The 57671-nt window shown below is 69.6% G+C and carries 48 protein-coding genes, 1 tRNA gene, 1 other RNA gene and 1 pseudogene (2 of these 51 cut by a window edge); 31 read left to right on the top strand and 20 right to left on the bottom strand.

Translation table 11 applies throughout. The features are described from left to right. The 5 genes from SD455_RS01215 to SD455_RS01195 all read left to right on the top strand — a co-directional run. Positions 1-673, top strand: the 3' portion of a protein-coding gene (locus SD455_RS01215; RefSeq protein ID WP_445507006.1) for a DUF3159 domain-containing protein. The gene continues 269 nt to the left of window position 1, outside the view; the window shows 673 of its 942 coding nt (coding positions 270-942); the start codon falls outside the window, past its left edge; its stop codon occupies positions 671-673. Between the two features lies 1 nt (position 674). Beyond that, positions 675-2222, top strand: a complete 1548-nt coding sequence (locus SD455_RS01210; RefSeq protein WP_344683013.1) for a class I SAM-dependent RNA methyltransferase — start codon at positions 675-677, stop codon at positions 2220-2222. A 409-nt stretch (positions 2223-2631) separates the two neighbouring features. Then, the gene (locus tag SD455_RS01205) at positions 2632-5454 is read left to right on the top strand and encodes an aconitate hydratase (RefSeq protein WP_445507005.1); all 2823 of its coding nucleotides are present in this window, start codon (positions 2632-2634) and stop codon (positions 5452-5454) included. Between the two features lie 165 nt (positions 5455-5619). Then, positions 5620-7638, top strand: a complete 2019-nt coding sequence (gene dxs, locus SD455_RS01200) for a 1-deoxy-D-xylulose-5-phosphate synthase (RefSeq protein ID WP_445507004.1) — start codon at positions 5620-5622, stop codon at positions 7636-7638. 93 nt (positions 7639-7731) lie between these two features. Further along, a complete protein-coding gene (locus SD455_RS01195) occupies positions 7732-8226 on the top strand; it encodes a hypothetical protein (protein WP_445507003.1) in 495 nt (164 codons plus the stop codon). Positions 8227-8277: 51 nt separating this feature from the next. Here SD455_RS01195 and SD455_RS01190 read toward each other — a convergent pair whose 3' ends face one another. The 6 genes from SD455_RS01190 to msrB form a co-directional block, all read right to left on the bottom strand. Then, positions 8278-8721: a Rieske (2Fe-2S) protein gene (locus SD455_RS01190; protein ID WP_445507002.1), complete on the bottom strand. Its 444-nt coding sequence runs from the start codon at positions 8719-8721 to the stop codon at positions 8278-8280. Between the two features lie 62 nt (positions 8722-8783). After that, positions 8784-10949: a 3-hydroxyacyl-CoA dehydrogenase NAD-binding domain-containing protein gene (locus SD455_RS01185; protein ID WP_311024451.1), complete on the bottom strand. Its 2166-nt coding sequence runs from the start codon at positions 10947-10949 to the stop codon at positions 8784-8786. A 173-nt stretch (positions 10950-11122) separates the two neighbouring features. Next, positions 11123-12352 (bottom strand): HRDC domain-containing protein, encoded by a 1230-nt coding sequence (locus SD455_RS01180; protein ID WP_445507001.1) that lies wholly within the window; start codon positions 12350-12352, stop codon positions 11123-11125. Between the two features lie 7 nt (positions 12353-12359). Continuing rightward, complete coding sequence (locus SD455_RS01175; RefSeq protein ID WP_083277812.1) at positions 12360-13043, bottom strand: DUF3000 domain-containing protein; 684 nt, start codon at positions 13041-13043, stop codon at positions 12360-12362. Positions 13044-13064: 21 nt separating this feature from the next. Next, positions 13065-14195: a threonine aldolase family protein gene (locus tag SD455_RS01170; protein WP_445507000.1), complete on the bottom strand. Its 1131-nt coding sequence runs from the start codon at positions 14193-14195 to the stop codon at positions 13065-13067. Next, complete coding sequence (gene msrB / locus SD455_RS01165) at positions 14192-14644, bottom strand: peptide-methionine (R)-S-oxide reductase MsrB (RefSeq protein WP_311024367.1); 453 nt, start codon at positions 14642-14644, stop codon at positions 14192-14194. The genes SD455_RS01170 and msrB overlap by 4 nt, the downstream gene beginning before the upstream one ends. Before the next feature lie 287 nt (positions 14645-14931). Between msrB and SD455_RS01160 the strand changes: the two genes are divergently transcribed. Next, on the top strand, positions 14932-16323 hold the full coding sequence (locus SD455_RS01160; RefSeq protein ID WP_445506999.1) for an alpha/beta hydrolase family protein: 1392 nt from the start codon (positions 14932-14934) through the stop codon (positions 16321-16323). Here SD455_RS01160 and SD455_RS01155 read toward each other — a convergent pair. Together SD455_RS01155 and SD455_RS01150 are read right to left on the bottom strand one after the other, a co-directional pair. Beyond that, complete coding sequence (locus tag SD455_RS01155; protein WP_445506998.1) at positions 16295-16753, bottom strand: SufE family protein; 459 nt, start codon at positions 16751-16753, stop codon at positions 16295-16297. The genes SD455_RS01160 and SD455_RS01155 overlap by 29 nt on opposite strands. A gap of 60 nt (positions 16754-16813) precedes the next feature. Beyond that, on the bottom strand, positions 16814-17701 hold the full coding sequence (locus SD455_RS01150) for a sulfurtransferase (RefSeq protein WP_311024365.1): 888 nt from the start codon (positions 17699-17701) through the stop codon (positions 16814-16816). Positions 17702-17830: 129 nt separating this feature from the next. On the opposite strand from SD455_RS01150, the gene zapE reads away from it, so the two are divergent. The 4 genes from zapE (at position 17831) to SD455_RS01130 (ending at position 23311) form a co-directional block, all read left to right on the top strand. Then, positions 17831-18916 carry a cell division protein ZapE gene (zapE, locus tag SD455_RS01145; RefSeq protein ID WP_396954329.1) on the top strand — a complete coding sequence of 362 codons (1086 nt, stop codon included), beginning with the start codon at positions 17831-17833 and terminating at the stop codon, positions 18914-18916. Positions 18917-19192: 276 nt separating this feature from the next. Continuing rightward, on the top strand, positions 19193-20131 hold the full coding sequence (gene ppk2, locus SD455_RS01140; RefSeq protein ID WP_085437035.1) for a polyphosphate kinase 2: 939 nt from the start codon (positions 19193-19195) through the stop codon (positions 20129-20131). Positions 20132-20403: 272 nt separating this feature from the next. Continuing rightward, positions 20404-21846: an NADP-dependent phosphogluconate dehydrogenase gene (gene gndA / locus SD455_RS01135; protein WP_311024363.1), complete on the top strand. Its 1443-nt coding sequence runs from the start codon at positions 20404-20406 to the stop codon at positions 21844-21846. A gap of 229 nt (positions 21847-22075) precedes the next feature. Beyond that, positions 22076-23311, top strand: coding sequence for a M14 family zinc carboxypeptidase (locus SD455_RS01130; protein ID WP_445506997.1), 1236 nt, complete (start codon positions 22076-22078; stop codon positions 23309-23311). Between the two features lie 122 nt (positions 23312-23433). Here SD455_RS01130 and epsC read toward each other — a convergent pair whose 3' ends face one another. The 3 genes from epsC to msrA form a co-directional block, all read right to left on the bottom strand. Continuing rightward, on the bottom strand, positions 23434-24021 hold the full coding sequence (epsC, locus tag SD455_RS01125; RefSeq protein ID WP_311024361.1) for a serine O-acetyltransferase EpsC: 588 nt from the start codon (positions 24019-24021) through the stop codon (positions 23434-23436). 155 nt (positions 24022-24176) lie between these two features. Next, on the bottom strand, positions 24177-25112 hold the full coding sequence (gene cysK / locus SD455_RS01120) for a cysteine synthase A (protein WP_311024360.1): 936 nt from the start codon (positions 25110-25112) through the stop codon (positions 24177-24179). Between the two features lie 103 nt (positions 25113-25215). After that, complete coding sequence (gene msrA, locus SD455_RS01115; protein ID WP_445506996.1) at positions 25216-25836, bottom strand: peptide-methionine (S)-S-oxide reductase MsrA; 621 nt, start codon at positions 25834-25836, stop codon at positions 25216-25218. A gap of 111 nt (positions 25837-25947) precedes the next feature. Here msrA and SD455_RS01110 point away from each other — a divergent pair, with 111 nt between their 5' ends. Both SD455_RS01110 and SD455_RS01105 read left to right on the top strand, forming a co-directional pair. Next, positions 25948-26871: a Nif3-like dinuclear metal center hexameric protein gene (locus tag SD455_RS01110; RefSeq protein ID WP_445506995.1), complete on the top strand. Its 924-nt coding sequence runs from the start codon at positions 25948-25950 to the stop codon at positions 26869-26871. 80 nt (positions 26872-26951) lie between these two features. Next, entirely contained in the window at positions 26952-27404 is a 453-nt protein-coding gene (locus SD455_RS01105) for a reverse transcriptase-like protein (RefSeq protein ID WP_311024358.1), read from the top strand. A gap of 86 nt (positions 27405-27490) precedes the next feature. On the opposite strand, the gene SD455_RS01100 is transcribed toward SD455_RS01105, so the two are convergent. The 3 genes from SD455_RS01100 to SD455_RS01090 form a co-directional block, all read right to left on the bottom strand. Further along, positions 27491-28273, bottom strand: a complete 783-nt coding sequence (locus tag SD455_RS01100; RefSeq protein ID WP_311024357.1) for a YaaA family protein — start codon at positions 28271-28273, stop codon at positions 27491-27493. 73 nt (positions 28274-28346) lie between these two features. After that, complete coding sequence (locus SD455_RS01095) at positions 28347-30326, bottom strand: VWA domain-containing protein (protein ID WP_445506994.1); 1980 nt, start codon at positions 30324-30326, stop codon at positions 28347-28349. Then, positions 30323-31246, bottom strand: coding sequence for an ATP-binding protein (locus SD455_RS01090; RefSeq protein ID WP_311024355.1), 924 nt, complete (start codon positions 31244-31246; stop codon positions 30323-30325). Before SD455_RS01090 ends, SD455_RS01095 begins: the two co-directional genes overlap by 4 nt. Positions 31247-31494: 248 nt before the next feature. Here SD455_RS01090 and SD455_RS01085 point away from each other — a divergent pair, with 248 nt between their 5' ends. The 4 genes from SD455_RS01085 (at position 31495) to SD455_RS01070 (ending at position 35748) form a co-directional block, all read left to right on the top strand. After that, a complete protein-coding gene (locus tag SD455_RS01085; protein WP_311024354.1) occupies positions 31495-32979 on the top strand; it encodes a flotillin family protein in 1485 nt (494 codons plus the stop codon). Positions 32980-32995: 16 nt separating this feature from the next. Continuing rightward, a complete protein-coding gene (locus tag SD455_RS01080) occupies positions 32996-33499 on the top strand; it encodes a hypothetical protein (RefSeq protein WP_445506993.1) in 504 nt (167 codons plus the stop codon). A gap of 169 nt (positions 33500-33668) precedes the next feature. Further along, positions 33669-34081, top strand: an RNA gene (rnpB, locus tag SD455_RS01075) — RNase P RNA component class A. Positions 34082-34281: 200 nt separating this feature from the next. After that, positions 34282-35748, top strand: a complete 1467-nt coding sequence (locus SD455_RS01070) for a glyceraldehyde-3-phosphate dehydrogenase (RefSeq protein ID WP_311024352.1) — start codon at positions 34282-34284, stop codon at positions 35746-35748. A gap of 176 nt (positions 35749-35924) precedes the next feature. Here SD455_RS01070 and ettA read toward each other — a convergent pair whose 3' ends face one another. Beyond that, a complete protein-coding gene (gene ettA, locus SD455_RS01065) occupies positions 35925-37607 on the bottom strand; it encodes an energy-dependent translational throttle protein EttA (RefSeq protein ID WP_085437043.1) in 1683 nt (560 codons plus the stop codon). A gap of 55 nt (positions 37608-37662) precedes the next feature. Further along, entirely contained in the window at positions 37663-38193 is a 531-nt protein-coding gene (ssb, locus tag SD455_RS01060) for a single-stranded DNA-binding protein (protein WP_070159964.1), read from the bottom strand. A 299-nt stretch (positions 38194-38492) separates the two neighbouring features. Here ssb and SD455_RS01055 point away from each other — a divergent pair. The 3 genes from SD455_RS01055 (at position 38493) to SD455_RS01045 (ending at position 41475) form a co-directional block, all read left to right on the top strand. Continuing rightward, a tRNA-Arg gene (locus tag SD455_RS01055) sits at positions 38493-38565 on the top strand. 1 nt (position 38566) lies between these two features. Next, on the top strand, positions 38567-40024 hold the full coding sequence (locus tag SD455_RS01050) for a DUF2079 domain-containing protein (protein ID WP_445506992.1): 1458 nt from the start codon (positions 38567-38569) through the stop codon (positions 40022-40024). A gap of 200 nt (positions 40025-40224) precedes the next feature. Then, positions 40225-41475, top strand: coding sequence for a glycosyltransferase (locus SD455_RS01045; RefSeq protein WP_311024349.1), 1251 nt, complete (start codon positions 40225-40227; stop codon positions 41473-41475). Positions 41476-41523: 48 nt separating this feature from the next. Here SD455_RS01045 and SD455_RS01040 read toward each other — a convergent pair whose 3' ends face one another. Then, a complete protein-coding gene (locus SD455_RS01040) occupies positions 41524-42549 on the bottom strand; it encodes an acyl-CoA thioesterase (RefSeq protein ID WP_445506991.1) in 1026 nt (341 codons plus the stop codon). Positions 42550-42787: 238 nt separating this feature from the next. Here SD455_RS01040 and SD455_RS01035 point away from each other — a divergent pair, with 238 nt between their 5' ends. Further along, positions 42788-43615, top strand: a complete 828-nt coding sequence (locus SD455_RS01035; protein WP_311024347.1) for a hypothetical protein — start codon at positions 42788-42790, stop codon at positions 43613-43615. 30 nt (positions 43616-43645) lie between these two features. Here the strand turns inward: SD455_RS01035 and SD455_RS01030 are convergent, their stop codons facing one another. Both SD455_RS01030 and SD455_RS01025 read right to left on the bottom strand, forming a co-directional pair. Next, positions 43646-44041, bottom strand: coding sequence for a globin (locus SD455_RS01030; RefSeq protein WP_070159986.1), 396 nt, complete (start codon positions 44039-44041; stop codon positions 43646-43648). 354 nt (positions 44042-44395) lie between these two features. Next, a pseudogene (locus SD455_RS01025) lies at positions 44396-44860 on the bottom strand (OsmC family protein); the annotation flags it as partial. A gap of 183 nt (positions 44861-45043) precedes the next feature. Here SD455_RS01025 and SD455_RS01020 point away from each other — a divergent pair. The 5 genes from SD455_RS01020 to pgsA all read left to right on the top strand — a co-directional run bounded on the left by SD455_RS01020 (position 45044) and on the right by pgsA (position 49919). Then, positions 45044-45517: a ribose-5-phosphate isomerase gene (locus SD455_RS01020; protein WP_070159956.1), complete on the top strand. Its 474-nt coding sequence runs from the start codon at positions 45044-45046 to the stop codon at positions 45515-45517. 22 nt (positions 45518-45539) lie between these two features. After that, entirely contained in the window at positions 45540-46460 is a 921-nt protein-coding gene (locus SD455_RS01015; RefSeq protein ID WP_070159954.1) for an Fpg/Nei family DNA glycosylase, read from the top strand. 174 nt (positions 46461-46634) lie between these two features. Next, positions 46635-48650: a threonine--tRNA ligase gene (gene thrS / locus SD455_RS01010; RefSeq protein ID WP_396954328.1), complete on the top strand. Its 2016-nt coding sequence runs from the start codon at positions 46635-46637 to the stop codon at positions 48648-48650. Positions 48651-48660: 10 nt separating this feature from the next. Further along, entirely contained in the window at positions 48661-49305 is a 645-nt protein-coding gene (locus tag SD455_RS01005) for an HIT family protein (RefSeq protein WP_311024450.1), read from the top strand. Then, entirely contained in the window at positions 49305-49919 is a 615-nt protein-coding gene (gene pgsA, locus SD455_RS01000; RefSeq protein ID WP_445506990.1) for a phosphatidylinositol phosphate synthase, read from the top strand. Before SD455_RS01005 ends, pgsA begins: the two co-directional genes overlap by 1 nt. A 40-nt stretch (positions 49920-49959) precedes the next feature. On the opposite strand, the gene SD455_RS00995 is transcribed toward pgsA, so the two are convergent. Continuing rightward, entirely contained in the window at positions 49960-52101 is a 2142-nt protein-coding gene (locus tag SD455_RS00995) for a M3 family metallopeptidase (protein ID WP_445506989.1), read from the bottom strand. Between the two features lie 106 nt (positions 52102-52207). Here SD455_RS00995 and SD455_RS00990 point away from each other — a divergent pair, with 106 nt between their 5' ends. The 6 genes from SD455_RS00990 to secD all read left to right on the top strand — a co-directional run. Beyond that, entirely contained in the window at positions 52208-52966 is a 759-nt protein-coding gene (locus SD455_RS00990; RefSeq protein WP_344682941.1) for a YebC/PmpR family DNA-binding transcriptional regulator, read from the top strand. A gap of 10 nt (positions 52967-52976) precedes the next feature. Then, on the top strand, positions 52977-53690 hold the full coding sequence (gene ruvC, locus SD455_RS00985) for a crossover junction endodeoxyribonuclease RuvC (protein ID WP_445506988.1): 714 nt from the start codon (positions 52977-52979) through the stop codon (positions 53688-53690). Positions 53691-53757: 67 nt separating this feature from the next. Beyond that, positions 53758-54381 (top strand): Holliday junction branch migration protein RuvA, encoded by a 624-nt coding sequence (ruvA, locus tag SD455_RS00980; protein ID WP_445506987.1) that lies wholly within the window; start codon positions 53758-53760, stop codon positions 54379-54381. Next, a complete protein-coding gene (ruvB, locus tag SD455_RS00975) occupies positions 54378-55451 on the top strand; it encodes a Holliday junction branch migration DNA helicase RuvB (RefSeq protein WP_070159942.1) in 1074 nt (357 codons plus the stop codon). The genes ruvA and ruvB overlap by 4 nt, the downstream gene beginning before the upstream one ends. 159 nt (positions 55452-55610) lie before the next feature. Continuing rightward, on the top strand, positions 55611-55931 hold the full coding sequence (locus tag SD455_RS00970; RefSeq protein WP_070159940.1) for a preprotein translocase subunit YajC: 321 nt from the start codon (positions 55611-55613) through the stop codon (positions 55929-55931). Positions 55932-56055: 124 nt separating this feature from the next. Then, a protein-coding gene (gene secD, locus SD455_RS00965; protein ID WP_445506986.1) for a protein translocase subunit SecD crosses the window boundary here: on the top strand, positions 56056-57671 show its 5' portion. 532 nt of this gene lie beyond the right edge of the window; 1616 of the gene's 2148 nt are visible here — the first part of the coding sequence; its start codon is at positions 56056-56058; its stop codon lies beyond the right edge, outside the window.

The following is a 57671-nucleotide window of genomic DNA, read 5'->3' as shown; positions in this document are numbered from 1 at the left end:
CGAGATCGGGGAGCGGCTCGCCGAGTCGGCGGGCTCCCGGCTGCGCACCCGTGAGGACGGCTCGCTCGACGTGATGTCCTCCATCGGGGGCGTGCGGGGCCTTGTCGAAGCTTCTCTGCCCGCGGCGGCGTTCCTCACGGTGTTCGTCATCACCGAGGACCTGCTGATCTCCTCCATCGTCGCGGTCCTCATGGGACTGATCTTCACGGTGGCGCGGCTGGCACAGCGCGGCCCTCTGGTGCAGTCGCTGTCCGGGCTGGCGGTCATCGTGCTGTGCGCCGTCGTCGCCCAGCAGACAGGCGAGGCCCGTGACTTCTACCTGTGGGGCTTCGTCACCAACGCCGCCTACATCGCGGGCTTCGCGCTGTCCGTCGCGGTCCGCTGGCCGTTCCTGGGGATCCTCTTCGGCTTCATCCGGGGAGAGGGCGTCGCCTGGCGTCAGGACCACGCTCGTCGGAGGCGCTATGCGCTGGCCACGTGGATCGTCACCGGTGTGCTCGCGCTGCGGCTGGCGGTCCAGCTGCCGCTGTACCTGGCGGACGCCGTCGTCGCGCTCGGGACTGCTCGCCTGGTGATGGGGCTGCCCCTCTATGCCCTGGCCCTGTGGGTCGGCTGGATGATCACGCGCCCGACGGTCGTGGAGGACCGGCGCGATGGAGAGGCGGTGTCCTGAGATGGTGACCTCACGACAGGCCGGCACGACACATTCGCAGCAGCTGCTCACCCTCGACGTCGGCCCGATGGCTCATGGGGGTCACTGTGTCGCCAGGCATGAGGGGCGGGTCATCTTCGTCCGGCATGCGATCCCGGGCGAAGTCGTCCGGGCACGCGTCACCGACTCAGGACCGCAGGCCAAGTTCTGGCGCGCCGACGTCGTCGAGGTCCTGGAGGCCTCGGACTACCGGCGACGGCACATCTGGAAGCTCGCCGACGCACTCCGCGCCCATGAGATGGACCGGCTTCCGGTCGGCGGAGCCGAGTACGGCCACATCACGGACCAGCATCAGCGCCGCGTCAAGGCCCAGGTCTTCCGGGACACTCTGCAGCGCATCGGCGGAATCCATCTGCAGGACCTCACCCTGGCCCATGCCCCAGCCGACGGGGAGATCCATGTCGTCGACGTCGGAGAGCGTCACAGCAACGGTCTGCACTGGCGCACGCGGGTCAGCTTCGGGGTCAACGATCACGGCGTGCTCAGCATGAAGCCCTACCGCAGCCACGAACTGATCGATCTGCGAGGGATGCCGCTGGCAGTGGAGGACATCCATGAGTCCCGACTCTTCGGCGGAGACTTCACCGGCGCCCAACGAGTCGACGTCGTGGCCCCGGGTGGTCGGGCGCCGTTGGCGCTGGTCGTCCACGCCGAGCAGTCCCGGGCTGAGGAGGCCGGACTTCGTCAGCGCCTGTTGCGCATCGCCGACGTCGAGCCGAAGGTCGAGACCATCGTGCTGGCGCTGGCGCGCGCCGACGACGCACGGGCCGAGGCCCCGAACGGCGGCGGCGCCGTCGCCCGCAACGGTGCTCGCTCCGGCGTCCGCAACGGGCGCCGCGGCTCTGCCCGTGGTCGCACGCGTGGCCGTCCCGAGGTGCCTCGGGTGCCGGCGGTCGTGGAGCATGAGATCGTGCTCGGCGGTCGCACCGTGGCCGAGCCGCTGCCGGTCCCGGTCGCCACGGGGGACGGCGAGGAGCGTGCCGTCGTGCCGCTGCGCCCGGAGGGCTTCTGGCAGATCCACCGTCATGCGCCCGAGGCGCTGGTCCGCACGATCGACGAGATGGCCAGCGTCGGGGCCGGCGACGCCGTCGCTGACCTGTACGCCGGCGCCGGGCTGTTCACCGCCTGGGCCGCGGCGCGCACCGGCGAGACGGGACAGGTGCTCAGCGTGGAGGCCGCGGCCGGGTCCAGCGCCTCGGCGCGTGAGCTGTTCGACCGGACGCAGCACGTCCGGGTGGAGACGGCCCCGGTGGAACGGGTGCTGGACGCACTGGGGGGCCACGACCTGATCCTGGTGGACCCGCCGCGCGCCGGCGCCGGAAAGAAGGTCATCGGGGGCGTCGATGCGGCGGATGCGCGCCGGCTCGTCTACGTGTCCTGCGAACCGGCGTCCTTCGCCCGTGACGCCAAGGACCTGCTCGCCCGGGGTTGGCGGTTGGCGGACCTGCAGGTGCTGGACCTCTACCCGAACACGCACCACATGGAGTCAGTCGCCCTGTTCGAACGCTGAGCCCCGCCCCTCCGGGCCGCATCGGCGCCGAGCTCGACGCCGATGCGCGTGCACCGCGTCCTTGGACGCCCGCGGAAGGCCTGGTCAGCTCTGTGGTTCGGCGATCCTGGCCTGTGGAAGGCCACCCGCGGGCCTCCGCGGGGGCGACAGCGACATGAGCCGCATCACGTCATGTCGACCGAGTAGGATGGACAGCGATACGGCTCTGAGCGCTGGAGGAGACTCCGCGTGCTCGGGCCCGGTCGCGCCACTGACCTGAGGTCGCCGTCGTGCTCGTCGTCGAGCGCCGCGTCCGCAGCGCGACCGAGGCCTGCACCGGAAGGTCCTCCGGCGAACTCTTCAGCGCCCGTTGTCCGACGGCCGCGTGCCGTCGGACCGTGTCAGTCTGGCAACTACAGAGGAGTCCCGCGTGAGCACTGTGGACAGCTTCGGAGCACAAGGCGTTCTCAACGTCAACGGCGCCGATTACGAAATCTTCCGCCTCAACACTGTGGAGGGCCACGAGTCCCTTCCGTACAGCCTGAAGGTCCTCCTGGAGAACCTTCTGCGCACCGAGGACGGGGCGAATGTGACGGCCGAGCACATCAAGGCTCTCGGCCAGTGGGACGAGACGGCACAGCCGAACACCGAGATCCAGTTCACTCCGGGTCGGGTCCTGATGCAGGACTTCACCGGTGTGCCCTGCGTCGTGGACCTGGCCACCATGCGTGAAGCCGTGGCAGACCTGGGTGGCGATCCCAAGCGGATCAACCCGCTGGCGCCGGCCGAGATGGTCATCGACCACTCGGTGCAGATCGACTCCTTCGGGAACTCGGACGCCATCGAGCGCAACATGGACATCGAGTACCAGCGCAACGGCGAGCGGTACCAGTTCCTGCGCTGGGGCCAGACGGCCTTCGACGACTTCAAGGTCGTGCCTCCCGGTATGGGCATCGTCCACCAGGTCAACATCGAGAACCTGGCCCGCGTGGTGATGACCCGTGAGGTCGACGGTGCGCTGCGCGCCTACCCGGACACCTGTGTGGGCACCGACTCGCACACCACCATGGAGAACGGCCTGGGTGTGCTGGGCTGGGGCGTGGGCGGCATCGAGGCTGAGGCCGCGATGCTGGGCCAGCCGATCTCCATGCTCATCCCGCGCGTGGTCGGCTTCAAGCTCTCCGGGGAGATCCCCGCCGGGGCGACAGCCACCGACGTGGTGCTGACCATCACCCAGATGCTCCGCGAGCACGGCGTGGTCGGCAAGTTCGTCGAGTTCTACGGCGAGGGCGTGGCGGCGGTTCCGCTGGCCAACCGAGCGACGATCGGCAACATGTCCCCGGAGTTCGGCTCCACGGCCGCGATGTTCCCCATCGACGAGGTCACCCTGGAGTACCTGCGCCTGACCGGCCGCACCGAGGAGCAGGTCGCTCTGGTGGAGGCCTACGCGAAGGAGCAGGGGATGTGGCACGACCCGTCCCGCGAGCTGCGCTTCTCCGAGTACCTCGAGCTGGACCTGTCCACCGTGGTGCCCTCGATCTCGGGTCCGAAGCGTCCGCAGGACCGTATCGAGCTCACCGACGCCAAGGAGCAGTTCCGCAAGGACATCCACAACTACGTGGAGCACGTGACCGACCCGGCCACCAACGGCCACGCCGACGCCGCCTCGGCGGCCTCGTTCCCGGCCTCGGACGCTCCGGCGCACTCCGCCGACGAGGAGCAGGACGTCAAGGACCGTCCGCGGCACGTCGGCGGCGAGGAGGTCGTGGGCCGGCCCTCGAAGCCGGTGCCGGTCTCGATGCCCGACGGCCGTGAGTTCACGCTGGACCACGGTGCGGTCTCGATCGCCTCCATCACTTCCTGCACCAACACCTCCAACCCGAACGTGATGCTCGCCGCCGGTGTGCTGGCGCGCAACGCGGTGGAGAAGGGCCTGTCGCAGAAGCCCTGGGTCAAGACCTCCATCGCACCGGGCTCGAAGGTCGTGACCGACTACTACGAGAAGTCAGGGCTGATCGAGCACCTGGAGAAGGTCGGCTTCTACGTGGTCGGCTACGGCTGCACCACCTGCATCGGAAACTCCGGTCCGCTCGAGGAGGAGATCTCCAAGACGGTCCAGGAGGAGGACCTCGCGGTCACCTCAGTGCTGTCGGGCAACCGCAACTTCGAGGGTCGCATCAACCCGGACGTGAAGATGAACTACCTGGCCTCCCCGCCGCTGGTGGTGGCCTACGCCCTGGCCGGGACCATGGACTTCGACTTCGAGAACGAGCCGCTGGGCCAGGATGCGTCGGGCGACGACGTCTACCTGCGCGACATCTGGCCGGACCCGATCGAGGTCCAGAAGATCATCGACGAGTCGATCGACACCGAGATGTTCACCTCGAAGTACGACACGGTCTTCGACGGGGACCACCGGTGGCAGGAGCTGAACACTCCGGAGGGCTCCACCTTTGCCTGGGACGAGTCGTCGACCTACGTGCGCAAGGCGCCGTACTTCGACGGCATGTCGCTGGAGGCCTCCCCGGTGGAGGACATCTCCGGGGCGCGGGTGCTGCTGAAGCTGGGCGACTCGGTCACCACCGACCACATCTCGCCGGCCGGCTCCTTCAAGTCCGACACCCCGGCGGGCCGCTACCTGCTGGAGAACGGCGTGGAGCGTAAGGACTTCAACTCCTACGGCTCCCGCCGAGGCAACCACGAAGTCATGATCCGCGGCACCTTCGCCAACATCCGGATCAAGAACCAGCTGCTCGACGGAGTCGAGGGCGGCTTCACCCGGGACTTCACCCAGGAGGGCGCCCCGCAGGCCTACGTGTACGACGCCGCAGAGAACTACAAGGAGGCCGGCACACCGCTGGTGGTCCTGGGCGGCAAGGAGTACGGGTCGGGCTCGTCCCGGGACTGGGCCGCCAAGGGCACCAAGCTGCTGGGCGTCCGCGCGGTCATCACCGAGTCCTTCGAGCGGATCCACCGCTCGAACCTCATCGGCATGGGTGTGCTCCCGCTGCAGTTCCCGGAGGGCGAGACGGCCGACACGCTGGGTCTGACCGGTTTCGAGACCTTCTCGATCTCCGGAATCACCGCGCTGAACGAGGGCACCATCCCGAAGACGGTGCAGGTCACCGCCGCGGCAGAGGACGGCTCGGAGACCACCTTCGACGCGGTCGTGCGCATCGACACCCCCGGCGAGGCGGACTACTACCGCAACGGCGGCATTCTGCAGTACGTGCTGCGCCAGCTGGTGAAGTGAGCGGCTGACCGTCGTCGGCGCACCGTCCTTCGGGAGCACAGACGACGGGCCACCCGCTGAGTCGACGGCGGGCGGGACGGAGGAGACTCCGGACCGCCCGCCGTCGTCGTGCTCCGGTGCATCCTGATGCCGACCGGGCGGTAGAATCGCAGAGAGCCTGATCGCATGGGAGGGATCGCGCCAGTGAAGACCATTCTGGAGACCATCCGGTCTCCCCAGGACCTGTCCCGGCTGACGGACGAGCAGCTGGAGCGGCTGGCCGCGGAGATCCGCCAGTTCCTCATCGACAACGTGTCCCGCACCGGGGGACACCTGGGCCCCAACCTCGGCGTGGTGGAACTCACCCTGGCGATCCACCGGGTCTTCGACTCGCCGCGCGACTCAGTGATCTTCGACACCGGGCACCAGTCCTACATCCACAAGCTGGTCACCGGCCGTCAGGACTTCTCCACCCTGCGCAAGCAGGGCGGCCTGGCCGGCTACCCGGAGCGCGCCGAGTCCATCCATGACATCGTCGAGTCCTCCCACGCCTCCTCCTCATTGTCATGGGCCGACGGCATCTCCAAGGCACGCGTGCTCAGCGGCGAGGACGACCGTTTCGTGGTCGCAGTCATCGGCGACGGCGCCCTCACCGGTGGGATGGCCTGGGAAGCGCTGAACAACATCGCCGCGGACAAGGACCGTCGTGTGGTGATCGTCGTCAACGACAACGGCCGCTCGTATGCCCCCACGGTGGGAGGGCTGGCCGATCAGCTGGATCGCCTGCGGAGGGGATTCCTGGACAAGCTGCGCACGCACCGTGTGTATGAGAAGGCGATGGACGGCACCAAGCAGCGCCTTCAGCACGGCGGGCCGGTCAGCAAGATGGTCTACCGAAGCCTGCATGCCGCGAAGAAGGGCGCGAAGGACTTCTGGGCGCCGCAGGGGCTCTTCGAGGACCTGGGCATGAAGTACATCGGTCCGGTGGACGGGCATGATCAGCGCTCCATGGAGGAGGCGCTGCAGGACGCCAAGAACTACGGCGGTCCGGTGATCGTCCACGCGCTCACGGAGAAGGGTCGCGGCTACGCCCCGGCCCGCGCGGATGAGAACGACCAGTTCCACGCGGTCGGCGTGATCGACCCTGAGACCGGCGAGCCGGTGTCCCGGGGTTCGGCGCGCTCCTGGACCTCCGTGTTCGAAGAGGAGATCACGGCCATCGCTGATGAGCGACCGGACGTGGTGGCGCTGACCGGGGCGATGCTGATCCCCGTAGGCCTGCGCAGCTTCGCGGAGAAGCACCCGGATCGCGTCTTCGACGTCGGCATCGCCGAGCAGCATGCCGTCGCCTCTGCCGCCGGGCTGGCCTATGGCGGGCTGCACCCAGTGGTGGCGCTCTATGCGACGTTCCTCAATCGGGCATTCGACCAGCTGCTCATGGATGTCGCGCTGCACCGCGCCGGGGTGACGCTGGTGCTGGATCGGGCCGGCGTGACCGGTCCGGACGGACCCAGCCATCACGGCGTGTGGGATCTGTCCCTGCTGCAGATCGTGCCCGGCATGCGGATCGCCGCGCCGCGGGACTCCACCCGGCTGCGGGAGGAGCTGCGCGAGGCGGTGGCCGTGGACGACGCCCCCACGGTGGTCCGCTTCTCCAAAGGGTCCGTCAACGGTGAGATCGATGCGCTGGAGAGGCTCGAGGACGGAGTGGAGGTTCTCCATGGTCAGCGCAACGAAGACGGAGCCTACAGCAATGACGTGCTCATCGTCTCCGTCGGCACGATGGGGGAGCTGTCCCTCGACGTGGCGCGTCGGCTGGCCGATCAGGGCATCACCTCCACCGTCGTGGACCCCCGCTGGGTGCTCCCGGTCCCGGAATCCGTCGTCTCTCTGGCGGCGCGGCACCGGATCGTCGTCTGCGTGGAGGACGGTGTGAAAGCCGGGGGAGTCGGGTCCCGGATCCGGCAGACCATGCGTGAGGCCGGTGTGGACACGGCACTCAACGAGGTGGGACTTCCCGTGGAGTTCCTCTCCCACGGCTCGCGGGCAGAGGTTCTGGACCGCGTGGGCGTGACCTCCACCCAGGTGGCTCAGGACACCGTGGCCCAGGTGTTGGGCACGAAGGTGCCCTTCGCACGTCCGCTGCCCGGGGAGGATCTGCCCACCGGCGAGATCCCGAGCTTCCCGCAGAGCCGCGACGCCTGAGCGTCGATCCGTTCACCCTGTCGGTCCTCACCGGACCGGCGACCTCATGACCGCCGGGGGCCCTGCCCTGCGGCCCGACCGTCTGGAGACCTCATGATCAGTCTGTTCCGTCAGAACTCGGAAGCCGCCTGGGAGTACCGGGAGGCTTGGTACGACGAGGCGGCCGGAGAGTTTGTGGTGCACTACGGCGCGGTGGGCGCCAATGGGAAGCTCACGGCGGAGAAGGCGCAGGCAGACGAGGCGGAGGCTCTGCTGGAGGGTTTCGCAGCCCAATGCGAGGCGGACGGTTACCGGGAGATCGGGCAGCTGCAGACCGTCGAACTGGTCGTCGCTGTGCCGCTGAAGGCCTCGGAGCCCTCGGCGTCGGAGCGGCGGAACGCCGAGACCGTCCACACGGCAGTGCTCACGGGGCTCGCCTGGCGGGGGCTCGGCGCCCTGAGCGACCCGGAGATCGAAGAGCACGACGACGGCGCGGCGCTGGTCATGAGGGCCCGCACGGTGCACCGCCGGAAGGCCGGGGAGGCCGTGCGCGGCGCCCTGCGCGCCACCGACGTCCCTGCCTCGAAGGTCCGCATCCGCGTGGGCTGAGCCCACAGGCAGAGCGGGCCTCACCCGTCGCGGGGCGGGCGGGGCGACCGCTCACACGAGCACGCGGACCTCTCCGTCGCTGATCTCCGCCTCGAAGCGGGTCAGAGGACGGTCCGCCGGTCCGGAGGTGGGCTCCCCGGAGTCCACGGCGAACACCGATCCGTGGCAGGGGCAGCTGAACTGCTCGTCCTCGGGCTCCACGGTGCAGCCCTGGTGGGTGCACACTGACGTGAAGGCGTGGACCTCGTCCTCACCGGCACGGTGCAGAAGCAGCTCATGCTCGCCTGCACTGGCCGCGACCGAGGTGCCCACCGGGAGCTCCTCGGCGGCCAGCACGGCCTCCCAGGACTCGCCGGCATGTGTGGCCTCCGCTCCGGGTTCGGCACCGTCGTCGGGGGTGTTGCCGCAGGCGGCCAACGAGAGCCCCGCGACTCCCGCAGCACCGGCGGCGGTGGTGCGGAGGAAGGCCCGGCGGGCGCAGCACAGCTCATTCATGCGCCCGAGTCTATCGGGCGCCGAAGGTCCGTCCTGCATCCGCCGGGCCGTCGGGGATCCCGTCAGTGGAACGTGCGCCCGTTGACCCGCTCGCTGGCCCCCACCTGGTCCAGGTAGGGGGTGATTCCGCCGCGGTGCATGGGCCAGCCGGCGCCGAGGATCATGCACAGGTCGATGTCCTTCGGGGAGCTCACCACGCCCTCGGAGAGCATCAGACCGATCTCTTCGGCCAAGGCGTCCTGGACGTCGGTGAGCAGCTGCTCACCGCTGCGCGGCGTCTCGCCGAACTCCATCAGCGCCAGGGTCTGCTCCTTGATGAAGGCGCGGCCGTCCTCGTCGGTGCTCCAGATCTCCGTGACGCCGGCCTCGATGAGGCGCTGCAGGTTGGCCGAGACGTGGAACCTCTCGCCGAACGCCGCGTGGAGGGACTCGGTGACGTGCTGAGCCACCGGGATGCCGACCATCGCCAGCAGGGTGAAAGGCGTCATCGGCAGTCCGATGGGCCGCAGGGCCTGGTCCGCGGTAGCAGCATCGGTGCCCTCGTCGAAGGCCTTCTGCACCTCGGCCATCAGGCGCAGCAGGACACGGTTGACCACGAAGGCCGCCGAGTCGGAGGTGAGGACCGGCGTCTTGCGCAGTGCCGCGGCCAGCGCGAAGGCGGTCGCGATCGGTTCGTCCGTGGTCTCCGGGGTGCGGGCGATCTCGATCAGCGGCATCACCGCCACCGGGTTGAAGAAGTGGAACCCGATGACCCTCTCGGGGTGCCTCAGGTCGGCGGCCATCTCCGTGACCGACAGCGAGGACGTGTTGGTGGCCAGGATCGTCCCGGCCGGCACGATCTCCTCGAGCTCGGCGAAGACCTGCTTCTTGACACCGATCTCCTCGAAGACCGCCTCGATGACGAAGTCCGCGTCCGCGTAGACCGACTTGTCGGTGGATCCGGTCACCAGGCCCTTCAGGCCGGCGGCCTGCTCGGCGCTGATCTTCCCCTTGCCCTGCAGCTTCTCCACCTGGGAGGAGATGAAGTCCAAGCCCTTGGCCACCCGGGTCTCGTCGATGTCGGTCATGACCACCGGGACCTGCAGGTGCTGGGCGAAGACCATCGCCAGCTGGGAGGCCATCAGGCCGGCGCCCACGATCCCCACCTTGCCGATCTGACGCGGCGGGACCTCCGGCACGCCGGCGGGGCGCTTGGCCCGCTTCTGGATCAGCTCCAGGAACGCGTAGACGGTGTTGGCGAACTCATCGGTGACCATCAGCTCGGCCAGGGCATCGCACTCGGCGACACGGTCTTGGTCGCGATCGCGGTCCTTGCCGGCGATGAACACCTCCAGAGCCTTCTGCGGCGCAGGAGCAGAGTCGCCGGTCTTGGCCGCCACGGCACGGCGGGCGGCCTCGATGCCCCGCTGCCAGGCGGCGTCGCTGGTGTCCCGATCCCGATGGGACCGGACGCCGGCGAGGGTGTCGTCATCTCTGGCGATGATCCGCGCGGCGAACTCCACGGACGCCTGCTCGAATGCGTCGGCGGCGAAGAGGGCGTCGGCGATGCCCAGCTCATAGGCCGCCGCACCCTTGAGCGTGCGATTGTTCGCCAGGGCGTTCGAGAAGATGACCTGGGCGGCGGCCTCCGGACCGATCAGGCGCGGCAGTCGATACACCCCGCCCCAGCCGGGGATGAGCCCCAGGAATGCCTCGGGCAGGGACAGGGCCTTGGCGTCGGTGGAGACGGTGCGCCACTGAGCGGCCAGCGCGATCTCCAGCCCGCCGCCGAGGGCGGTGCCGTTGATGAAGGCGAAGGTCGGCACGGGGAAGTCTTCGAGCAGGTTGTAGGCCTGGTGGCCCAGCTCCGCCATCTGGCGTGCCAGCTCGGTGGACTCGATCGTATTGACCGCGCCCAGGTCCGCCCCGGCCACCAGGTAGCCGGGCTTGCCGATCAGCGCCAGCCCGGCGATCTCTGCGGATTCTGCACGTGGCAGCTGCGAGGCCACGGCCTCGCCGAACTCGATCAGCGAGTTGGGTCCGAGCGTGGTCGGCCGCCGGGCGTCGTCGTTGTCCAGTCGGATCAGCGCCAGCGTGCCGCCGCCGGGCAGGGTGACGTCCTCGACCCGGCTGTGCGTGCGGACCTCGTCCGCGAAGGCCTCGGCGAGCTCGGCATAGCCGGAGAAGTCGGTCTGCGCGGCGGTGATGGTGCCGGCGGGGGAGTGGGAGTGTGCGGACTGCGCGTTCATGGGTGCCTCCACAGCGTCGTCGTCAGGGAAGAATGCGTTCCGCATCACATGCTACCGGCGAGTAGCTCCAGAGGCCAGCGCGGCCCCGTGACGACGACGCCGCAGCGTGTGCAGGCACGGCTCACCTGCTGTGGAGTAAGGCGCGGGCAACAGGTGGAGGCTGCCGAGGGCGATCAGAGGTCGCTGAGAGGATCGGGGTCCAGCAGCGCCACGGTGACCACCGCGGCCGTCTGGTCGACCTGCCAGGGCCGGGCGCCCAGCGCGGTGAGGGCCGCCGCGATCGAGTCCAGGTCGATCTGGGCCGGGGGATCCCAGCACAGCTGCTTCAGGACAGCCGGGGTCAGCAGAGTCTCCGGCATGATCTCCAGGCGTTCGGCGAGGAACGTCAGACGTTCCCTGGCGGTGCGGTATCGGCGGAATGCCAACGGGTGGCGCTCCTTCCACGAGCGTGGAGGGGGCGGGCCACCGGTGCGGCGCTGCAGATCCGGAAGGTCTTGGGACGTGGCGCCGGCCCTTACGGCGCGCAGCCACCGGGGAGCCTCCCGCTTGGCCGCCCGCCCGTGGAAACCCGGAACGGCGAGCAGCTGGGGGACGGTGGTGGGAGATTCCAGGGCTGCGGCCACCAGGGCCGAGTCGGGCAGGATGTGCCCCGGAGAGACGTCCTTCTGCTCCGCCAGGTGCTCTCGAGCGCGCCAGAGCTCGCGCAGCACCGCGAGCCCGCGTCGACTCTTGAGCCGGTTGATCCCCGAGGTGCGGCGCCAGCGATCATGGCGCGGCACCGTCGGGGGCCGATGGGTGCGGGCATGCTCGAACTCCTGGGCAGCCCAGTCGGACTTGCCCTGCTCCCCCAGCAGGGAGCTGAGTTTCTCCCGCAGTTCGATCAGCAGCTCGACGTCCAGTGCGGCGTAGCGGAGCCAGTCCTGCGGCAGCGGGCGGCGAGACCAGTCGGCCGCCGAGTGCTCCTTCGCCAGCCGGACCCCCAGCAGGGATTCCACCACGGCGCCGAGCCCCACACGCGGCAGGCCGGCCAACCGGGCGGCCAGCTCGGTGTCGAAGAGCGCATGGGGGTGCATGCCCAGCTCGGCCAGGCAGGGCAGGTCCTGGGAGGCGGCGTGCAGGATCCACTCGGCGCCGCCCAATGCCCGCTGCAGCGGGACGAGTGTGTCGAAGGGCTCCGGGTCGATGAGCCAGAGCCCGGATCCCTCGCGCTTGAGCTGCACGAGGAACGCTCTCTGGCCGTAGCGGAAACCCGAGGCACGCTCTGCGTCGACCGCCACGGGGCCGTGGCCGGCAGCCAGCGCCTCGGCGCACCGCTGCAGTCCACGTGCGGTGTCGATGACGAACGGTACGCCGTCGGCGGGCTCGGTGAGCAGAGGGGGAAGGTGCTCGTCCTGGTCCTCCATAGAGTGGTCAGATCCTCCTGACATGCGGCAGGGCCACCACGCCGTCGGGCAGGGGAGGCAGACCGGCGAAGCTGCAGACCATATCCGCCCAGGCCTCCAGGTGTCGGCCCAGCCGAGGCCCGCTGGGCGTCCAGGAGGCCCGGAGTTCGACGGTGTTGCTCGCCTGACGATCTTCGAGGCTGCCGAAGGATTCGGACAGGATGCGTGTGGCGGTGCCGCCGGCGTGGCTGTGCTCGACACCGCACTGATCCAGCGAGTCGCTCAGCCAGGTCCAGGCGACTTCGGCGAGCAGGGGGTCGTTGCCCATGTCCGCGTCCAGCTCGGCGCGGATGTAGATCACCACACGGAACGTCCCGCCCCAGGTCTCCTGGCCCTGCGGGTCGTGGAGCAGGATGAAGCGGCCGGTGGCGAGCAGCTCAGCATCCTCGGGTGCTGGGCGGAGCCGAGCCGGTCCGTGGAGCGGGGTCCGCGCGCCGGGGTCCAGGACCTCGGCGCGCAGCGCCACCGCGTACGGGGCCAGCTTGACCGGGGCAGGGATCTCGTCCACCTGCGCCTCGGTGCGGGGACGGGCACGCCGCAGCTCTCCCAGGGCGGAACGGAACGACTCCGGGAGGTCGTCGATGCCGGGGGTGGAGATCTGCGGGCCGGGACCACGTCCTGCGGCAGATCCGGCTGGGCCGAGTGCTGTCACGCGTCCAGCCTATGAACAGGATCAGCGAGCATCGGGCAGGCGCGCCGTGAGCGCGGCCCGCGCATGGTCCACGAACTCATCGATCTGCGCCTCGGTGGTCTGGAAGGAGCACATCAGACGGACGACGGGGTCGCCGTCCGGCGCGGTGTCCCACACATGGAAGAGATACCGGGACTGCAGCTGCTCCACCACCGTCGCCGGCATCTTGGGAAAGACGGCGTTCACCTGCGCCGGCGCGGGGAGGTCGATGCCCTCGAGCGTCGCGAGGCGTTCGCCGAGCAGACGGGCCTGCGCATTGGCGTGCTCGGCGTTGCTGCGCCACAGGTCGGTGCCGAAGAGCTCCAGCAGCTGGGCGGAGACGAAGCGCTGCTTGCTGGCCAGCTGCATCGAGGACTTGCGGATGTAGTCGGTGCCGCGGACTCTGGTCGGGTCCAGCACGACGACGGCCTCCGCGGCCAGCGCACCGTTCTTGGTCCCGCCCAGGCTCAGCACGTCGACGCCGACGTCGGTGGTCACCTCGCGCAGGGAGACGCCGAGGGCGGCGGCGGCGTTGGCGAGGCGGGCGCCGTCCATATGGACCCCGAGTCCCGCCGCGTGGGCGCGGTCCGCCACCGCCGCGATCTCGGCGGGCGAATAGAGGCTCCCCAGCTCGGTGGACTGGGTCAGGGTGACCGCCAGGGGCTGCGCGGCGTGGACGAAGCCCTGGGCTCCGAGCTCAGCCTCGACGTCGGCGGGCGTCAGCTTCCCCTCCGGTGTGGGACGGGCCAGCAGCTTCAGTGCGCCGAGCCGCTCCGGGGCGGCACCTTCGTCAGTGTTCACGTGAGCCTGGCGCGCGCAGATCGCCGCGCCCCAGCGCGGGAGGAGGGCCTGCAGCGAGACGACGTTGGCACCGGTGCCGTTGAACACCGGGAAGATCTCTGCGGACGGACCGAACTGGTCCCTGACGACCTGCTCCAGGCGGGTGGTGACGGGGTCGTCGCCGTAGGGCACCGCGGCGCCGCCGTTGGCCCGGGCGATGGCCTCCAGCACCTCCGGCGAGACTCCCGCGGTGTTGTCGGAGGCGAAGGTCGGGTCGGGAGTCGCCGGGGCATCGGGGCCGACGGGTCCGTCGAGGGTCTGGAGACCGGGCATGATCTCATCAGTGCTGGTCACTCGTCGGCCTCCTCGAAGCGCATCGAGACGGAGTTGATGCAGTATCGCTGGTCGGTGGGAGTGTCGAAGCCCTCGCCGGAGAACACGTGTCCCAGGTGGGAGTCGCAAGAGCCGCACCGGACCTCCACACGTTCCATCCCCAGCGACGTGTCGCGCAGGTGCCGGACGTTCGCTCCCGTCGCGGGCTCGTAGAAGCTGGGCCAGCCGCAGCGGGAGTCGAACTTGGTCTGGGAGGTGAACAGCTCCGCGCCGCAGGCGCGGCAGAGATACACCCCGGCCTGGGTGGTAGGCCCATGGTCCCCGGTGAAGGGCCGCTCGGTGCCGCCCTGGCGGAGCACGTAGTACTCCTCGGGGGTCAGACGGTCGCGCCATTGGGCGTCGGACAGAGAGGCGAAGTCAGGCGCGGTTCCTGGCGGGCGGGCATCGGGGTCAGTCTGGTCAGTGCTCATGGCTCCATCCCATCACGTTCGTCGCATCACGTTCGTCGCACCACGTCCGCCGCATCACGATCATCGCATCGACGGCGGCACGCGGTCTGAGGCCCACAGTGGCCCGCATCGCCCACCCGGACGAGCAGGGCACGGCGGCAAAGAGCGTCGCGCTCCTCAGACGGTGCAACGCGCACCGGGCTCCGCCGCTTCCCTGGATGCCTCCGCAGGACGTCGCGCGTAAGCTGTGACCTGGGCATCGTGGCCCTCCAGCCATCCGGAACCGACCTTGTGGAGGCCTCCCAGACATGTCACCCCGCATCGCCGACCGTCGTCCGAGTGGTCTCGGAGGCCACCAGCCAGATGGTGCCTCACCTGCCCGACGGAGCCCGAGTGCGCGTCTGACGGCGCCGCTGCGGCGGCTCCGTGAGTCGCTGGCCGCTGCTCCCGCGAACACCGAGCCCAAGACGCCCTGGGTGCGGGCCTCGGCGCTCGGGGCCGGCACGGGGCTGGCCGCAGGCATGGCCCTGGCGGGGGCCGCCTCCGGGCTGGCCGGCTATTTCGCCCGCATGGTGGTCACTCCCGTCAAGGAGCACGTGGAGGACCTGGAGGTCCTGGCGGTGGTGCGCGGAGCCGACGGTGACGAAGTCATCCTGCCTGCCACGCCCGAGACCGTGGTGCCGGGGACCTACGGCCTGAACTTCCATGGCGGCCGTGCCAGCGCACGCATCGGAGAGATCACCTCCTTCAGTCCGCGGGACGGCACGATCGCCCGGCGGGTGGAGAAGGTCTATCACGGAGACCTCCGCAAGGTCTCGCGCGGCTGGTGGACCTCGGTGCCCGACCCGACCCCGGCGGATGCCGGTCATCCTTTCGAGGACGTGCTGATCGACCTGCCCGGCGGGCCCGCACCGGCCTGGCACGTGCCCCCGCGGACGCGCACCGGTCCGCTGGCAGACCGCAACGTGTGGGCGATCATGGTCCATGGACGGGGCGGACGCCGCACCGAAGGCATCCGCGCCCTGGGGGTCGCCGACCGCCTCGGCATCGATTCGCTGCTCATCTCCTACCGGAACGACGGCGAGGCGCCTGACGCTCCTGACGGGCGGTATGGCCTGGGCATCACCGAGTGGGAGGACGTCGACGCCGCCGTGCAGCACGCCCTGGACCAGGGCGCCGAGGACGTCCTGCTCTTCGGGTGGTCCATGGGCGGCGCGGTGGCGCTGCAGACTGCGGACCGCTCCCGGCTGGCCCCGGCCATCCGTGGCCTGGTGCTCACCGGACCGGTGGTCGACTGGATCGACGTGCTCGCCTACCAGGCACGGGCCAACAGGATCCCGGAGGCGGTGGGGCGGCTCGGCCGCTGGTTCATCTCCCATCCCGCGGGCCGACGGGTCACCGGACTGGCCGCACCGGTGGATCTCAAGGCGCTGAACTGGATCGACCGCGCCGAGCAGCTGCATGTGCGGACTCTGATCCTGCACAGCAGCGACGACGACGTCGTCCCCTACGCTCCGTCGCGGAACCTTGCCGAGCGGAATGAGAAGGTCAGCTTCGTGCCCTTCACCCAGGCGCGGCATGTCAAGGAGTGGAACCACGACCCCCAGCGCTGGGAGAGCAGCGTGGAGCAGTGGGTCGCCGAGCTGTTCACCGGTGACGCCCCGGCCCACCTCAGCTCAACGACGCGACGTGCTCGGTGACATTGCGCTTGATGCGGCCGAGCATGGCTGACATGCCACGCAGGCGCAGCGGTGTGATGGCCTTCGCCAGGCCCAGCCGGGTCGGGACGTCCTCCGGGGTGGCCAGGATCTCGTCGTAGCTGAGCCCGCTGAGTCCCTGATGCAGGATCGAGGCGAAGCCGCGGGTCGTCGGGGCCTCGGGCGGGGCGGCGAAGATGATCTCCGCGGTGCGGGCCTCGTCGTCGAACTCGAAGGCCAGGAACAGCGGGGTCTGGCACTCCACCACCTGCTCCATGGTGTCGGCACGGTCCTGATACTGCTCCGGCACGTCCGGCAGCTCGCGGGAGAGCTCCAGGAGCAGCTCCAGCTTCTGCTGGTCCGGGACCGCCTGGAACTCCTCGACGATCTCAGCCAGCGGTTCGGGAAGGCCGGCGGTGGTGGTGGTCATCATGTCTCCAGGATAGGAGAGCGCGGCGGGATACGTCGTCCGGCGCCCCGCCCGCTCAACGGCTCAGCGGCCTGTGGGCGCCTCGCCCGGCTCCTGGCCGACGGCGATGGGCAGACGGACCGAGTTGCCCCACTCCGTCCAGGAGCCGTCGTAGTTGCGGACGTGGCGGTGCCCGAGCAGGTGCTGGAGGACGAACCAGGTGTGCGAGGACCGCTCGCCGATCCGGCAGTAGGCGATGACCTCGTCCGCCTCCCCGATGCCGGCCTCCTCACGGTAGATGCGCTCCAGCTCCTCGCGGGGCTTGAAGGTGCCGTCCTCCTCGGCGGCTCGGGCCCACGGGACGGAGGCGGCCGAGGGGATGTGGCCACCGCGCAGGGAGCCCTCCTCCTCGTAGCCCTCCATGTGGGTGCGCTCACCCGAGTACTCGAGCGGGGAGCGCACGTCGACCAGGGGCTTGCCGAAGTGCTCGAAGACATCCTCACGGAAAGCGCGGAACGTGGAGTCGTCACGGCTGATCACCGGATAGTCGGCACGGGTCGGTTCGGTCCGCTCGGTGGTGACGTCACGACCTTCAGCGATCCACTTCTGTCGGCCCCCGTCCATCAGTCGGACGTCCTCGTGCCCGAACAGGGTGAACACCCAGAGGGCGTAGGCGGCCCACCAGTTCGACTTGTCGCCGTAGAACACCACGGTGGTGTCCCGGCTAATGCCCTTCGACGCCGCGAACTCCGCGAAATGCTCGCCGTCGAGGAAGTCCCGGGTGATCGGGTCGTTGAGCTCGGTGTGCCAGTCGATCTTGACGGCACCGGGGATGTGCCCCGTCTCGTAGAGCAGGACGTCCTCGTTCGACTCGACGAGGACGATGCCGTCGTCGTCCTTGTGCTCGGCCACCCAGTCCGTGGACACGAGCTTCTCGGGGTGGGCGTACTGGCTGAAGTCCTTCTCGCTCATCTGCAGAGCCTCTCTCTCGGGTCGCTGACGATCGTCGCTTCACCTGTGTTCAGCGTATCGAGGCACCGGTTCTGTTCCCATCGCACGTCATGAACCGTCATGCGCCGGGGGAGCACGCCAGTGGGTAGCATGGCCCTCATGCCGACTGATGCCACACCTGATGCCACACCGCTGAGCCGCCGGAGCCCTCAGGTCGGCGTCGGGGAGCTCCTGGAGGGGCTGCAGCCCTCCTTCCGATTCTCCGAAGTCTCCTTCGACTCCTACATCCCGGACCCTGGACACCCCTCCCAGGCCGAGGCGGTGGAGGCGCTGCGGGATTTCGCCGGCACGGTCGGGTCCTCGCGGGGCTCCGGGGGCCTGCTGTCTCGGCTCTTCGGCGGCAGATCCTCGCGGGCGGCCGCCACGAAGCGCGCCGGGGGGATCTATCTCGACGGCGGCTTCGGGGTCGGCAAGACGCATCTGCTCGCATCTCTCTACCACGCCTCACCGGGACAGCGCGCCTTCGGGACCTTCGTGGAATACACCAATCTCGTCGGTGCCCTGTCCTTCCGCCGCACGGTGGACGTGCTCTCCGACTACAGCTTGGTCTGCATCGACGAGTTCGAGCTCGACGACCCCGGAGACACGGTGCTGATGTCCCGACTGATGCGCGAGCTGACCGATGCCGGCGTCAAGCTCGCCGCGACCTCGAACACGCTGCCGGGCTCGCTCGGGGAGGGGCGCTTCGCCGCGTCCGACTTCCAACGGGAGATCCAGGTCCTGGCCGATCAGTTCTCCGTGGTGCGCGTCGACGGGGAGGACTTCCGGCATCGAGGCCTGCCGGAGGCCCCGCCCCCGCTCGCGACCGAGCAGCTCGAGGAGTTCGCCCACGCACATCACCGTGAGGCGGAGATCGTCGTCGACGACTTCGACGCGCTGACCGCGCATCTCACCCAGGTCCATCCGAGCCGCTACCGCCAGCTCATCAGCGGAGTGGAGGTCCTGGTGCTCAAGGACGTCACCACCATCGACGCTCAGTCGCTGGCGCTGCGCTTCGTGGTGCTGGCGGACCGCCTCTACGACCAGGATGTGAAGATCATCGCCTCGGGCGTGCCCTTCGACCAGCTCTTCACCGAGGAGATGATGTCCGGGGGATACATGAAGAAGTACCACCGCGCCGTGTCGCGTCTCACGGCGCTGGCCCGCTCGGGGCAGATGGGGGAGCAGGCGCTCTGAGGGGTGTGCCGCTCAGCCTCCTGCCCATTCGGCAGCACCACTGGCGGCACCAGCGGCAGCACCACCCGAAGCCGGTCCGTGAGCCGTGCCGTCGGCGCGGCACCGGATGTGTTGCGCAGTCGAGAGGCGTAGACTCGATCCTCACCATCGGCCGTCCGCCGAGCCCCGGTCCCAGGATCCGTCGCCGCATCCGGCCACACCCGCGGGCAGTTAACGGGGCGTTCATCGGCGTCTGGTTGGCTGGATGCCGTCGGATCAGAGAAGGGGAGCGTCAGCATGATCAGAGACCAGGTGCAGGACATCGTGGGAGATCTGAACCAGGCCCCCCGGGAGAACCTGCGCGAGTTCATCGACCGGCTCCGTGAAGGCGGCTACACCGTCCAGGACGGTCACACTCCGGATCCCGACCTCATCGACCCGCAGGGCAACGCGGTCGAGACCTGGCAGGAGAACTACCCCTACGAGCAGCGGCTCGAGCGCGACATCTATGAGCTGGAGAAGTACCACCTGCAGGTGGAGCTGCTGAAGTTCCAGTACTGGGCCGAGGACTACGGGCTCAAGCACGTGCTGGTCTTCGAAGGACGGGACGCGGCCGGCAAGGGCGGCACCATCAAGCGCTTCACCGAGCACCTCAACCCCCGGACCGCGCGGGTGGTGGCCCTGAACAAGCCGTCCGACCGGGAGCGCGGACAGTGGTACTTTCAGCGCTACGTCGACCATCTGCCCACTGCCGGCGAGATGGTCCTGTTCGACCGCTCCTGGTACAACCGAGCCGGAGTCGAACGGGTCATGGGATTCTGCTCCGACGACGAGTACGAGGTCTTCATGCGGCAGGCGCCGCAGTTCGAGCAGATGCTCGTCGACGCAGGGATCCACCTGACGAAGTTCTGGTTCTCCGTGACCCAGAAGGAGCAGCGCACCCGGTTCGCGATCCGTCAGATCGACCCCGTGCGGCAGTGGAAGCTCTCCCCGATGGACCTGGAGTCGCTGGACCGGTGGGAGGCCTACACCGACGCCAAGGAGGAGATGTTCCGCCGGACGGACACGGACCACGCGCCCTGGATCACCATCAAGTCCAACGACAAGAAGCGGGCACGGCTCAACGCCATGCGCTACTTCCTCAGCCAGTTCGAGTACGAGGGCAAGGACCACGAGGTGGTCGGGGAGCCCGATCCGTTGATCGTCCGCCGCGGCCGCGACGCCGTGGGCGACTGAGGGCCCGTCAGGACCCCACGGGCGGTCTCTCCGAGACCTCCTGCGCAGCCGCCGGACGCAATGGTCATCACATTCGGGGGCTTGAGGCGATAGAGTGGACACGCTCGCCTCCTCGGTCGTCGTCGACCGTCGACGGCGAGCATCGTGTCATCTGAGCACCTTCCGCGGCCTCACCACAGGGTGGAGGCGGCATGAGGAGACTGCGCCATCCCGGAAACGTCACGGGATTAGGATGCACTCGATCGATCACCAGACCTCGATAAGGAGACTGCATGAGTGCCGATATCGGCGTGACCGGACTGGCCGTGATGGGGGCCAACCTGGCACGGAACCTGGCCCGCAACGGCTACACCGTGTCCCTGCACAACCGGTCGGTGGCCCGCACCGATGCCCTGCTTGAGGCTCACGGGGACGAGGGCAGCTTCGTCCGCACCGAGACCCTCGCCGAGCTCGTCGAGTCGCTGGAGCGCCCGCGGCGGGTGCTCATCATGGTCAAGGCCGGAGCTCCGGTCGACGCGGTCATCGAGGATCTGGTGCCTCTTCTGGACGAGGGCGACATCATCATCGACGCCGGCAACTCCCACTACCCGGACACGCGTCGCCGTGAGGAGGCGCTGCGGGCCAAGGGACTGCACTTCGTCGGCGTCGGTGTCTCCGGCGGTGAGGAGGGTGCGCTCAACGGCCCCTCGATCATGCCCGGCGGATCCCAGGAGTCCTATGAGACGCTGGGCCCGATGCTGGAGAAGATCGCCGCCCAGTACCACGATGAGCCCTGCTGCGCCTGGGTCGGCACCGACGGCGCGGGCCACTACGTGAAGATGGTGCACAACGGCATCGAGTACGCCGACATGCAGGTCATCGGCGAGGCCTACGACCTGATGCGCAGCCTCGCAGGCCTCGAGCCCGCCGCACAGGCCAAGGTGTTCCGGGAATGGAACACGACGGACCTGGCGTCGTATCTGATCGAGATCACCTCGGAGGTCCTGGAGCAGGAGGACGAACTGACCGGCCGTCCGCTGGTCGACGTCGTCGTGGACTCTGCGGGCCAGAAGGGCACCGGCCGCTGGACGGCCATCTCCGGGCTGGAGGTCGGGTCCCCGGTGACCGCGATCGCGGAGTCGGTGTTCGCCCGCTCCATCTCCTCGCAGCGTGATCTGCGGGCCGAGACCAACGCGGCCTTCAGCTCGGGCATCGATGAGAATGCCCCGGCGGCAGAGTTCGGCTCCGACTTCGTCGAGGACGTGCGCAAGGCCCTCTACGCCTCCAAGCTGGTGGCCTATGCCCAGGGTCTCGACATGCTGGTCGCCGCCGGTCAGGAGTACGGATGGGACCTCGACCTGAAGTCCATCGCCTCCCTCTGGCGCGCCGGCTGCATCATCCGGGCCGACCTGCTGGACACCATCATGAAGGCCTACGACGCAGACGCCGAGGATCGCCCCAAGAACCTCCTGCTGGCCGAGGAGTTCACCGAGGCCATCAACGAGTGCCTTCCGGCCTGGCGTCGTGTGGTCGCCGCAGCCGCGCAGCACGGCGTGCCCGCTCCGGTCTTCGCCTCCTCGCTGGCGTACTACGACAGCCTGCGCCGCGATCGTCTCCCGGCCGCTCTGACGCAGGGGCTGCGCGACTACTTCGGCGCGCACACCTATGAGCGTGTGGACAAGGACGGGACCTTCCACACCCTCTGGTCCGGCGATCGGACCGAGATCGAGGCCTGAGTCGGCCCAGGCGGCGACGCCGGCGGTGCAGTCCCTGCCGACGACGTCGCAGGTCTTCTGCCCGAGGCTGGTCCCACAGAGTCAGACGTGACGGAGGCCCGGTCTGCGGCGCGCCCATGATGGCGGGCGTCGCAGACCGGGCCTTCGGCGTGGGATGCACTTTTCGGCGACGCCGGAGCCGGAGTGCAGGGCCCCGGGCAGACGGAGCGATGCTCTAGGATGACGTGATATGACTCACACTTCATCGTTCGCGCATCCAACTGACCCAGGTCAGACGCCAGGATCCAACCCGTCCGCCCGTCTCGGCGACTCCCGGGTCTCGCGCCGGGCGGCCTTGGCAAGCCTCGGTGCCCTCGCTCTGCTGCCGATCGGCCTGCAGGCCGCCGCAGCATATCCCGGGGACTCCTCACAGGCGGAGACACCGACACAGGCGATCCGCAGCTACGACGACATGATCCGCGAGCTGCGGAAGATCGAACACACCTCCCGGGGGCGGGTCACCGTCACCACGCTCGCCGAGGTGGGGACCGCAGAGACCCACTCGGAGCAGGGTCGTGACCTCTACGTCGCCCAGGTGGGGCACGGGGACCGGCACGTCTGGATCCAGGGCCGGATCCACGGGGACGAGCCCTACGGCGTCGAGGCCACCCTGGCCGTGCTCAAGGAGCTGGGCAGCAGCGGCCAGCAGACTGCTGAGCTGCTGCGGGACGAGTTCACCCTGCACATCATCCCGATGTACAACCCTGACGGTTCGGAGATGAACACCCGGACCACCACGCTCTGGGACACGGAGACGGACGCTCCACGCACCGACGACGACGGCAGAGAGCTCACGGTGGATCTGAACCGCGACTGGACGCTGGAGGGGTTCCTGGCGCGCGAATCCCGGGCCTGGTACGAGTACTGGACCAGGGTCCGGCCCAGCTACGCGCTGGACATCCACCATCAGGGGCGGAAGCGCGATCCGGAGACGGGAGAGCCGATCACCTTCTCGCTGGGCATCTCTTTGGCACCGGGCGGCCCCACGCTGCCGGACATCCGTGACGGCGAGTTCGATGTGCTCACCCGTCAGATGGCCTCCCAGGTCTGGCTGGACACGCGTCACCGCGGCCACATCTCCACCGATCGGTACGACGTCGGCGGCGGTCAGGTGATCGACATCCGCGGGGGCGTGGTCTCCGCCATGATGCTGGGACTGGACTGGCAGGGGCTCAACTCTGCCGGACACGCGAACGCGGCGATCTTCTTCGAGACCTCCGGCAACACTCGCGACGGCGACCTCGGACAACGGGGACGGGGCCGTTTCATCCAGCAGAACATCCTGGGTGTGGAGTCCTGGCTCGCAGGCCTGGCCACCGGCGACACCGTCGACCTGGACCCGCAGACCTGGGAGGAGATCCCCCACGCGCCGGTCGAGTACTACTTCACGGACTGGGGCGGTGTGATCCCGGTCGACGAGGTGTGAGACCACCCTGCAGACGGCGCGGAGGCGGCGGACCCGGTGAGGACCGGGGCCGCCGCCTCCGTCGTGTCGGCTCCTGAGGTGGTCAGGAGGTGGTCAGCGCCTCAGGAGAGGAGCGCCGCGACTCAGATGAACAGTGCCGGGTCGAGCGCATACTCCGCGGGGTCGACGGCGGGCTGCCGCTCCTCGTCACGGCGCTTCCGGTCCTTCGCCGGGATGCCGGTGAGGATGGAGTTCTCCGGCGCCGACTTCACGACCACGGCGTTGGCTCCTATGGCGGAGCCGCTGCCGATCTCCACGGGCCCGAGCACCTTGGCGCCGGCGCCGACGACCACGCCGTCCTGCAGGGTCGGGTGCCGTTTCACCGCCTCGAGCGAGCGGCCGCCGAGGGTGACGCCCTGATAGAGCATGCAGTCATCGCCGATCTCGGTCGTCTCGCCGATCACCACGCCCATGCCGTGGTCGATGAAGAACCGACGACCGATCTGGGCCCCGGGGTGGATCTCGATGCCGGTCAGGCTGCGGGTCACCTGGGAGAGAGCCCGGGCGGGGGTCTTCAGGGGCCGGTGCTGCCACATCCGGTGGGCCACCCGGTGGGACCAGATGGCATGCAGACCGGAGTAGACCAAAGCCACCTCCACGTCGCTGCGGGCGGCCGGATCGTGCTCGCGCGCGGAACGGATGTCCTCACGCAGACGCTTGATGATTCCCAAGGTGGATCGGTGCCTTTCGACGTCGACGGCGGGTCACAGCAGGGTATCGGCGCGGTGCCGTCCGCGGCCAGTCGGCCTGGCCGCGGAACGTGGAGCAGTCCCAGGTCAGGGCGGGCTCAGGCGGGACAGGCTCAGGTCAGACGTCGGCCGATGGGTCAGCCGCGGATGTCCTCGTAGAGGAGCGTGGAGATGTAACGTTCGCCGAAGTCACAGGCGACGGTGACGATGAGCTTGTCCCGGAACTCCTCGCGAGCCGCCACGTCCAGGGCGGCGGCCACGTTGGCCCCGGTGGAGATGCCCCCGAGGATCCCCTCCTGCGTGCCCAGCTGGCGCGCAGTCTCCAGGGCCTTGTCGAGGTTGGCGGTGATGACCTCGTCGTAGATCTCGCGGTCGAGGATGTCAGGGACGAAGTTCGGACCGATGCCCTGGATCTTATGCGGCCCTGGGGTCCCGCCGGAGAGGATCGGGGAGTCCTCAGGCTCGACGGCGACGATGTGGAGGTCCGGCTTGTGCTCGCGGAGCCGGCGTCCCGCGCCGGTGATGGTCCCGCCGGTGCCGATGCCGGAGACGAGGACGTCGACGGCGCCGTCGGTGTCCTCCCAGATCTCCTGACCGGTGGTGCTGTAGTGGACCTGCGGGTTGGCCTCATTGGCGAACTGACGGGCCCAGATGGAGTTCTCGGTCTCCTCGACGATGGCTTTGGCCTTCTCCACGGCGCCGCGCATCCCGTCGGCGCCGGGGGTCAGCACGATCTCGGCGCCGAAGGCCCGCAGCATGACCCGGCGCTCAGTCGACATGGTCTCCGGCATCGTGAGCACCACCCGGTAGCCCCGCGCCGCGCCGACCATGGCCAGGGCGATCCCGGTGTTGCCGGAGGTGCCCTCCACGATCGTCCCACCCGGCTTCAGGACGCCGGCGGCCTCCGCGGCGTCGACGATGGCCGTGCCGATGCGATCCTTGACGGAATGCGCCGGCGAGTAGAACTCCAGCTTGACCGCCACATTGCCGGGCAGGTCGGCGTCGAGCCGATTGAGCCGCACCAGCGGAGTGCCGCCGACGGCCTGGGTGATGTTGTCCAGGATCTTGGCCATGGTGGTGAAACCTCTTCCGTGAGGGTGGTGGGATCGGACGCGCAGGAGGGCGGCACGCCGTCGGCGGGACGACGACAGCCCCGATCCTGACTCTATCTGCTGATCAGACGAGGGCTCCGTCACGGAGCCACGGGGCGTAACGCTGGCGCAGCGCCGAGACCTTGGGGTCGATGATCACGCGGCAGTAGCCCACGTCGGGGCGGCGCAGATGGAAGCCCTGGTGCTCCGGCTCGGCCTCGAAGACCCTCCCGAGGGGCTCCAGCGTGGTGACGATCGGACGGTCGTAGGCTGCCTGGACGCGGGCCACGGCCTCTGCGAACTCTTCGCGCTCGGTGCGGTCGGCGTAGAACATCGCCGACCGGTACTGCGTGCCGACGTCGTACCCCTGGCGGTTGAGGGAGGTCGGGTCGTGGCAGCTGAAGAAGACGTCCAGGAGGACCTCCGTGGGCAGGGTGTCGGGCTCATAGGTGATCTCGACGGCCTCGGCATGACCGGTGGTCCCGCTGCAGACGGCGATGTACTCGGCCGGTCCGGTGCCCCCGGTGTAGACGCTGCGCACGGCGGTGACGCCGGCGAGGCGACGGGCCAGGGAGTCCAAGCACCAGAAGCAGCCGGCCGCCAGCACCACCGTGCGGGACCTGCGTGGACCGTGCGGGCTGGCATCGTGCTGGCCTGGGGGCCGCTCGCCGGCCCCCGGGGTGTTCGTCCTGCTGGCTGGGCTCATGCCTGAGACAACTCCCCGAGCCCTTCGGCCATTCCGGGGCGCGGCGCCGACCGCTTTCATCGCCCGGTGCGTCCCTGGTGATATCCCCGCGGAGAGGGTAGAACTGGTGGCATGGCAGACCATTCCGGCCCTGGAACCCACTCCTCACCGGCTCCGTCCGGTGTCGCCCCCGCGCCTCCTGTGGCCGCAGGCCGCCGTGTGCCGCTGCTGCAGGACGTGCTCGAGATCATCGAGGAGCTGTGGCCGTCCTCGCTGGCGGAGAGTTGGGACGCCGTCGGGCTCGTGACGGGCCGGCGGGATCGGCCCGTGGAGCTGATCCATTTCGCCGTCGATCCCGTGCGCACGGTGGTGGAGGAGGCGTGCTCGGCCGAGGCGGACCTGCTGATCACCCATCATCCGCTGCTGCTGCGGCCGGTGCAGAGCGTCGAGGCGGGGTCGTTCAAAGGCGAGATCGTGCACCGGCTCATCGAGTCCGGATGTGCCCTGCTGACCGCCCACACCAACGGCGACTCGGCGGTCGGAGGGGTCAACGACGTGCTGGCGGAGATCCTCGGCCTCGAGGATGCGAAGCCCTTGCAGGCCGCCGAAGACGGGCTCGCGGAGGAAGGGCTGGGCAGGATCGGCTCCCTTCCCCAGGGCACTACGCTGGGCGACTTCGCCGCCACGGTCTTCTCGATCCTGCCTGCCGTCGCCGGAGGGGTGCGGGTGGCCGGGGATCGGGATGCCTTCATCCGGCGTGTGGCACTGTGCGGCGGCGCCGGCGACGGTCTGCTGCGTGCCGCCCGTGAGGCAGACGCCGATGTGTACATCACCGGTGACCTTCGACACCATCCGGCATCCGAGGCGCGGGAGGCGGTGCGCGACGGACGCCCTTACCTGATCGACGTCTCCCACTTCGCCAGCGAATGGCTGTGGCTGCCCGCCGCGGCCCAGGCCTTGGACCGTGCCCTGGCGGATCGCGGCTACGATGTGGAGGTCGCCGTCAGCGGCATCAACACCGACCCCTGGGACTTCGTCATCACTCCTGGCCGGTGAACCGGCGGAGAGCGTCCTCCTCTCGGTGAGGATGCGCCCGGCGACGCCATCGACCCGTTGCAGGACCTGACAGGAGAGACGTGACCACTCTGATCATCGAGGCCGACGGCGGCAGCCGCGGCAACCCGGGCATCGCCGGTGCAGGAGCCCTCGTCCGCGACGAGGCCGGCCGCATCCTCGCCACCAAGGCCACGCCCATCGGGAAGGCGTCCAACAACGTGGCTGAGTACACCGGACTGATCGACGGCCTGAAGCTGGTGCGGGAGATCGACCCCGAGGCCGCCGTCGAGGTGCGCATGGACTCCAAGCTCGTGGTCGAGCAGATGAGCGGTCGATGGAAGATCAAGCACGCCGACATGAAGCGGCTGGCCCAGGAGGCCTCCCAGATCCTGCCGCTGATGAACGTGACCTTCACCTGGATCCCGCGTGCCCAGAACGGCGACGCCGACGCGCTGAGCAATGAGGCCATGGACGCCGCCGCCGCCGGCCAGGACTGGGATCCGGCGAAAAGCCGCGTGCGGCCCGGCGCCTGAGCAGGGCGGGATCCTCAGGGGGCGGGTCCTCTGCCCCGCTTCCGAGGGCCGGACTCGAGCGCCGGAGGCTCGGGCCGCGCGCAGGCTCAGCCTGCGGCGATGAGATCCAGCTGGTGGGGCGTGCGACCAGCCGCCGGGCGGACTTCGACGTCCCAGCGTTCGGCCGCCAGCTCGGCCACCTGATCCACGGTCTCGGGCATCTGCTCGGCGCGCAGCACCATGCCGGTGAGCTCTCCTCGGGCGTGCTTGGCGAAATGGGTCACGACCTTCCGCGTGCCCTCACGCTCGGTGAAGCTGTTGACCACCAGAGTCTGCTCCGGGTGCGGACGGTAGGCCGCCGCATAGCCGGAGGAGCGACAGTCCAGCACCAGCTGGTCGCCGACCCGTTCACGCAGCGGTTCCGCCAGGGCACCTCGCCAGTACCCGCCGAGTCGGCCCGGTCCGTCTCCGGCGGCGGGGGAGAGGTCCACACCCATGGACAGCCGGTAGGCCGGGATCCGGTCCGTGAACGACGTGGCTCCGAAGAGGCCCGAGAAGACCAGCACCTTCTCCGCCGCGCGCCCCAGCGCAGTGGCCGACAGATCAGGCGCTCCGAGCGCCTCGAAGAGCACCCCCGTGTAGACGTCATGGGCCGGTGCGGCGGGTGCCTCCCAGAGCTGCTGGTTGCGCTCCACCTCGCCCATGACTTTCGCGCCGACCTTGAGGATCTCCTGCGCGTCGGACTGTCGGCTCACCCGGATGAGGGCGTCAACGGCGGTGCGCCGCTGCTCGGCGAGCTCCGGCAGGATCAGCGAGTCCAGGTCCAGCCGCGCCGTACCGTCAGGGTCCGGAGCGGTCTTGCCTTCGGAGGGAGGGAGAAAGATCAGCACCGGAGCAGGCTACCAGCGGTCTGCTCGGTGCCGCGGACCGGCCCATGGCGCCGTGCTGGGCTCTGGCCTGACCTCAGAGCACCCGCGCACCGGCGCGTCGCAGGGAGTCCATCGCCTGACGTGTGCTGGTCGACCTCGCCCCCACCGGGATGACGGCCACGTCCGTGCCGTCGACGACCAGCTCACCGATGCGGAGCCGCAGCTCCTCCTGGGCTGTCCGGGGAGGCAGGTGCCTCCCGCCGCGGCCGACGGTCGGCAGACCGTCGGTCACCAACAGCACCCGCCGATGCTGGGGCTCCTCGGCCTCGAGGAGCTCGGCGGCGAGGTCCAGCGCCGGCACCAGGGGAGTGCCGCCTCCGGCGGGGACCCGGTCCAGGGACAGTCGGGCTCGGGCGGCACTGGTGGTGCGTCCCACGAGCAGCCGTGGCACGGATCCGGCCGCCAGGACCACCGAAACCGTCCCGCGCCGTGACGCGGTGCTGCTCACCAGATCGGACAGCGTGCGTGAGGCCTGCGAGAGGCCGGAGCTGCGCAGGGAGGAAGAGCCGTCGATGACGATCACGCTGTGTGTCCCTCCGCGGCGTCGACGCAGCACTCCGCGCAGATCCTCACGTCGGACCACGACGTCGGCGGCGGAAGCGGTGGGCGTCTGAGCCTGGGATTCGGCAGGATCCTGCCTGGAGCTCGACTCCAGCGGCCGGCGGCCTGGCATGTCCCCTTCGCTCCGGCGGCCGAGACCCCGACGGCGGGCGGCCCGGCGGAGAGTGGGCGCAGCTGCGATGATGCCGCCGGCACGCTCGACGGCCACCTCCCGGAAGGCGGCCCCCCGGTGCTGGGACCGGCTCCGGGAACCGTCGCGGCCGTCCAGGTGCCGACGGGCCAGGGCTCTGCGCTGGCTGAGCGGTGCTCGCAGCGTGGCGTGGATCCCGGTGGGGCAGTCGAGCTGCCCCTCGGGCGCGTCAGGCAGGGCGAGCTCGAGCGCGCCGGGGTCGTCCAGGCTCGCAGCACCTCCGGGCGGGCCGCCTTTCTGGGCAGTGGTCTCCTGGGCGGTGGTCTCCCGGGCGGTGGGCCCCTCTGCTGTGGTGCTCTCCGCCCTGGCGTCGTGCTGTGCGCCGTCGATCCCCTCGAGGGGGCCGTCGTGACAGGCCGGGGCGTGGTCCCCAGCCTGAGGTTCGTCCTCCGAGCCGACCTCCCGCGCATCCGAGGACTCCCCGGCTGTCGTCTCGGGCGTCGGCGCATCGGGGGGAGAGCCGGTGTCCGTCCGGTCCTCTGGGGTCGGTCCGTCCTGAGCGGGCCCGTCGTCGGCATCTGGCCCATCGCTCGGATCGTCCGGGGCGGGACCGGACACTGCGGAGACTGAGGGGGAGTCCGGGGCGGGACCGGACACTGCGGAGACTGAGGGGGAGTCCGGGCCAGATGGTGGCTCTGTGTCAGAGGGATCGTCAGCTCCGGTCGGTTCCTGGAGGGGCGGAATCCCCGGATCCTCCGTCGCGGAGGTGCAGGCGGCGCGAGGAACCGCGACGGTGCGCGCCACGAGGTCCGCCGCACGTCCGCTGCCGATCCTGACGCTCAGCGAGATGGCCAACCGGGAGGCGGCCACGTCGAGGCCATGGTCCTGGCACCCGGCTCGGTCGAGCATCATCACGACGGCGGTGAGGAGGTCCTCGCCCTCGAGCGCGGTCCCCGTCAGCTCGGGCTGGTCCGGGGACGTCCGGGCAGAGCGCGTCCCCGGCGGGTCGAACCGCAGGATCGCCGTGCACCGTCGCAGCAGCGGAGCCGGGACCTCGCCCATCGTCTCCGCCAGCGCCAGGACCCTGGAGCGGTCGATCATGGCCAGCTGGTCGGACTCCCACCGGTCCGGGTGGCCCACTACGACGTCGGCGTGGTCCTGCAGCCGCCGAAAGGCGGTCTGGGCCAGCACCGGGTCGCCGGTGCACAGGAGGCCACATTCAGCCCCAGCCGTCCAGGCCTCCATCACCGGCTCCCAAGGACCGTCAGGCGCGTTCGACCTGGTGTCGGCCAGGTCCTCGGCGAGCCGGCGGCGGGAGCTCATGCCGCGCGCAGTCCCAGCACGCGGGCCGCGGTGAGCTTGACCCGGGCCGCCTGGACGGTGGCGCTCTCACCCGGTCGGGCCGGCGTACGGTGCTGCAGCGCGGGGGCGGCGGCCTGCGCGACGTCCGTCTCCGTCGCCGCGTCACGGCCGGCCATCGCTGCCAGCGCCCGTGCGGTCCTGGCCAGGACGAGGTCGGCGCGATGGCCCACGGCGCCGGACTCCACGCAGACGTCGACGACACGGTCGAGCACGCGCTCCGGGACCTCGACGTGCCTGAGCCTCTCCCGCGCACGGAGGATGCGTTCGGCGAGCCGGGCCTCGCGGTCCTGGTGCAGCGCGGCGAACCTCGCCGGGTCGGCGTCGTGCTCCAGCCGACGCTGGACGATCTCTCGACGCAGACGCAGGTCGCGGATGGTGCGGACCTCGGTGGCGAGGCCGAATCTGTCCTGCAGCTGGGGGCGCAGCTCGCCCTCTTCAGGGTTTCCGCTGCCCACCAGCACGAATCGCGCGGGATGGACGTGGCTGAGACCGTCCCGCTCCACGCGGTTCACCCCTGACGCGGAGACGTCGAGGAGCAGGTCCACCAGGAAGTCATCGAGCAGATTGACCTCGTCGATGTAGAGGATGCCGCCGTGCGCCTCGGCCAGGATCCCGGGGGCGAAGACCATCTCTCCGCGAAGGGCCCTGTCCACGTCCAGACTGCCCACGACCCGATCCTCAGCGGCCCCCAGGGGGAGTTCCGCCACGGGCATCTCGACTCCATGGGCCGAGAGCAGGTGACCCAGCGCTCGGATGGTGGTGGTCTTGGCGGTGCCGCGGTCGCCGAGAGCCAGCACGCCGGAGATCTCCGGGTCGACGGCGCACAGCATCAGACAGTTCTTCAGCTCGTCCTGGCCGAGCACAGCGGTGAAGGGAAACACAGGCGACGACCCTACGATAAATGCGAGACGTTCGCAATAAAAGGTGCGTCTGACGGCGCCGTCACAGCGCTTCAGTGTGCTGGAGCTCACTGATACGCTCGCTGGACACAGGCGTGAGGGATCTGGGTGATTCTGACCTGCGGAGACGGCTGGTCGCCGCGGTGGCGGACGGTGCGCGCGGCCTCCCGTCCTCCCGACCTGCACCGAGGCACGTCTGACGGACTTCCAGCTGGAGAGGTACTGACCTGATGCTCGAGACATTCCTCGGGGCGAGTCTGCTCGTCCCCATCATCGGCCTGATTCTCGTCGTCGTGATCGCGGCGGCGGCGGTCGTGGCCCGCTATCGCGTCGCGAAGCCCAATGAGGCGATCATCGTCTCCGGTTCAGGGTCCAAGCGGAGCCCGGACTCCGAACTTCCCGCCAGTCAGAAGATCGTCCAGGGCGGTGGGGTCTTCGTCCTGCCCTTCGTCCAGAAGGCCGATTCCATCTCCCTGGAGTCCCGGAAGGTGCTCCTGGAGACGTCGGCGATCACCCAGAACGGCATCAACCTCCATGTGGAGGCCGTGGCACTGGTGAAGGTCGACGGCAAGGAGGACTCGATCCGCGCCGCCGCCCAGCGGTTCCTGGGGCAGCAGCAGGAGATCGAGCGTTTCACCAAGGACGTCCTGGAGGCGTCGCTGCGCTCCATCCTCGGCACGATGACGGTGGAGCAGGTCAATCGGGAGCGTGAGGCCTTCGCCTCCCGCGCCTTGGACGAGTCCGAGTCCACGTTGACCAATCAGGGCCTGCTGCTGGATGCCTTCCAGATCCAAGGAATCCGGGACGACAACGACTACCTGGTCGACCTCGGCCGTCCGGAGGCCGCCAAGGTCAAGCGCGACGCGGACATCGCCGAGGAGAACGCGCGGCGGGAGTCGGAACGTGCCCGCATCGCCGCCGAGCAGGAGATCCTCGAATCACAGCGTGAGCTCGATCTGCGGGACGCCACCATTCGCGAGGAGACCGACCAGGCCAAGGCCAAGGCGGCTGCGGCCGGCCCGCGCGCCGAGGCGGAGGCTCAGCGCGCGGTGGTGGACCAGCAGCGTGAGACGGCGGAGCGCCGGGCCGAGCTTCGTGAGCAGGAGCTCGTGGCCGAGGTCCACAAGCAGGCCGACGCCGACCGCTACCGGGCCGAGCAGGAGGCCGAGGCCCGGCGCGTCGCCGAAGTCGCCGAGGCGCAGGCTCAGGCCGAGCGGGTCCGCCTCGCCGCCCAGGCCGACTTGGAGCGCCGCGAGAAGGAAGCCCGCGCCATCCGGCTCGAAGGTGAGGCAGAGGCTGCGGCCATCCGCGAGAAGGGCGAGGCGGAGGCCTCTGCGCTGCGTGAGAAGGCCGAGGCCTACCGCAGCTTCGGGCAGGCGGCCATCATGGATCGGATCATCGAGGCGCTGCCGGAGATCGCCCGGGAGGCCGCAGCCCCCATGAACAACATCGACTCCCTGACCGTGATCGACTCGGCCGGCGCGAACAAGGTCGTCAAGAACGGCGTGGACAACGTCAATCAGGCCGTGGAGCTGGCGAGTTCCGCATTCGGCATCGATGTGCGGGCGCTGCTGCGTGACTTCACCTCGGGCTCGAGCTCCTCAGAAACGGTCGATGCCGGCGTCGTCGGCCCTCAGGGGTCGGCGTCAGACCCTCAGACCGCCGACGGCGACGTCTCCTCCGTCGACGACCTCTCCGTCGACGACCGCGACTGACGGAGGGTCCACGACGATGATCGGGTTCGTCGTCCTGGCGCTGGTCTTCACCGTGCTCACGGCGCTGACCTTCATCCTGGACGGGCTGCTCGACTCCGTCATACCTGATCTCGGCGCCGACGGGCTGATCTCCTCCACCTCAGTCTGCGCCGCAGTCGCCGGCGCCGGCTACGGCGGATGGATCGGACGGGGAGCTCTCGACCTCGGTTTGGCGGGAGCGCTGATCGTGGCCGGACTCAGCGCCGTCGTCGTCCTCGGCATCACGGGCGCCACGATGAAGGTGGTCAGGAGTGGCGAAGTCCCGCAGGAGCGTCTCGAGGATGTGGTGGGCCGCACGGGCCGCGCCCTGACGGGCGCCCCGGCCGGGGACCCCTTCGAGTTCCTGGTCTCGCACCGCGGGCAGCCCCTGAAGATCTCCGCGGTGGCGGAGCATGACGTCTCCCACGGTGACCAGCTGGTGGTCACCGAGGTCGTGTCGCCGACTCGGCTCCGGGTCACGGGGCAGAGCGCTCGGCCCTGAAGGATTCCGGCTGGCCGGCACCGGGCGGCCGCCCCGGGGCGGAGTGCGACGTCGAGAAGGCCGCCGATGCCAGGACCGGAGGGACGATCTCCGGGAAGAGAGGTCGGTCACCTCCGCGGGGCCGCGGTGCGAGCGGGCCGCCAGACTGGCGTACGATGGACCTCCGGGACGGGTCGGCCGGGCCATCGCGGCGCCGCAAGGCCCCGCCAGCACCAGGGTGTGCGGCGGATAACTGCGACGTCGAGGAACGTCCGGACACCACAGGGCAGGATGGTGGGTAACGCCCACTCGGGGAGACCCGCAGGCCAGTGCCACAGAGAACAGACCGCCCGCTGAGCCGCCTGAGGCGTGCGATGCGGGCAAGGGTGAAACGGCGGTGTAAGAGACCACCAGCGCGGCAGGTGACTGCCGCGGCTCGGCAAACCCCATCCGGTGCAAGGTCGAACAGGATGCGTCATCAGGGTGGCCCGCCCGAGCATCCGGGTTGATCGCTCGAGGCCCGTGGCGACACGGTGCCCAGATGGATGATGGCCGCCGCACCATGGTGCGGCACAGAATCCGGCGTACAGGCCGGCCCGTCCCACCACGTCCCGCCCGCCGATCCCGGCTGGCGGGAGTGTGCTGCATCACATCCGGCCGCTGCGGCGGACCCTGCGGCATTCGTCGCCGTGACGACGCTCTAGACTGGAACCAGGAACGCTTCGACCACCCGCCCGGCGACGACACCGCCGACGCGAGGCCTCCGCCCAGGACAATGACGTCTTCACGGAAGGAACCAGACTGTGCCGAACCCCGCTGACGAACATCTCCAGCAGTGGATCGACCGGGAATCGATGGCCGAGGCCATGATCCCGCTGATCGGACGGCTCTACCGCGAGAACAACGTGGTGACCGGAATCCACGGACGGAAGCTCGTCAACCAGTCCGCCATCGACATCCTCAAAGCCCACCGTTTCGCCCGCCAGGTGGACGAGACTGAGCTCCCGATCTCCGAGACTCTCCCGCTGGTGGAGGCCCTGACGACCCTGGACCTCGGGGCCGCCAGCGTGGACATCGCCCGGCTCAACGCCCGCTTCAAGGCCTCGGGCTCCGCCGACCTCACCGAGTTCCTGCGCCGGGAGCTGGCCGAGGTGGTGGGGCGCGGCGGCGAGGGCGGCTCCGAGCCGCGAGACGTCGTGCTCTACGGCTTCGGTCGCATCGGGCGCCTGCTGGCCCGCATCCTCGTCAGCCGCGCGTCCTCCGCCTCCGGGCTGCGGCTTCGGGCGATCGTGGTCCGCCGCGGCTCGGAGAACGACCTCGCGAAGCGTGCCTCCCTGCTGCGCCGGGATTCCGTGCACGGACCCTTCGCCGGCTCCATCCGTCTCGACGAGGAGAACCAGGCGATCATCGCCAACGGCACTTACATCCAGGTGATCTACGCAAACGACCCGGCTGCCGTGGACTACACAGCCCATGGCATCCAGGACGCCGTGGTGGTGGACAACACCGGCCGCTGGCGTGACGAGGAGGGGCTCAGCCAGCACCTGCAGGCCGAAGGGGTCTCCCGCGTCCTGCTGACCGCTCCTGGCAAGGGGGACATCAAGAACATCGTCTTCGGCGTCAACCACGGTGACATCGCCGAAGAGGACCGCATCCTCTCCGCCGCGTCCTGCACGACCAACGCCATCACCCCGGTGGCGAAGCTCATGCACGAGGCCTATGGCATCGACCATGGACACGTCGAGACGGTCCACTCCTACACCAACGACCAGAACCTCATCGACAACTTCCACAAGGGAGAACGGCGCGGTCGGTCCGCAGCGCTCAACATGGTCCTGACCGAGACCGGCGCGGCCAAAGCGGTCGCCAAGGCGCTTCCTGAGCTCTCCGGAAGACTCTCCGGCAACGCGATCCGCGTGCCCACCCCGGACGTGTCCATGGCCATCCTCAACCTGGAGCTGGAGCGGGAGACCACCAAGGAGGAGCTCAACCGGTTCCTGCGCCGGGAATCCCTGGAAGGGCCGCTGCACAAGCAGGTGGACTACATCGACTCCGCCGAAGTCGTGTCGACCGACTTCGTCGGAACCCGTGCGGCCGGCATCGTGGACGGCCTGGCCACCATCGTCAACGGTCGCCAGGCGATCCTCTACGTCTGGTACGACAACGAGTTCGGCTACTCCGCTCAGGTCATCCGCACCCTCGAGCAGATGACCGATGCCGCCCCGGTGAAGTACCCCCGCGTCGAGGAGCTGGCCGCCACGCCGGCCTGAACGCGGCTCCGCGGCGACGCGCGCCGTTCCGCACCGCCCCTGCAGCGCCCCTGCAGCGCGGCGCCGAACGTCGGAGGGCATCCGTATGACAGAGGCCCCGGCGGCGGGATCCGGACCTGGATCCTGCCGCCGGGGCCTCTGCCGCGGGCCGTGCTCTGCCGCAGCTGAGTCGGCGCTCAGCCGCGGGTCAGCTTCCGGTGGGTCACCCGGTGCGGGCGGGCCGCGTCCGGACCGAGACGGTCCACCTTGTTCTGCTCGTAGGACTCGAAGTTCCCTTCGAACCAGTACCACTGGGCGGGATTCTCCTCGGTGCCCTCCCATGCCAGGATGTGAGTCGCCACCCGGTCCAAGAACCAGCGGTCGTGGGAGATCACCACGGCGCATCCCGGGAAGTTCAGCAGGGCGTTCTCCAGCGAGCCCAGCGTCTCCACGTCGAGATCGTTGGTGGGCTCGTCCAGCAGCAGCAGGTTGCCGCCCTGCTTGAGGGTCAGCGCCAGGTTCAGTCGGTTGCGCTCACCACCCGAGAGCACGCCGGCCTTCTTCTGCTGGTCCGGCCCCTTGAATCCGAACGCCGAGACATAGGCGCGCGACGGCATCTCGACGTTGCCCACCTTGATGTAGTCCAGGCCGTCCGAGACGACCTCCCAGAGCGACTTGTCCGGGTCGATGCCGGCGCGAGACTGATCCACGTAAGAGATCTTCACGGACTCGCCGACGGTCAGCTCACCGCCGTCGAGGTCCTCGAGGCCCACGACAGACTTGAACAGCGTCGTCTTGCCCACACCGTTCGGGCCGATGACCCCGACGATCCCGTTGCGCGGCAGTGAGAAGGACAGCCCGTCGATGAGCTGGCGGTCCCCGAAGGCCTTCTGCAGACCCTCCGCTTCGATGACCTGGGTGCCCAGGCGCGGCCCGGGCGGGATCTGGATCTCCTCCAGGTCGAGCTTCTTCGTGCGCTCCGCCTCGGCGGCCATCTCCTCATAGCGCGCCAGACGAGCCTTCGACTTCGTCTGACGGCCCTTCGCGTTGGAGCGGACCCAGTCGAGCTCCTCGGAGAGTCGCTTGGCCAGCTTGGCGTCCTTCTTGCCCTGGATCTCCATGCGGGCGCGCTTCTTCTCCAAGTACGTGGAGTAGTTGCCCTCATAGGGGTAGAGCCGACCGCGGTCGACCTCGCAGATCCATTCGGCGACGTGGTCCAGGAAGTACCGGTCGTGCGTCACGGCGAGCACCGCGCCCTCGTAGTCGGCGAGGTGCTGCTCCAGCCACAGGACGGACTCGGCGTCGAGGTGGTTGGTGGGCTCGTCCAGCAGCAGAAGGTCCGGCTTGGACAGCAGGAGCTTGCACAGGGCCACACGACGACGCTCACCACCGGAGAGGTGGGTGACCGGTTCGTCACCGGGCGGGCAGCGCAGGGCGTCCATGGCCTGCTCCAGCTGGGAGTCCAGGTCCCAGGCGTTGGCCGCATCGATCTGCTCCTGGAGCTTGCCCATCTCCTCCATGAGCGAGTCGAAGTCGGCGTCCGGATTCGCCATCTCGTCGGAGATCTCGTTGTACCGCTGAAGCTTCCCGTAGATCTCGCCCACGCCCTCCTGGACGTTGCCGAGCACGGTCTTCTCCTCGTTCAGCGGGGGCTCCTGCATCAGGATCCCCACCGAGTAGCCCGGAGAGAGTCGGGCCTCACCGTTGGAGGGCTGGTCGAGGCCCGCCATGATCTTCAGGATCGTCGACTTCCCCGCCCCGTTGGGGCCCACGACGCCGATCTTCGCGCCGGGGTAGAACGACATCGTGACGTCGTCGAGGATGACCTTGTCGCCCACTTTCTTGCGGGCCTTGACCATGGTGTAAATGAACTCTGCCATGCCCTCCAGGCTAGTCGGCCGGGGGCCTGTTCGCCCAATGCTTCGGGGAGTCGGCTCAGAACGGGGCGGCGACAGGCTCCTCCTCGGAGTCGTGGCCGTCCCATGCGGAGGGACTGCCCTCCACCTCCTCCGCCGCGGCCGACAGGGCTCGGAGGTCCTGCTCCGGGTCGGCCGGAGAGGTCGGGCCGCTGGCAGCGCCCCAGCCGGCGGAGGAGTCCGCCTGTTGTCCTCCCAGTCGGGTGAAGGAGCTGGTCCCGAAGGTCAGGTCGTGTCCCACGCCGTCGGCGTCGATCTCCACCGAGGTGCCTCGCTGACCGGTGTCGTTGGACCACTGCCGCACCTTCAACCTCCCCGTGACGAGCACCGGGTCGCCCTTGGCCAGGGTGGAGTGGACGTTCTGGGCCAGGGCTCGGAAGCTGGTGACGGTGTACCAGTTGGTCTCGCCGTCCACCCATTCGCCGCGCTCCCGGTCGTAGCGTCGAGGAGTGGAGGCCAGTCGGAAAGTGGAGATCGGCAGGCCCTTGTCCGTGGTGATGTGTCGGATGTCGTTGCCGATGAAGCCTCGGACGGTGATGGTCTCGGTCATGGTGTCCTCCTGGAATGGTGTGCTGACCCTGCGGGCCGATCGTCTGGGGTCCCCGCTGGCGGGGCGGGCTGTCCGCGGTGACGGACCCGTGTCCGGGTCGTCGTGCCCGGTCACGCCAGTCTGCGCGGAGAGCGGCGGCCTCCGCGAGGGAACCGAAGAGCCCTGTGGAGACCCCGGCGTGTCGAGCGCAGGGGCAGGTCGCCTGTGGAGGAGAGAAGTCGGTAGACTGGTCCATCGGACTGGAGGGGAACCGCCGCACCGACCGCGCGTGGACGTGCCGTGGTGACCGACCAGTGCCAGCCTCGGTAGCTCAGGGGATAGAGCAGCGGCCTTCTAATCCGCCGGTCGGGGGTTCGAATCCCTCCCGGGGCGCTTGACGCGTTCACAGAGATGGCAGCTGGCCGCCGTGATGACGGCGGCCTCTTTGCTGTACCTGGCACATTCGCTGCTGCGGTTCCGCAACTTCGAGGCCAAGGGCTATGACCTGGGCATCTTCGACCAGGCGGTGCGTCAGTATGCGCTGTTCGAGGCGCCGATCGTGCCGATCAAGGGCGAAGACTTCCACCTGCTCGGGGATCATTTCCACCCGATCATCGCCTCCCTGGCCCCGCTGTACTGGATCTGGGGCGACCCCCGCATGCTGAACGTCGCCATGACGGCGCTGTTGGTCTCCACCGCGGTCCCGGTGTACCTGGTGGTCAGATCCTGGTTCAGTCACGGTCCGGCCATCCTCAGCGCGGCCGCGGTGCTGCTCTTCTGGCCGTTCCAGGCGATGGTCAACTGGGACTTCCACGAGATCGCGTTCGGTGTGCCGCTCATCGCGTGGGTGATCTGGGCCATGGAACGCCACCGCCCATGGCTGGCGGTCGGGCTCTCGGCCGCGCTGCTGCTGGTCCGCGAGGATCTGGGCGTGACCCTGCTGGCGGTCGCACTCGTGCTGGCGATCCGTCGTCTGTGGCTCCCGGCGGCCGTCACCGCCGCCCTGGGCGTACTGGGATTCTGGTTCGCCACGGAGGTCGTCATCCCGCACTTCTCTCCGGCGGGGGAGTTCGGATATTGGGAGTACACCGCTCTGGGCGCCTCGGCGGGGGCCGCGGTGGTGTTCATGCTCACCCAGCCCTGGCACGCCGTCGCAGTCCTGTTCGACCACCCCCTGAAGGTGGGCCTGTGGCTGCTCCACTTCCTCCCGCTCTGGCTCCTGCCCTTCGTCTCCCCGTATGTGATCATCGGGGCCCCCATCCTCCTGTCACGCCTGTTCAACGACAGGCTCAACGTCTGGGCCCCTGTCTACCAGTACGACGCGATCCTCGCCCCGGTGTTCCTGCTCGCCGCCCTGGACGTCGTCCGGCGGATCGCAGGCCGCACCGGTCCGCGCGCCGGACGGCGGATCGCGGTCGCCCTGCCGTCGACGGTGCTGGCGGTGACCCTGGTGGGCACGTTGCTCTTCCCCCAGGTGTTCCCCTTCCAGCGGACGCTCACCGGGGACAACTGGACCATGACGGACCGGGCCGAGGCCCACCTCCGTGCGGTGGATCGGATCCCCGACGGTGTCTGTGTCGAGGCAGCGGACACCGCGGTGCCCCATCTGGTGGACCGGACGAGGGTCGGGCTCAACGGCACCACGGACGACGATCGCCTGATGTGGCTCATCATCGATGACCGTGTCGACGAGCTGGGCGGCAGTGACCCGCTGACTCCTCAGGAGGCCTTCGCCCGGGCGGACCGACTCGGCTTCGAGCCTGTGATCGAGGACGATGAGGGCCTGTGGGTCTTCACCCGCGAGGTGGGGGAGGACGCTGCGGCCGGATGTGCGGACTATCTCCGGCGCTGAACTGGAGGATGGGCCACGGCGCTCCGAGCCTGCCGTCCGGATGGCCGAGAGCGGTCCGTCTCCGGATACTGGCGCGACGCAGGGCGCGCGGAAGGCCGCGGCTCAGGCACAATGGAGAGAGCCGTCGTGACCAGAGTCGGACGGCTGACCGGAGCTCCGGTCACCTGCACCGCATCAGCCGCCCACGGAGGACCAGCATCTTGGCCACCGCCACCACCACGCTCCCCTGCGGAGGGCCCTCGCCGCTCCGCATCGTGATGGTGAGTCTGCACACCTCTCCGCTGGCCCAGGCCGGCGCGGGCGATGCCGGCGGACTCAACGTCTACGTGAACTCGCTGTCCCGGGCCTTGAGGGCCGCCGGGGTCTGCGTCGACCTGGTCACCACCGGTGACGACGACGACCACGTGCGCCTGCTCGACGACGGGAGGCGGGTCCACCAGCTGCGCGCGGGAGGACCGGGCGGCAAGAATCGCCTCGTCGACGATGTCGAGTCCCTCGCCAGGCGCGCGCTGCGAAGCCTGGCCGCCGTCGACGGCACCGAGGTGACCACGGTGCACTCCCATTACTGGATCTCCGGCCTGGCCGGCACCCTGATGGCGCGCAGACTGCAGGTGCCGCTGGTCCATACCATGCACACGATCGGCGCGGTGAAGCAGGAGTGCGATCCGGCGGCGACGGAGGACCACCGTCGCGACGCGGCCGAGGCGGCCATCGCACGCTCAGCGGACGCCCTGACGGCGAACACCGCCCGCGAACGTGACGACCTGGTGCGGCTCTTCGGCGTGGAGGCGGAAGACGTGACCTCGGTGCGCCCCGGCGTCGACCTCAGCGTCTTCCACCCGCCCGAAGGCGAGGACCCCCGCCTCAGCCTGGAGGGCCGACCTCTGCGGCTGACCTTCGCCGGACGCCTGCAGCCCCATAAGGGCCCGCAGGTCGCCGTGGAGGCGCTGGGACTGTTCCGCAGGGTGATGCCTGACACTCCGGTGGAGCTCACAGTGGCGGGTCGCCAAAGCGGCGACGATGCCCTGGACATCGGGCGACTGGCCGCCCACCACGGAGTGGCGGATCTGGTGCGCACCACAGACCCGCTGCCGCACCCCGAGCTCGCATCCCTGTTCCGCGACTCCGACGCTGTGCTGATGCCCTCCTACAGCGAGTCCTTCGGGCTGGTGGCCTTGGAGGCGATGGCCTGTGGGACCCCGGTGTTGGCTCATGACGTCGGTGGGCTCTCCGAACTGGTCACCCACCGCCGGAGCGGCCGGCTCATCAGGTCGCTGGACCCCGCGGCATGGGCGGAACAGATGCGCTGGCTGGTCCTCCACCGGCGCGCCTGGGAGCGGTACAGCACGACGGCGGCCGTGCGAGCCGAAGAATACTCCTGGGCGGCGACGGCGACGGCGAGCCTGCGCCTCTACCGCAGTCTGAGCCCCGCCTCGGCCTTCACCGGATGAGGCGGCGCATCATGCCAGGCGACGCGCCGGAGAAGCGGGCGAGACAGCTCATCGGGTGAAATAGCGGGAGGCCCATGTGCTGCCATACTGCCGCTCAAGACGACGTTGGGTGCGTGAACTGCGCACCATCGACTGCTGGACGCGCTCCTGGATGCGCGGCTTCAGTCCGTGGGGACGACGCACCATGCCCTCCTGAGCCACGGTGGCCACCAGGGCTCCGTCACGGGTGTAGATGGCGCCCGCACCCAGTCCGCGCGAGCTCTGGGCGCTCGGGCTGCGCTGGATGTAGAGGAGCCACTCGTCAGCGCGCGCCTCCCGGTGCCACCACATCGCGTGGTCCAAGGAGGCCACCTTCATCCCCGGCTTGGCCCAGTACAGCCCGTGGCGTCGCAGGACCGGCTCCAACAACGTGTAGTCGGAGGCATAGAGGATCGCCGCCCGGTGGACGTTCGGATCGTCCGGCAGCGGGCCGCGGGTGCGCATCCACACCGCGTTGGCGGCCCGGGGCAGCGTGTCCTCCTCCAAGTAGATGGGGCGGTCCACATGACGGATCTCGAAGGGCCTGCCGTGGGCCCACTCCTGCATGACAGGGTGCTTCACGTGCCCGACGAGCTCATGCGGGGCGGCGAGCTCCTCCGGTCCGGGGATGTCCAGCGGCATGTCCTGCTGATGCGTCGGCCCCGGGGACGGCCGCTGGAAGGACGCGATCATCGACAGGATCGGCCGCCCGTCCTGATAGGCCTGGCTGCGTCGGGCGGAGAACGAGCCCCCGTCGCGGAGCCGCTCGACGCCGATCTCGATCGGTTTGGTGGCATCACCGGGGCGGAGGAAGTATCCGTGGACGGAGTGGATGACCCGCTCCGGATCCACGGTCCTCATCGCGGCGATCGCCGACTGGGCGAGCACCTGACCCCCGAAGACTCGCCAGAAGGCCTGGTCGAAGACCGGTCCCAGGAAGCGCTCCTCTGCGCCGGGCTCGCCGTCGGCCGGGACGAGATCCTCGAGGTCCAGCATGCCCACCAGACGGTCCACGGCTTCTGCGGGGGTGGGGACGCGGTACGGACGCTCAGACATGGGACCTCCGGAGGGGGCGGGCTGGTGGGGAGGGCGGCACAGGATGGTACCGGCTGGTACGGGGCGGGACTGAACACCACTCTACCGAGCGCAGCGCGTGGTCAGCGGCAGGCTCTGCGGGGCGGCCCCGTGAGCCGCTGCGGTGTGTCGGTGACGGTGAGCGCCCCGTGCGGACATGCCCCGTCACAGACCTCCACGGGGACCGGTCCCCGAAGCGGCAGATGGAAGAATGGCCGCCATGACGAGCACCCCCGGACCCCGTTCGCCCGACCCCTCCTCCGCGCGCGCCTCTGAGGAGCCGCGGGAGCTGCACTTCGCGGAGGCCGTGGCCCTGCAGGACCTGCACACCTATATCCGGCGTGCCCGCCGGATCCAGGAGCAGGGCGTCCGGCTGCAGGCCGTGGGCACGGTGCTGGCCGCCTGGGTGCCGGTGATGACGCCCAGCTCCTTGGTGGGTCGACTGCCTGCGGTGCTGGGGCTGCGCACCATGGCTCTGACCCGGTCGTCCCGAGCCGACGTCACCGTGGAGCTGAGCGCGATCACCGAGCGTCTCGCCCGGATGAACCCGGCGGAGACCGTGCTGCCGCTGCCGCCGAGCCGGCTGAGCGTGCCGTGGGCCGCCGTGACGCCCCCGCGCACGGGATGGCAGCCCTTGGGGGAGCTGGAGGACGACGTCGTGCGTGCCGCAGCCGAGCACGGCATCGCGGAGATCGCCCGGACCGTGCCGGAGACGGCCGGCGCGGCGGTCGTGGAGCAGGTCCGTGAGCGGGTCTGGGGCCGCAGCCTCGCTGAGACTGCGGCTGAGTCCACCGCGGGCGCCTCCACGGACGATGTGCAGGCCGAGTCGGCACCTGCGGATCCCGCTGACGGCCCCGCTGCGTCCGAGGGGACGGCGGCCTCGGCAGCGGCGCAGGCGGTTCCGGCCGGTGCGGCGTTCGGTTCTCACGCGCTGAACTTCCTGAGCCCGGAGGCCTCCGGCGGGCGCACCGCCGTGCACGGTCTGGGTCGCTGGCTGCGCCTGAGCTCAGCCGGTGGTCATATCTTGTGCCGCCGGACCGGGATCTGAGCGGCGGCGCGGTTCACGCCGCGGCATGATTCAGCTGTTGACCATGGAGTGGGCCGCCCGCTCCAGGTAGTCCCAGAGGATCTGTTCATGCATCGGGGACAGGTCTGCGGCCTCCACCGCTCGTCGCATGTACCGCAGCCAGGTGTCTCGCGCCTGGGCATCGACGCGGAAAGGCATGTGGCGCATCCTCAGTCGCGGATGGCCGCGTTCGGCCTGGTAGGTCCGGGGCCCGCCCCAGTACTGCTCGAGGAACATCAGCAGCCGGCGCTTGGCGGGCTCGAGGTCCTCCTCGGGATACATCGCGCGGAAATCGGGGTCCTCGGCCACCTGGTCGTAGAAGACGTCGACGATCCGCTGGAAGGTCTCGTGGCCGCCCACCTCCTCGAAGAAGGACTTCTGATCCGGGGACGGTGCAGGGTCACCCATCGGCAGTCCTCCGGGTGCGGGCAGGTATCCCATGTCGGCACTGGCGGGACGGGAGGACGCCGTCGCCGCATGGTCGGAGGACGATTCTCCTTCGGCGGAGGGCGGCTCCGTGGTGGGCCGTTCCGTCGACGGGAGGCCGCTCACCTGCGACGGGGGGCGTCCCACCGGACGGACTGTGGCGATCGGAGCACCGAGGCGGCGCGAGAACTGGGGACGAGGGGCCCGATCCTCCGAGCCCTCGCGTGCGGACCCCTGAGGTGCGGAAGCCTCGGGTGGAGTGGATCTGCTGGGGGAGGTGCCGCGGTCGAAGGCGCCGGTGGACCGGAACGGGGACACCGGTTCATGGGTGACCGGGAAGTTCACGCTCCGGGCGATGAAGCACCGCTCGGCGGCCTCGGCATGCAGCTGATCGGCCCGTGCGCGCCGGCTCTCATCGGCCAGCGTCACCTCGGCGCGGAGGACTGCCGCGGTGATCTCCCCGGAACCGTCGCCGTGGACCCGAAGCTCGGCCGTGCCGTGCACGGTCATCGCGGTCACCACCACACCCGCCGCGGCGGCCGCGTGCAGATAGGAGAGGGTATGGCACTGTGCCAGGGCGGCGAGCAGAAGCTGCTCCGGGTTCCACCGTTCAGCGTCGCCATGGAAGGCCCGGGCCGCGGACCCCGTCAGCGGAGGCGGGGACTCCAGCCCGCGCGAGGACTCCCGCTCGCTCAGCACCGCTGTGACGGTGTGCTCGCGTCGGTAGTCTCGGGGCCCGGTCGTTCCGCCGTCGTCACTCCAGGCCACCTCCACCCGGAAGGTGTGCTGGTCGATCTGCATGCTCTCCCCATCTGTGGTGCCTGTGCCTCTCACGATACCGTCCGTCGGGCAGGCTCCCCTCGCGGCGCAACGCGTTCCAGGACGAGCGCGATTTCCTCATAGGATGTCATCGGCGCCACAGCACCAGGTGGCGTCGATGAGTCGCCCGCCACCTGACGTCCCTCGAGAGGAACACCGCCTGACATGCGCGTCCACATCGCCACCGACCACGCCGGCATGGAGCTCTCCGCCCACCTCGTGAAGCACCTCAGCGCCCAGGGCTACGAGATGATCGACCACGGTCCGCAGGAGTATGACGCGCTCGACGACTACCCGGCGTTCTGCCTGCGCGCCGCCGAGGCTGTGGCCGAGGACCGTCGCCAGGGCATGGACTCTCTGGGCATCGTCTTGGGCGGCTCCGGCAATGGGGAGCAGATCGCTGCCAACAAGGTCCGTGGCATCCGGGCCGCGCTGGCCTGGAACCTGGACACGGCCCGGCTGGCCCGCGAGCACAACGATGCCAACGTCGTGGGGCTCGGCGGCCGCCAGCACAGCGTCGCGGAAGCCACCGAGATCGTCGAGGCGTTCCTGACCGCCCAGTGGACCGACGAGGAGCGTCACGCGCGCCGGATCGGCAAGATCACCCGCTACGAGGAGTCCGGCGAGATCGTCGACTGAGCACCGACGACTGAGACGAGCTATGCCTGAAGGACACACGCTGCACCGGCTCGCCCGGCAGATCGGCGACCTGTTCGTGGGCAGGATGTGGAAGGTCACCTCGCCGCAGGGCCGGTTCGCCGCGGGCGCGGCCCTTCTGGACGGACGTGCCCCGGAGCAGGCAGAGGCCTGGGGCAAGCACCTCTTCGTGCGCGTCGGCCACCACGTCTGGCAGGTCCACCTGGGCCTGTACGGGGCGTTCAGCTTCCGGGGGGACGAGTCCTTCGACGGCGCCGCCACACTGGGCGCACCCCGTGCCGCCGCGCAAGCCTGGGACATTCGGCGCGACGACGACGGCTGGATCGTCCCCACCGCTCCGGAGGGCGCGGTCCGAGCCCGGATCCGCTCTCCTCACGGATGGGCAGATCTCCGCGGACCGTCGAGGTGTGCGGTCCTCACCGCCGAGGAGCACCGCGAGGTGATCGCCCGGCTCGGTCCCGATCCGCTGCGTCAGCCGGAGGGGGCGACCCTCGATGACATGATCGAGAGCTTCGCCGGACGCCTGGCTCGACGTCGGACCCCGCTGGCCGCCGCGCTGATGGACCAGAGTGTGATCGCCGGGGTCGGGAACATCTATCGGGCGGAGTCGCTTTTCCTGGAGCGCCTCGACCCGGACATGCCCGCACGACAGCTCCCGGCGGAGCAGGCCGCCGCGCTGTGGCGCCGACTCACCGACCAGCTGCGGGACGGAGTCCGGGAGGGCGTGATCCGCACGGTGCGGACCCCGGATCCGCCGCCGTCCGAGGCCACGCATGACTATCGGGTCTCCTCGCATCCGGAGGCAGAACGTCGCCACTGGGTCTACCGGCATCACGGGACCCCCTGCCTGCGGTGCGGAGAGGCCATCGCCGCCCGAGAGCTCCAGGGTCGCACCCTCTATTGGTGCCCTGGCTGCCAACGGTGACCGGCCTGCGGGCGCGGGCGGAGTCGAGGCGCGGCGGCGCGCTCCGGCAGGCCCGGGCCGAATGCGTGGGCGGTCGCCGATTCCCGTAGAATCACTGGTGACCCTCTCGAAGGGTCTGTTGTGTCCTGCCCCTGGCCGGCGACGTCGGCCGATCCGTGAGGAGAACCGTTCCCCGTGTCCGAGAACGCAGTGTCCGAGAAGATCACCATCACGATCGACGGCGAGGCCACCGGCATCGCGCCGGGCACCACCGGGATCACCCTCTTCGCGGACCAGGCGACGACTGTGGTGATGCGTGTCGACGGAGAGGTCTGGGACCTGTCGCGGGAGATCCCGGCCGGCGCCGTGGTCGAGCCGGTGGACATCAGCGAGCCGGAAGGGCTCGACGTCCTGCGGCACTCGACCGCCCACGTCATGGCCCAGGCCGTCCAGCAGCTCTTCCCCGGGGCCAAGCTGGGCATCGGTCCCTACATCACGGACGGCTTCTACTTCGACTTCGACGTCGAGGAGCCGTTCACGCCGGAGGATCTGAAGAAGATCGAGAAGGCGATGCAGAAGATCGTGAAGTCGGGGCAGACCTTCGAACGCGAAGTGGTCGACCTCGCCGAGGCGAAGCGGCAGATGGCTGAGGAGCCCTACAAGCTGGAGCTGCTCGGCGGCGACGGAGGCGGGTCCGCGGACGGGGCCGACGTCGAGGTCGGCGGCGACGTCATCACGATCTATCACAACGTGAACCGCAAGGGGGAGAAGGTCTGGGCGGATCTGTGCCGGGGGCCTCACCTGCCCAGCACGAAGCTCATCGCCAACGGGTACGCCGTCATGCGTGCCGCGGGCGCGTACTGGCGGGGCAAGGAGACCAACCCTCAGCTGCAGCGCCTCTACGGCACCGCCTGGCCGACGAAGGACGACCTCAAGGCCTATCAGGAGCGCCTCGCCGAGGCCGAACGTCGGGACCACCGTCGGCTCGGTCGTGAGCTGGACCTGTTCAGCTTCCCCGAGGAGATCGGCTCCGGCCTCTCCGTCTGGCATCCCAAGGGAGGGCTGGTGCGCGGGATCATGGAGCAGCACGCCCGTGCGCGGCACCTGGAGTCCGGGTACACCTACGTCTACACCCCTCACATCTCCAAGGCCGATCTCTTCGCAACCTCAGGTCACCTCGCCAACTACCAGGACGACATGTGGCCCGCCATCCACATGGACGAGGAGCGTGACGACGAGGGCACCATCACCAAGCAGGGCCAGGACTACTACCTGAAGCCCATGAACTGCCCCATGCACATCCTCATCTACAAGGAGCGGGGGCGCAGCTATCGGGACCTGCCGCTGCGGTTCGCGGAGAACGGCACCGTCTATCGCAATGAGCGTTCGGGGGCCCTGCATGGCCTGACCCGCGTGCGGGGGTTCACCCAGGACGACGCGCATCTCTTCGTCCGGCAGGATCAGCTGGAGGACGAGGTCACCAAGGTGGTCGAGTTCGTCGTCTCGCTGCTGCGTGACTTCGGCCTGGACGACTTCGAGCTGGAGCTGTCCATGCGGGACGACGAGAAGGACAAGTGGGTCGGCTCCGACCAGTTCTGGGAGGACGCCACCCAGGCGCTGCGCAATGTGGCGGTGACCTCGGGTCTGAAGCTGACCGAGATTCCGGGGGAGGCGGCCTTCTACGGCCCGAAGATCGACCTGAAGGTCACCGACGCGATCGGGCGGAAGTGGCAGCTGTCCACGGTGCAGGTGGACCCGAACCTTCCGGAACGCTTCGGGCTGGAGTACGCCGCGGAGGACGGCACCCGACAGCGCCCCATCATGATCCACCGGGCCCTGTTCGGATCGATCGAGCGGTTCTTCGCCATTCTGCTGGAGCACTACGCCGGAGCCTTCCCCGCGTGGCTGGCGCCGGTCCAGGTCCGAGGCATCCCCGTGGCCGAGCCGTTCAACGACTACCTCGGCGAGGTCATCGACAGGCTCAGGGCCGCCGGCGTGCGCGCCGAGCTGGAGGACGGCACCGATCGGTTCCCGAAGAAGATCCGCACCGCCTCCAAGGACAAGATCCCGTTCGTGCTCATCGCCGGTGGTGAGGACGCCGACGCGGGCGCGGTGTCCTTCCGCTTCCGTGACGGCAGCCAGGACAACCAGGTGCCGGTCGACGAGGCCGTGGCGCGCATCCTGAAGGCCATCGAGGACCGTGAGGCCTGAGCGGCCCGTGGTGGACCAGGAGCACGACGCCGACACCACGCCCGACCCGGCGGAGGACGACTTCTCCCTGGCCGGGGTGCCGGACGCGTTCCAGCGCCTCTGGAACCCGCACCGCATCGCGTACATGCGCCGCGGGCAGGACCAGGTCTCGGGGACATCCGACTGCCCCTTCTGCACCGCGCCGGGGCGCACCGACGAGGATTCCCTGATCGTGCACCGCGGCACGACCTGCTACGTGCTGCTCAACCTGTACCCCTACAACCCCGGCCACCTCCTGGTCTGCCCCTACCGGCATGTGCCGGACCTGACGGACCTCAGCGCCGCCGAGTCCGAGGAGTTCACCCGACTGTCCCAGGTGGCGATGGTCGCGCTGCGGACCGTCGCGGCACCCGGCGGGTTCAACCTGGGGCTCAACCAGGGCAAGGACGGTGGAGCCGGGATCGCCGCGCACCTGCATCAGCATGTGGTGCCCCGGTGGGGCGGCGACGGCAACTTCCTGCCGATCATCGCCCAGACCAAGAACATGGCCCAGACGCTGGGGGAGACCCACCGCATGCTCCACGACGTCTGGGACGAGGCCGCCCGGGCCTTCGCCGCAGATCAGGCACAGACGGAAGGGACGTCCGGTGAGGCCGGACAGGAGCAGGACGCCTGATGCTCAACAGGTATGCGAGAGGCCTCTTCGGCGCCCTGTTCACCCCGGTCGCGAAGCTGCTCATGCGTGTGGGGCTCACGCCCAACATGGTCACCGTGATCGGCACCGTCGGGGTGGCCGTCGGCGCCCTGGTCCTCTACCCCCTGGGGGAGCTGTTCTGGGGCACCGTGTTCATCACGCTGTTCATCTTCTCGGACCTGATCGACGGACTCATGGCTCGCATGTCCAGCCGGTCCTCGCCCCTGGGCGGGTTCCTGGACTCCACCCTGGACCGGGTGCAGGACGGAGCGGTCTTCCTGGGTCTGCTCATCTGGTTCTTCACCGGAGGCGACCAGCCCTGGATCGGTGTCTCCGCCGCGGCCTGCCTGCTGCTGGGGGGCCTGGTGCCATATGTGCGCGCCAAAGCCGAGGCGATGGGCTACACCGCTGATGTCGGCATCGCCGAACGTCCCGAGAGGATGGTTCTGGCCCTGGTGTTCACCGGTTTCACGGGTCTGGGGCTGCACTCCTCGGTTCTGCTCGTCGTGCTGACCCTGCTGGCGGCGGCCTCGGCCGTCACGGTGGTCCAGCGCATCCTCTCCGTCCGACGGCAGGCCGATCAGCAGAATCGCTGACTCTTCGACTCACCGTCGGTCCGGCTCCGGGTCGGGAACGTCAGGCGGGCGGTGTCATCCCGAGGCTGCGCAGCAAGGGGGCGAGCGTGGGCTCCCGCCCGATCGCGTGCCGGAACGACTCCTCCAGCTCTCGGGTATCGCCGCGGCGCAGCAGCTCGGCGCGGAATCGATCTCCGGCCTTCCGCAGCGCACTCTCGTCGTCCATGACCGTGCGGAACCACTCGGCGGCGTCGGCGGCGAGGACCTGCGCCCAGAGATAGGAGTAGTAGCCGGCCGCGTACCCGGATCCGGCGAAGATGTGCTTGAAGCAGCCCGTGCCGTAGCGCGGCGGCACCAGGGGATGGTCCAGCCCCCACGCGGCCAGCGCCTGGTCTTCGAATCCCTCCGGATCCCTGGCCGCCTCCTCGGCCTGCTCGGGACTGAGAGTGTGCCAGGCGAGGTCCAGGACGACGGCGGCCAGATGCTCCACCATCGAGGCTCCACGGCCCCAGTGGGGGTCGGCCCCGGGGTGGAGATGCGATCCTGACGCCGGGGACGGGCGCCACAGGTCGGCGAAGACCTCGTTGACCTGAGAGGGGAACTCCACGGCATCGCGCGGCACGGCAGTGCCGGAGAGGGCCTCGAACTCGGCCTCGGCGAGCAGCCCGTGCAGCGCGTGGCCGAACTCGTGGAACAGGGTCTTCTGCTCGGCACGAGTGACCTGCGCCGCCTCGCCGTCGGCTGGGCGTGCCAGGTTCAGGCAGTTGATGACCACCGGACGGGATCCGGTCAAGGAGGACGCCACGGAGAACGAGTTCATCCAGGCGCCGCCGGCCTTGGTGGGACGAGCGAACGGATCCAGCAGGAACAGGCCCAGGACGGCACCGTCGACGTCGCGGACCTCGAAGCTGCGGGCCCCGTCGACGAACCCCGGAAGGTCCGTCCGCTCGTGGACCTGCAGGCCGTAGACCCGGCGGGCGGCGGCGAACACCCGTCCGAGCGCCTCCTCCAGAGGCAGGGAGGCGTCCGCGGGCGGGCCCGGGGCGTCGTCGCGTCCCTCGGCTGCACCGCGGGCCGCCCGCTCTACGGCGGCGATCCCATAGGTGAGGTCCCAGGGCCGCAGCTCGTCGTGGACGTCCCCGGCGGCGCGCAGATGCTCCTCCACGACCGCGAGCTCCTCGGCCAGCCGACGCCGTGCCCCGGCGATGAGCGGCCGCAGCATGTCCTGGACGGCGGAGACGTCCGACGCGGTGCGCAGCGTCAGCACCGCGTCCAGGTGATGGTCATGACCCAGCAGCCGTGCCCGCCGCGCCCGCAGCACAGCGATGTCCGCGCCGATCTGCCGTGTGGTGCGCCCGTCGTCGCCTGGCATGCCGCCGCGTTCGAAGGAGGCGAGGTGAAGACGACGCCGGGTCTGACGATCACGCAGCACCGCCAGCGCCGGCTGCTGCACCGGCATCCCGAGCCGGAGCAGGTGCCCGGCGTCATGGCCGGCGGCGCGCGCGGCCTCTCGTGCCGAGGAGAGCACAGCGTCGTCGAGCCCCACCAGCTCATCGGCGGAGGCGACGTAGACGGCGGACTCGGCGACCTCAGCCCGTTGCAGGCGTTGATAGGCGGTCTCCTCGGCGGCGATCTTCCGGTTCAGCTCCCGCAGGCGTTCCTGGTCGGTGCCGGAGAGTCCCGCACCGGCGGCCTCAGCCTCCGCGAGCAGACGGTGCAGCATCCGACGCTGCTCCGCGGTGGGGGAGACCGCCCCGGCGTCGATGCGTTGGGCAAGCTCACGCAGTCGGTGGTGCAGTCCGGGGTGCAGCTGCACCCAGTCTCGGTGGGCGGCCATCTCGGGGGCCCAGTGTGCCTGGACGTCCTGCAGGTCCGGGCCGGCGTCCGCGGAGAACACGCAGGAGAACGCGCGCTGAACGCGCCGCAGTCTCCCACCGGCCCGCCCGACGGCTCGCAGGGGATCGTCGACGTCGGCCGGAGCGCCCCGCGCGGCGATCTCCTCGAGCTCAGCCTTCTCCTCGGCCACCCCCGCCCGCAGCGCCGGCAGCCAGTCGCCGGGGGAGACACGACGCAGATCCGGGTGCTGGTGGTCCAGCAGGAAGCCGTCGCCGAAGGGATCGTGGGGGGAGCCGGCGCCGTCGGGCCGGGAGCGGACTCGGACCTGGCCGGTGTCCGGATGGGTGACCTGGGAGGCGTGCGTCAAGGCTTCGGCCTTCCTCTCGTGGCGACGGTAGGCTGGTGTCCACACTACGTGCCGCACGTCATGGTGGCGTGCATTCCGGAACCCTGACTGACGAGATCGGAGAACTATGGCCGGCCACTCCAAATGGGCCAACACCAAGCACCGCAAGGCTGCTGTGGACGCCAAGCGCGCCAAGATCAACGCCCGCTACATCAAGCAGATCGAGGTCGCGGCGCGCAACGGCGGGCCGGATCCGGCGGGCAACCCGGCGCTGGATCTCGCCGTCTCCAAGGCCAAGAAGAACTCGGTCCCCAACGACAACATCGACCGGGCGATCAAGCGCGGGGCAGGTCTGACGGGCGATGCGGTGGAGTATGAGGAGATCATGTACGAGGTGCGTGGCCCGCAGGGCTCGGCGCTGCTCGTGGAGTGCCTCACGGACAACCGCAACCGTGCTGCCTCGGAAGTGCGTGTGGCGGTGACCCGGTCGGGCGGCACCGTGGCGGATCCCGGGTCGGTGGCGTACATGTTCCAGCGCAAGGGCGTGGTCAGCGTGCCGAAGGAGGGGCTCACCGAGGATGACGTGCTCGCCGCAGTCCTGGAGGCCGGCGTCGAGGAGGTCATCGAGCACGAGGAGACGTTCGAGGTGCAGTCTGAGCCGCAGGATCTGCAGGAGGTCGTCAAGGCCCTCGAAGACGCAGGACTCGCCGTGGAGTCGGACGAGGTCGAGTTCGTCTCTGACGTGAAGGTGGACCTCGACCTCGATGCCGCCAAGAAGTTCCTCAAGCTGCATGATGCGCTCGAGGATCTCGACGACGTCCAGAACGTCCACACCAACGCGGACCTCAGCGCGGACACGCTCGCCGCGCTCGACGCCGAGAGCTGATCGCCGGGCCATGGCGTCAGCGGTGCCGGTGAGGGGCACGGCCGGGACCTCACGGGTGGCCCAGCGGATCCTCGGCGTCGATCCCGGGCTGACCCGTTGCGGCTTCGCCGTGGTGGAGATGCACCGGGACCGCACCGGCGAGTCCGTGCACGTGGAGGTCACCGGAACCCGCTCGGACCAGGATCTGGCGGAGCGCATCTTGGCGATCCAGCGTGCCGCCGAGGCCCTGCTGGACACCTATGCTCCGGACGTGCTGGCCATCGAGCGGGTGTTCGCCCAGAACAACGCTCCCACCGTGGTCGGCACGGCGCAGGCCTCGGGGGTGGTCATCGCCGCCGCCGCCGCACGGGGCATCCCGGTGGCCTGGCATACACCCTCGGAGGTCAAAGCGGCGGTGACCGACGACGGTTCCGCCGACAAAGCCGCCGTGGCTCGCATGGTGCAGCGGATCCTGCGGCTCCCCGCCCTGCCGAAGCCCGTCGACGCGACCGACGCCTATGCGGTGGCCATCTGCCATGCCTGGCGGTCCGGCATCGGCACGCGCCATGACATGGCGGCCGGGACCCGGACCCACCAGGGGGCGCGGACGGCTCTGCAGCGGGCTGCAGACGCTGGCACCTCGGGGATGACACCGGCCCAGCGTGCCTGGCAGGAGGCCGAGAGGCGCGCCGGGGGCGGAGCGTCCGGGCGAGTCGGCCCGGGCAGCGTCCGACGGGGGCGGTAGTCTGTTCGAAGATGTGTACGAACGTCGATGCGGCGGCGGACAGAACAGCGGACAGGACGGGTGAGCGATGATCTCTTCGATCCGGGGCGAGGTGCTCCACGTGGGGCTCGATCATGCGATCGTTGAGGTGGCCGGGTTCGGCCTCGAGGTCACGGCCACCGCGCAGACGTTGGGAGAGCTGCGGCTGGGCCAGGAGACCCGGCTGCAGACCTCGTTCGTGCCGCGCCAGGACGACGCCCCGCTGCTCTTCGGCTTCGCCGACGGCGGCGAGCGGGAGATCTTCACCACTCTGCTGGGGATCTCCGGGGTCGGCCCTCGGCTGGCCCTGGCCGTGCTGAGTGTGCACAGTCCGGCCGCGGTGCGTCAGGCGATCGCCGATTCCGACACCGCCGCCTTCACGAAGGTTCCCGGCATCGGGAAGAAGACCGCTCAGCGGATCCTGCTCGAGCTCGCCGGCAAGCTCGTCGTCGAACCGGCGGACGAGCCTGCGACCCCCGCACCGTCCCGAGCCGATGAGGTCACGGGGCAGGTCCAGGAGGCGCTGAGCTCGCTCGGCTGGACCGAGAAGGACGCCCGAAGCGCCGTCGAGCAGGTGCTGCGTGATGAGCCGGAGCTGGCGCAGGCCGAGGTGCCGGTGGTCCTGCGGCACACCCTGCGGATGCTCGGTTCTGCCGGGGGGAGCGGCCGATGAGCACGGAGGATCCCCGGGAGCTGGTCGGGACGGCGCCTGCGGCCGAGGAGAAGGCGCTCGAGGCCGCGCTGCGGCCGAAGACCCTGCAGGACTTCGTCGGTCAGTCCACGGTGCGCGGGCAGCTCTCACTCGTGCTGGAGTCTTCGCGGCTGCGGGGAGCGGCGGCCGACCATGTGCTGCTGTCCGGCCCACCGGGGCTCGGGAAGACCACGCTGGCGATGATCATCGCCGGCGAGATGAATGCCGCACTGCGCATCACCTCCGGCCCGGCGATCCAGCATGCCGGCGACCTCGCGGCCATCCTGTCCTCGCTCACCGACGGGGAGGTGCTCTTCATCGACGAGATCCACAGGATGTCGCGACCGGCCGAAGAGATGCTCTACATGGCCATGGAGGACTTCCGGGTCGACATCATCGTCGGCAAGGGAGCCGGCGCCACGTCGATACCGCTGGAGCTGCCGCCGTTCACCCTGGTGGGCGCCACCACGCGCGCGGGGCTGCTGCCGGGCCCGTTGCGGGATCGCTTCGGATTCACGGGGCATCTCGAGTACTACTCGGCCGACGAGTTGGAGCGGGTTCTCCGGCGCTCGGCCGGGATGCTGGACATGCAGGTCGACGACGCCGGGTTCGCGGAGATCGCCACACGATCACGCGGGACCCCGCGCATCGCGAACCGACTGCTGCGACGGGTGCGCGACTGGGCTCTGGTGCACGGGGTGCCCCTGGTGGACCGTGAGGCCGCCGGTCAGGCCCTGGACACCTACGAGGTGGATCGGCGCGGTCTGGACCGTCTGGACCGCGCGGTGCTCCATGCCCTGTGCACCACGTTCCGCGGCGGTCCGGTGGGTCTGTCCACGCTGGCGATCCTCGTCGGGGAGGAGACGGAGACGGTCGAGACCGTCGCCGAACCGTACCTGGTGCGGGAGGGGCTGCTCGCCCGTACGCCGCGGGGCCGCATCGCCACGGAGGGAGCCTGGCGCCACCTGGGCCTGAAGCCGCCCGAGTCCGCTGACAGCGGACGGGAGGCCGTGTCCTCGGGGGATCCGCGCTGGGACCTCGGCGACAGCTGATAGTCTGTCGCGTTGAACGACTCCACGGCGGCGGTCGAGCTGACCAGGCTCGGCGCCTTCGCGGAGCTGCCCATCGATCGAACAGATTGGCCCACAGGTGAACGAACCACACGTCATGGCAGTGCAGCAGGCTCACGCCGCGGCAGGAGGTGATCTCTGATGGATCCCTTCCTTCTGATCATGATCGCGATCCTCGCGCTCTTCATGCTGATGACCTTCCGCCGCGGGAAGAAGATGCGTGATGCACAGTCCGCCGCGATCAGCGGTGCTGTGCCGGGCGCGGAGGTCGTGACGGCCGGCGGAGTCGTCGGCACCGTCGTCGCCCGCGACGAGGAGAAGCAGCGGGTGACCCTGGAGTTCTCCGGCGGAGACCGCGTGGACTTCCAGCTCCCCGCCGTCCAGCATGTGGTGACTCCGGCGGCGTCGCCGGAGGACCCCGCTCCGGAGTCCCCTGAGTCTCCGGAGTCAGAGGAACGCTGACCAGTTCCCTTTTCACAGCCCGCCACCGCACCGGTGAGCGGGCTGTGGTGTTGACGGGGTGGGACGGCGTGACCGCGCAGCGCCCCTCGACGCACCCGACGAGCGGAAGGTTGACCAGAGCCTGATGGCGACAAGCACACCGGTGGCCCGCGCCCGCGCGGCCCTGATCGGACTGTTGGTGCTCATCCTCGGGATGGGCGGACTGCTGACCTACGGGGTCTCCCAGGACCGGGCCCAGTGGGCGCCGCTGCTGGCGCTCGACCTCTCGGGCGGCACTCAGATGGTCCTGTCCCCGCATGTGGACGGTGACGACCAGCTCGACAGCGAGCAGCTCGAGCAGGCCGTGGAGATCATCCGCCAGCGCGTGGACGGCACCGGTGTGGCTGAGGCTGAGATCGCCACTCAGGGAGCGGAGAACGTGGTCGTCGGCATGCCGGGCACCCCGGATGCCGAGACCCGCGAGCTCATCCAGGCCTCCGCCGACATGGAGTTCCGCCCGGTGCTGCAGGCCGAGATGGATCCTGACTACATCGACCAGCTGATCGAAGAAGGCATGCCTGAGGAGGAGGCCGAGGAGCTCGAAGAGGCGGCCGAAGCCCAGGAGGAGGCCACGGAGGACGAGGACGTCGCCGGTGAGGAGGACGCCGGAGGCGAGGGGGCCGAGGCCCAGCCGGAGGACTTCCCAGAGCCCACCGCAGAGCCGCAGGACCCCTCCGACCTGAACTGGATCACCCAGGATGTCGCCGCCGACTTCGCGAACTTCACCTGCAGCCGTGAGGTCAGCATCGAGGAGCGGGAGGCCGCCGACTCCGATCAGCCACTGGTGACCTGTGACCCCGAGACCGGGATGAAGTACCTGCTCGGCCCCGTGGAGGTCCCGGGCACCCATATCCACGACGCCGGCTTCGGGATGGAGCAGACGCCTACGGGAGGCCAGACCGGACGCTGGGCCGTCGACATCGTGCTCGACAGCGACGGCACCGCCGAGTTCCGCGACTCCTCCACCCGTCTCTACGGGCTCGAGGGCGTCCGCAACCAGTTCGCGATCGTGCTGGACAGCCGCGTCATCTCCGCTCCGAGGATGAACTCGCCGATCACTGACGGCCGAGCCCAGATCACCGGAAACTTCACCGAGGATGAGGCGCGCAACCTGTCCGAGCAGCTGCGGTACGGCTCTCTGCCGGTCAGCTTCGAGATCCAGTCCGAGGAACAGATCTCGGCGACGCTCGGCGCCGATCAGCTGCGCAACGGCCTGCTCGCCGGCATCATCGGTCTGATCCTGGTCGCCGGGTACGCATTGTTCCAGTACCGGGCGCTGGGTCTGGTCACGATCGCCTCCCTGGGAGTCGTCGGAGTGCTCACCTGGTGGACGATCGCGCTGCTCGGCTGGTCCGACGGGTATCGCCTCTCGCTGGCCGGCATCGCGGGTCTGATCGTCTCGATCGGTCTGACTGCCGACTCGTTCATCGTCTACTTCGAACGCATCAAGGACGAGCTGCGCGAAGGCAGATCCCTGGCCGGGGCGGTGGAGAACGGCTGGGCCCGTGCCCGCCGGACGATCCTGGCCTCCAAGGCTGTCAACGTCATCGCCGCCGTCGTCCTCTACATGGTGGCGGTGGGCAACGTCCGCGGCTTCGCCTTCACCCTGGGCCTCACCGCGATCCTGGACGTCATCCTGGTCTTCCTGTTCACCCACCCGGTGATGCAGATCATCGCCCGCCGGAGGTTCTTCGCCTCCGG

The sequence above is a fragment of the Nesterenkonia sp. K-15-9-6 genome (assembly GCF_052656005.1).
The sequence above is the reverse complement of the archived record's forward strand: the minus strand, read 5'-3'. Positions and strand labels throughout refer to the sequence as shown.

Coding starts and splice junctions, on each gene's coding strand:
- SD455_RS01210 (WP_344683013.1), top strand. CDS start 675: ATGGTGACCTCACGACAGGCCGGCACGACACATTCGCAGCAGCTGCTC.
- dxs (WP_445507004.1), top strand. CDS start 5,620: ATGGGAGGGATCGCGCCAGTGAAGACCATTCTGGAGACCATCCGGTCT.
- SD455_RS01195 (WP_445507003.1), top strand. CDS start 7,732: ATGATCAGTCTGTTCCGTCAGAACTCGGAAGCCGCCTGGGAGTACCGG.
- SD455_RS01190 (WP_445507002.1), bottom strand. CDS start 8,721: ATGAATGAGCTGTGCTGCGCCCGCCGGGCCTTCCTCCGCACCACCGCC.
- SD455_RS01185 (WP_311024451.1), bottom strand. CDS start 10,949: ATGAACGCGCAGTCCGCACACTCCCACTCCCCCGCCGGCACCATCACC.
- SD455_RS01180 (WP_445507001.1), bottom strand. CDS start 12,352: ATGGAGGACCAGGACGAGCACCTTCCCCCTCTGCTCACCGAGCCCGCC.
- msrB (WP_311024367.1), bottom strand. CDS start 14,644: ATGAGCACTGACCAGACTGACCCCGATGCCCGCCCGCCAGGAACCGCG.
- SD455_RS01160 (WP_445506999.1), top strand. CDS start 14,932: ATGTCACCCCGCATCGCCGACCGTCGTCCGAGTGGTCTCGGAGGCCAC.
- SD455_RS01155 (WP_445506998.1), bottom strand. CDS start 16,753: ATGATGACCACCACCACCGCCGGCCTTCCCGAACCGCTGGCTGAGATC.
- SD455_RS01150 (WP_311024365.1), bottom strand. CDS start 17,701: ATGAGCGAGAAGGACTTCAGCCAGTACGCCCACCCCGAGAAGCTCGTG.
- zapE (WP_396954329.1), top strand. CDS start 17,831: ATGGCCCTCATGCCGACTGATGCCACACCTGATGCCACACCGCTGAGC.
- ppk2 (WP_085437035.1), top strand. CDS start 19,193: ATGATCAGAGACCAGGTGCAGGACATCGTGGGAGATCTGAACCAGGCC.
- gndA (WP_311024363.1), top strand. CDS start 20,404: ATGAGTGCCGATATCGGCGTGACCGGACTGGCCGTGATGGGGGCCAAC.
- SD455_RS01130 (WP_445506997.1), top strand. CDS start 22,076: ATGACTCACACTTCATCGTTCGCGCATCCAACTGACCCAGGTCAGACG.
- cysK (WP_311024360.1), bottom strand. CDS start 25,112: ATGGCCAAGATCCTGGACAACATCACCCAGGCCGTCGGCGGCACTCCG.
- msrA (WP_445506996.1), bottom strand. CDS start 25,836: ATGAGCCCAGCCAGCAGGACGAACACCCCGGGGGCCGGCGAGCGGCCC.
- SD455_RS01110 (WP_445506995.1), top strand. CDS start 25,948: ATGGCAGACCATTCCGGCCCTGGAACCCACTCCTCACCGGCTCCGTCC.
- SD455_RS01095 (WP_445506994.1), bottom strand. CDS start 30,326: ATGAGCTCCCGCCGCCGGCTCGCCGAGGACCTGGCCGACACCAGGTCG.
- SD455_RS01085 (WP_311024354.1), top strand. CDS start 31,495: ATGCTCGAGACATTCCTCGGGGCGAGTCTGCTCGTCCCCATCATCGGC.
- SD455_RS01080 (WP_445506993.1), top strand. CDS start 32,996: ATGATCGGGTTCGTCGTCCTGGCGCTGGTCTTCACCGTGCTCACGGCG.
- ettA (WP_085437043.1), bottom strand. CDS start 37,607: ATGGCAGAGTTCATTTACACCATGGTCAAGGCCCGCAAGAAAGTGGGC.
- ssb (WP_070159964.1), bottom strand. CDS start 38,193: ATGACCGAGACCATCACCGTCCGAGGCTTCATCGGCAACGACATCCGA.
- SD455_RS01040 (WP_445506991.1), bottom strand. CDS start 42,549: ATGTCTGAGCGTCCGTACCGCGTCCCCACCCCCGCAGAAGCCGTGGAC.
- SD455_RS01035 (WP_311024347.1), top strand. CDS start 42,788: ATGACGAGCACCCCCGGACCCCGTTCGCCCGACCCCTCCTCCGCGCGC.
- SD455_RS01030 (WP_070159986.1), bottom strand. CDS start 44,041: ATGGGTGACCCTGCACCGTCCCCGGATCAGAAGTCCTTCTTCGAGGAG.
- SD455_RS01020 (WP_070159956.1), top strand. CDS start 45,044: ATGCGCGTCCACATCGCCACCGACCACGCCGGCATGGAGCTCTCCGCC.
- SD455_RS01015 (WP_070159954.1), top strand. CDS start 45,540: ATGCCTGAAGGACACACGCTGCACCGGCTCGCCCGGCAGATCGGCGAC.
- pgsA (WP_445506990.1), top strand. CDS start 49,305: ATGCTCAACAGGTATGCGAGAGGCCTCTTCGGCGCCCTGTTCACCCCG.
- SD455_RS00990 (WP_344682941.1), top strand. CDS start 52,208: ATGGCCGGCCACTCCAAATGGGCCAACACCAAGCACCGCAAGGCTGCT.
- ruvC (WP_445506988.1), top strand. CDS start 52,977: ATGGCGTCAGCGGTGCCGGTGAGGGGCACGGCCGGGACCTCACGGGTG.
- ruvA (WP_445506987.1), top strand. CDS start 53,758: ATGATCTCTTCGATCCGGGGCGAGGTGCTCCACGTGGGGCTCGATCAT.
- ruvB (WP_070159942.1), top strand. CDS start 54,378: ATGAGCACGGAGGATCCCCGGGAGCTGGTCGGGACGGCGCCTGCGGCC.
- SD455_RS00970 (WP_070159940.1), top strand. CDS start 55,611: ATGGATCCCTTCCTTCTGATCATGATCGCGATCCTCGCGCTCTTCATG.